This is a genomic window from Paenibacillus tundrae, from assembly GCF_036884255.1.
Classification (GTDB): domain Bacteria; phylum Bacillota; class Bacilli; order Paenibacillales; family Paenibacillaceae; genus Paenibacillus.
On the sequence record NZ_CP145605.1, the window covers coordinates 5,096,727 to 5,154,397 of the forward strand.

At 45.8% G+C, this 57,671-nt stretch carries 43 protein-coding genes and 2 tRNA genes (2 of these 45 cut by a window edge); 7 read left to right on the top strand and 38 right to left on the bottom strand.

The annotated features are described in order from the left end of the window. The 9 genes from hemA to V6W81_RS22960 all read right to left on the bottom strand — a co-directional run. Positions 1-544, bottom strand: partial view of a glutamyl-tRNA reductase gene (hemA, locus tag V6W81_RS22920; protein ID WP_056698023.1) — the 5' end (the start) only. It extends 845 nt beyond the left edge of the window; the window shows 544 of its 1,389 coding nt (coding positions 1-544); it begins with the start codon at positions 542-544; its stop codon lies off the left edge, out of view. Positions 545-951: 407 nt separating this feature from the next. Continuing rightward, positions 952-1,587, bottom strand: coding sequence for a ribosome biogenesis GTP-binding protein YihA/YsxC (gene yihA / locus V6W81_RS22925; RefSeq protein WP_145049895.1), 636 nt, complete (start codon positions 1,585-1,587; stop codon positions 952-954). Between the two features lie 149 nt (positions 1,588-1,736). Then, entirely contained in the window at positions 1,737-4,076 is a 2,340-nt protein-coding gene (gene lon / locus V6W81_RS22930) for an endopeptidase La (protein ID WP_145049893.1), read from the bottom strand. An 86-nt stretch (positions 4,077-4,162) separates the two neighbouring features. After that, positions 4,163-5,920 carry an ATP-dependent protease LonB gene (gene lonB, locus V6W81_RS22935; RefSeq protein WP_338540480.1) on the bottom strand — a complete coding sequence of 586 codons (1,758 nt, stop codon included), beginning with the start codon at positions 5,918-5,920 and terminating at the stop codon, positions 4,163-4,165. A 214-nt stretch (positions 5,921-6,134) separates the two neighbouring features. Beyond that, complete coding sequence (ispG, locus tag V6W81_RS22940) at positions 6,135-7,232, bottom strand: flavodoxin-dependent (E)-4-hydroxy-3-methylbut-2-enyl-diphosphate synthase (RefSeq protein ID WP_056698037.1); 1,098 nt, start codon at positions 7,230-7,232, stop codon at positions 6,135-6,137. Between the two features lie 122 nt (positions 7,233-7,354). Beyond that, positions 7,355-8,608 (bottom strand): ATP-dependent protease ATP-binding subunit ClpX, encoded by a 1,254-nt coding sequence (clpX, locus tag V6W81_RS22945; protein ID WP_145049891.1) that lies wholly within the window; start codon positions 8,606-8,608, stop codon positions 7,355-7,357. A 12-nt stretch (positions 8,609-8,620) separates the two neighbouring features. Further along, complete coding sequence (clpP, locus tag V6W81_RS22950; RefSeq protein ID WP_056698043.1) at positions 8,621-9,211, bottom strand: ATP-dependent Clp endopeptidase proteolytic subunit ClpP; 591 nt, start codon at positions 9,209-9,211, stop codon at positions 8,621-8,623. A 374-nt stretch (positions 9,212-9,585) separates the two neighbouring features. Next, complete coding sequence (gene tig, locus V6W81_RS22955; RefSeq protein ID WP_145049889.1) at positions 9,586-10,926, bottom strand: trigger factor; 1,341 nt, start codon at positions 10,924-10,926, stop codon at positions 9,586-9,588. A gap of 138 nt (positions 10,927-11,064) precedes the next feature. Further along, positions 11,065-11,997 carry a hypothetical protein gene (locus V6W81_RS22960; protein ID WP_145049980.1) on the bottom strand — a complete coding sequence of 311 codons (933 nt, stop codon included), beginning with the start codon at positions 11,995-11,997 and terminating at the stop codon, positions 11,065-11,067. Positions 11,998-12,357: 360 nt separating this feature from the next. Here V6W81_RS22960 and V6W81_RS22965 point away from each other — a divergent pair. Next, positions 12,358-12,431: transfer RNA gene (locus tag V6W81_RS22965), tRNA-Arg, on the top strand. A gap of 561 nt (positions 12,432-12,992) precedes the next feature. Next, positions 12,993-14,222, top strand: a complete 1,230-nt coding sequence (locus tag V6W81_RS22970; RefSeq protein WP_338540481.1) for a CynX/NimT family MFS transporter — start codon at positions 12,993-12,995, stop codon at positions 14,220-14,222. A gap of 211 nt (positions 14,223-14,433) precedes the next feature. Here the strand turns inward: V6W81_RS22970 and V6W81_RS22975 are convergent, their stop codons facing one another. From V6W81_RS22975 to V6W81_RS22985, 3 genes are all read right to left on the bottom strand, one after another. Then, positions 14,434-18,471 (bottom strand): S8 family serine peptidase, encoded by a 4,038-nt coding sequence (locus V6W81_RS22975; RefSeq protein WP_338540482.1) that lies wholly within the window; start codon positions 18,469-18,471, stop codon positions 14,434-14,436. Between the two features lie 396 nt (positions 18,472-18,867). After that, the gene (locus V6W81_RS22980; RefSeq protein ID WP_145049883.1) at positions 18,868-19,641 is read right to left on the bottom strand and encodes a class I SAM-dependent methyltransferase; all 774 of its coding nucleotides are present in this window, start codon (positions 19,639-19,641) and stop codon (positions 18,868-18,870) included. Between the two features lie 327 nt (positions 19,642-19,968). After that, positions 19,969-20,042, bottom strand: a tRNA-Arg gene (locus tag V6W81_RS22985). A gap of 314 nt (positions 20,043-20,356) precedes the next feature. On the opposite strand from V6W81_RS22985, the gene V6W81_RS22990 reads away from it, so the two are divergent. Continuing rightward, complete coding sequence (locus V6W81_RS22990; protein WP_145049880.1) at positions 20,357-20,650, top strand: DUF4870 domain-containing protein; 294 nt, start codon at positions 20,357-20,359, stop codon at positions 20,648-20,650. Between the two features lie 80 nt (positions 20,651-20,730). Here the strand turns inward: V6W81_RS22990 and V6W81_RS22995 are convergent, their stop codons facing one another. Together V6W81_RS22995 and V6W81_RS23000 are read right to left on the bottom strand one after the other, a co-directional pair. Further along, positions 20,731-21,087, bottom strand: a complete 357-nt coding sequence (locus V6W81_RS22995) for a hypothetical protein (protein WP_145049878.1) — start codon at positions 21,085-21,087, stop codon at positions 20,731-20,733. 24 nt (positions 21,088-21,111) lie between these two features. Then, positions 21,112-21,414, bottom strand: coding sequence for a hypothetical protein (locus V6W81_RS23000; protein ID WP_260985472.1), 303 nt, complete (start codon positions 21,412-21,414; stop codon positions 21,112-21,114). A 187-nt stretch (positions 21,415-21,601) separates the two neighbouring features. On the opposite strand from V6W81_RS23000, the gene asnB reads away from it, so the two are divergent. Further along, positions 21,602-23,446, top strand: a complete 1,845-nt coding sequence (gene asnB, locus V6W81_RS23005) for an asparagine synthase (glutamine-hydrolyzing) (protein ID WP_338540483.1) — start codon at positions 21,602-21,604, stop codon at positions 23,444-23,446. 165 nt (positions 23,447-23,611) lie between these two features. On the opposite strand, the gene V6W81_RS23010 is transcribed toward asnB, so the two are convergent. The 9 genes from V6W81_RS23010 to V6W81_RS23050 form a co-directional block, all read right to left on the bottom strand. Next, complete coding sequence (locus V6W81_RS23010) at positions 23,612-25,306, bottom strand: methyl-accepting chemotaxis protein (RefSeq protein ID WP_338540484.1); 1,695 nt, start codon at positions 25,304-25,306, stop codon at positions 23,612-23,614. 330 nt (positions 25,307-25,636) lie between these two features. Beyond that, on the bottom strand, positions 25,637-26,500 hold the full coding sequence (locus V6W81_RS23015) for an STM4011 family radical SAM protein (protein WP_338540485.1): 864 nt from the start codon (positions 26,498-26,500) through the stop codon (positions 25,637-25,639). Beyond that, positions 26,497-27,873 carry an STM4012 family radical SAM protein gene (locus V6W81_RS23020; protein ID WP_338544052.1) on the bottom strand — a complete coding sequence of 459 codons (1,377 nt, stop codon included), beginning with the start codon at positions 27,871-27,873 and terminating at the stop codon, positions 26,497-26,499. The genes V6W81_RS23015 and V6W81_RS23020 overlap by 4 nt, the downstream gene beginning before the upstream one ends. 211 nt (positions 27,874-28,084) lie before the next feature. Continuing rightward, positions 28,085-28,870, bottom strand: a complete 786-nt coding sequence (locus V6W81_RS23025) for an STM4013/SEN3800 family hydrolase (protein WP_338540486.1) — start codon at positions 28,868-28,870, stop codon at positions 28,085-28,087. Beyond that, positions 28,863-30,101, bottom strand: a complete 1,239-nt coding sequence (locus V6W81_RS23030) for an STM4014 family protein (protein ID WP_338540487.1) — start codon at positions 30,099-30,101, stop codon at positions 28,863-28,865. Before V6W81_RS23030 ends, V6W81_RS23025 begins: the two co-directional genes overlap by 8 nt. 2 nt (positions 30,102-30,103) lie before the next feature. Next, positions 30,104-30,946: an STM4015 family protein gene (locus V6W81_RS23035; protein WP_338540488.1), complete on the bottom strand. Its 843-nt coding sequence runs from the start codon at positions 30,944-30,946 to the stop codon at positions 30,104-30,106. Between the two features lie 303 nt (positions 30,947-31,249). Next, positions 31,250-31,873, bottom strand: coding sequence for an XTP/dITP diphosphatase (locus V6W81_RS23040; protein ID WP_145049867.1), 624 nt, complete (start codon positions 31,871-31,873; stop codon positions 31,250-31,252). Positions 31,874-31,875: 2 nt separating this feature from the next. Then, on the bottom strand, positions 31,876-32,634 hold the full coding sequence (gene rph, locus V6W81_RS23045; RefSeq protein WP_056702812.1) for a ribonuclease PH: 759 nt from the start codon (positions 32,632-32,634) through the stop codon (positions 31,876-31,878). A gap of 173 nt (positions 32,635-32,807) precedes the next feature. Next, a complete protein-coding gene (locus V6W81_RS23050) occupies positions 32,808-33,863 on the bottom strand; it encodes a GerMN domain-containing protein (RefSeq protein ID WP_056702807.1) in 1,056 nt (351 codons plus the stop codon). Positions 33,864-34,022: 159 nt separating this feature from the next. On the opposite strand from V6W81_RS23050, the gene V6W81_RS23055 reads away from it, so the two are divergent. Continuing rightward, on the top strand, positions 34,023-34,589 hold the full coding sequence (locus tag V6W81_RS23055; RefSeq protein ID WP_338544053.1) for a phosphatidylglycerophosphatase A family protein: 567 nt from the start codon (positions 34,023-34,025) through the stop codon (positions 34,587-34,589). 451 nt (positions 34,590-35,040) lie between these two features. Here V6W81_RS23055 and V6W81_RS23060 read toward each other — a convergent pair whose 3' ends face one another. The 5 genes from V6W81_RS23060 to V6W81_RS23080 form a co-directional block, all read right to left on the bottom strand. After that, positions 35,041-35,700: a ferric reductase-like transmembrane domain-containing protein gene (locus V6W81_RS23060; RefSeq protein ID WP_338540489.1), complete on the bottom strand. Its 660-nt coding sequence runs from the start codon at positions 35,698-35,700 to the stop codon at positions 35,041-35,043. Between the two features lie 70 nt (positions 35,701-35,770). Continuing rightward, complete coding sequence (locus V6W81_RS23065; RefSeq protein ID WP_338540490.1) at positions 35,771-36,820, bottom strand: FAD:protein FMN transferase; 1,050 nt, start codon at positions 36,818-36,820, stop codon at positions 35,771-35,773. After that, positions 36,817-37,227 carry a hypothetical protein gene (locus V6W81_RS23070; protein WP_338540491.1) on the bottom strand — a complete coding sequence of 137 codons (411 nt, stop codon included), beginning with the start codon at positions 37,225-37,227 and terminating at the stop codon, positions 36,817-36,819. Before V6W81_RS23070 ends, V6W81_RS23065 begins: the two co-directional genes overlap by 4 nt. Positions 37,228-37,464: 237 nt before the next feature. Next, the gene (locus V6W81_RS23075; RefSeq protein WP_338540492.1) at positions 37,465-38,454 is read right to left on the bottom strand and encodes an MBL fold metallo-hydrolase; all 990 of its coding nucleotides are present in this window, start codon (positions 38,452-38,454) and stop codon (positions 37,465-37,467) included. A gap of 21 nt (positions 38,455-38,475) precedes the next feature. Then, on the bottom strand, positions 38,476-39,222 hold the full coding sequence (locus V6W81_RS23080; protein ID WP_145049855.1) for a class I SAM-dependent methyltransferase: 747 nt from the start codon (positions 39,220-39,222) through the stop codon (positions 38,476-38,478). Between the two features lie 235 nt (positions 39,223-39,457). On the opposite strand from V6W81_RS23080, the gene V6W81_RS23085 reads away from it, so the two are divergent. Continuing rightward, complete coding sequence (locus tag V6W81_RS23085; protein ID WP_338544054.1) at positions 39,458-40,333, top strand: DUF72 domain-containing protein; 876 nt, start codon at positions 39,458-39,460, stop codon at positions 40,331-40,333. Between the two features lie 212 nt (positions 40,334-40,545). On the opposite strand, the gene V6W81_RS23090 is transcribed toward V6W81_RS23085, so the two are convergent. The 10 genes from V6W81_RS23090 to V6W81_RS23135 all read right to left on the bottom strand — a co-directional run bounded on the left by V6W81_RS23090 (position 40,546) and on the right by V6W81_RS23135 (position 56,495). Continuing rightward, on the bottom strand, positions 40,546-42,864 hold the full coding sequence (locus V6W81_RS23090; protein ID WP_338540493.1) for a glycoside hydrolase family 88/105 protein: 2,319 nt from the start codon (positions 42,862-42,864) through the stop codon (positions 40,546-40,548). Further along, on the bottom strand, positions 42,774-43,607 hold the full coding sequence (locus V6W81_RS23095) for a polysaccharide deacetylase family protein (protein ID WP_338540494.1): 834 nt from the start codon (positions 43,605-43,607) through the stop codon (positions 42,774-42,776). The genes V6W81_RS23090 and V6W81_RS23095 overlap by 91 nt, the downstream gene beginning before the upstream one ends. A 117-nt stretch (positions 43,608-43,724) precedes the next feature. Beyond that, the gene (locus tag V6W81_RS23100; RefSeq protein ID WP_310141919.1) at positions 43,725-45,011 is read right to left on the bottom strand and encodes a Gfo/Idh/MocA family protein; all 1,287 of its coding nucleotides are present in this window, start codon (positions 45,009-45,011) and stop codon (positions 43,725-43,727) included. A 101-nt stretch (positions 45,012-45,112) separates the two neighbouring features. After that, on the bottom strand, positions 45,113-46,729 hold the full coding sequence (locus V6W81_RS23105; RefSeq protein WP_338540495.1) for a glycoside hydrolase family 43 protein: 1,617 nt from the start codon (positions 46,727-46,729) through the stop codon (positions 45,113-45,115). 104 nt (positions 46,730-46,833) lie between these two features. Next, positions 46,834-50,184, bottom strand: a complete 3,351-nt coding sequence (locus V6W81_RS23110) for a glycosyl hydrolase (RefSeq protein ID WP_338540496.1) — start codon at positions 50,182-50,184, stop codon at positions 46,834-46,836. A gap of 209 nt (positions 50,185-50,393) precedes the next feature. Continuing rightward, positions 50,394-51,905: an extracellular solute-binding protein gene (locus V6W81_RS23115; protein WP_338540497.1), complete on the bottom strand. Its 1,512-nt coding sequence runs from the start codon at positions 51,903-51,905 to the stop codon at positions 50,394-50,396. Between the two features lie 12 nt (positions 51,906-51,917). Further along, the gene (locus V6W81_RS23120; RefSeq protein ID WP_056702765.1) at positions 51,918-52,805 is read right to left on the bottom strand and encodes a carbohydrate ABC transporter permease; all 888 of its coding nucleotides are present in this window, start codon (positions 52,803-52,805) and stop codon (positions 51,918-51,920) included. A 23-nt stretch (positions 52,806-52,828) separates the two neighbouring features. Further along, complete coding sequence (locus tag V6W81_RS23125) at positions 52,829-53,803, bottom strand: ABC transporter permease (protein ID WP_145049842.1); 975 nt, start codon at positions 53,801-53,803, stop codon at positions 52,829-52,831. A gap of 50 nt (positions 53,804-53,853) precedes the next feature. Beyond that, positions 53,854-54,033 carry a hypothetical protein gene (locus V6W81_RS23130; protein ID WP_338540498.1) on the bottom strand — a complete coding sequence of 60 codons (180 nt, stop codon included), beginning with the start codon at positions 54,031-54,033 and terminating at the stop codon, positions 53,854-53,856. Between the two features lie 56 nt (positions 54,034-54,089). Further along, a complete protein-coding gene (locus V6W81_RS23135) occupies positions 54,090-56,495 on the bottom strand; it encodes an AraC family transcriptional regulator (protein ID WP_338540499.1) in 2,406 nt (801 codons plus the stop codon). Between the two features lie 229 nt (positions 56,496-56,724). Here V6W81_RS23135 and V6W81_RS23140 point away from each other — a divergent pair, with 229 nt between their 5' ends. Then, positions 56,725-57,671, top strand: the 5' portion of a protein-coding gene (locus tag V6W81_RS23140; protein ID WP_338540500.1) for a dipeptidase. It continues 409 nt past the right edge of the window; 947 of the gene's 1,356 nt are visible here — the first part of the coding sequence; the start codon lies at positions 56,725-56,727; its stop codon lies beyond the right edge, outside the window.

The following is a 57,671-nucleotide window of genomic DNA, read 5'->3' on the forward strand; positions in this document are numbered from 1 at the left end:
CCGTGAACATCCCAAAAATCCGCTTGCCTAGCTCTACTGCTGCATAACTGACAGACACCGCACTCTCGCCAATCGACGTCTCTGAATGCGCTCGTTTACCTAAGGTAACCGCCTGTTTGAACAGCATATTAAACCAAGTTCCAGTCGCTTTCTCTTGCTGTGCAGTGAGAAAAGCCTGTTTCACCTGTCCGAGAATCTGCGTTTCTCCAATGACCATCGAATCCAATCCGCAAATCACCCGGAACAAATGACGGATCGCTGTATCATCTTCATATATATATAAGTGTTGCGTAAATTCTTCTCGCGGAACATTAAACCATTGTTCCATAAACGTACGAATGAAATAACCACACATGTGCAGACGGTCTACCACAACATACAATTCTGTACGGTTGCATGTGGCCACGATTACACCTTCCAATACACTCTTGGTCAGCTTGAGCTGCTGCAGCGCTTCGGACAAATCCTTTTCTGCAAATGTGAATCGTTCCCTAATCTCTACAGGCGCCGTGCGATAATTCAAACCAACAACAACGATGTGCATTGCAAGTTCACCTGCCTAATAAATTTCCAATCAAAGTGTTTTCTACATATATACATCCATCTATAACGGACATGGTTAATTATATCACACATCATGTCCAGGGCCGGGGGATTTTTATGAAATGTTTATGAAATTCACATGTAAATCATCTTATGCATTGTCATATATTGTAGTGTCTCACCAATCTTCGCCGTTATGCGTTACGATTCTATTTCGTAGATTTCCATATTATAATCCGTTACTAAAACAAATAGCCATGGAATAATTCCATGACTATCTAGACTAAGATTGATACGCGGTTGTGCTTACCATCAACACACCCGGCCAATCTCTATGTTCTATTAGTTAACTGTAAATGCAGTTCGCTTCATCCATGTTGCCGAGAAGGTATGATCGCCCGTCACCCATTAAGCTTCGTTGTTCTCTTCGAGTTCAGGATCCACAGGTGCATACTTGCCTACAGCCGCATGACGAGAGATGATCTCCCATAATTCGTCTTTGCCTATTCCTTCTTCTGATGAAAATGCTACAAAGAGATCCCCCGAACGAAGACCCAGTCCTTCTTTGATGATCTTAATATGTTTTGGTCGACGTGTTTTTGGAATCTTATCCAGCTTGGTTGCCACAACAACAAGAGGAAGTCCATGATGGCGCAGCCACTCGTTCATCATCTTGTCATCCTTGGAAGGCTCATGACGGATATCAACCATCTGCATAACAAGCTTCAATTCCTTACGCTGCAGCAGATACTTCTCCATCATTTTACCCCAGGCAAAACGTTGCTCTTTGGATACCTTAGCATACCCGTAACCTGGGAAATCGACGAAGTAGAGATCCTGATTAATTTTATAGTAGTTGAGTTGCTGCGTCTTACCCGGCGTAGAACTTGTCCGCGCCAAATTTTTACGACTGATCAAACGGTTGATAAGGGATGACTTCCCCACATTGGAACGTCCCGCCAGAGCAATCTCTGGCAAACCGTCATCTGGGTATTGTTCAGGCCGAACGGCACTGATTATAAATTCGGATTGGTTTACTTTCATGATATATCTTTCCTCTCTTGATCTCCTGTAGAACGTACTGAAGGTATTATGCCATGGTTTGTTGTTCTATCATACCAAAAAAACCGTTCATGCGGACGCCGAAGCCTCCGCAAAACGGTTTATTCTTCATACGCTCCCTTAGATATGGATTACAGGTGAATTCCTGCCTGCTCTACAAGTGCGTGCTCTAACACCTGATCCATATGGGCAACCGGGACAAATTCCACATCTTCCTTGATGCTGTCTGGAATGTCTCGTAAGTCCCTCTCATTATCTTTGGGCAATAATATTTTTTTGTAGCCTGCACGGTGAGCTGCGAGTGATTTCTCTTTCAGACCACCAATTGGCAATACACGACCACGGAGTGTAATCTCTCCAGTCATGGCAATGTCTTTCGATACATGTTTGTTCGTGAGTGCAGAGATCAATGCTGTTGCCATTGTGATCCCGGCAGACGGTCCATCCTTCGGAATAGCCCCTTCCGGTACATGGATGTGAATGTCATTTTTCTCATGGAAGTCGGATGCAATCCCCAGTTGAGCCGCTTTGGAGCGAGTATAACTGAAAGCTGCCTGAGCCGATTCCTTCATGACATCTCCCAATTTACCTGTCAGCGTTAGTTTGCCTGATCCAGGCACAACGGTTACTTCAATAACAAGGGTATCTCCGCCTACCTCAGTCCAAGCGAGTCCAGTCACTGTACCGATCTGATCTTCCAGTTCAGCCATTCCATAGCGGAACTTGCCTGGACCAAGATAATCCTTCACTTCATCTGCTGAAATATTAATCTGACCTTCTACTCCAGATACGATATTCTTAGCTGCCTTACGGCATAAGGATGCCATCTGTTGCTCCAGATTCCGTACACCGGACTCACGTGTATATTCACGAATGACACGAAGTAAGCTGTCGTCTCCAACATTCAACTGATCCTCTTGCAGACCGTGATCTTGCTTCTGCTTCGGCAACAGATAGTTTTTGGCAATCTGCAGCTTCTCCAGCTCCGTGTATCCAGGAATATTTAGCATCTCCATCCGATCTAGAAGCGGACGAGGGATACTGTGTACAGTATTAGCCGTTGTAATAAACATGACGTTAGATAAGTCAAACGGCAATTCTACAAAATGATCACTAAACGTATTGTTCTGTTCTGGGTCAAGCACCTCTAGCAACGCTGCGGAAGGATCTCCACGGAAGTCAGAGGCCATTTTGTCAATCTCGTCCAGCAGGAACACAGGATTAAGCGACCCTGCTGTCTTCATCCCTTGAATAATACGTCCTGGCATCGCCCCAACATACGTCCGGCGATGTCCACGAATCTCAGCTTCATCCCGTACACCACCAAGTGAGATTCGAACGAACTCTCGTCCCAGCGATCTGGCAATCGAGCGAGCAAGGGATGTTTTACCTACCCCTGGCGGCCCAACAAGGCATAGAATCGGCCCTTTGAGCTTTTTCACAAGCTTTTGCACAGCCAAGTATTCAAGCACGCGTTCTTTAGGCTTTTCCAAACCATAGTGATCGGCATTCAGGACATCCTCGGCCTTTTGAATATCGAGGTCATCCTCCGTCATTTGGCTCCATGGTAGAGCCAGCAGCCAATCCACATAGTTACGGATCACTCCACCCTCAGCAGAGCTTGCAGGCATTTTCTCTAAGCGATCAATTTCTTTTTCTACCTTTTCCTTCACTTTCTCAGGCAGATCAAGAGCCTCCATCTGATTGCGAAGTTCTTCAACTTCACCCGCACGGCCTTCTTTTTCACCTAGTTCTTTCTGAATCGCCTTCATTTGCTCACGCAGATAATATTCCTTCTGGGTTTTCTCCATCTGCTTTTTCACACGTTGACTGATTTTGCGTTCAAGCTCCAGCACTTCACGTTCATTATTAAGAATATCGAGAAGTTTCTCCAAGCGCTCACGCACGTCCACCGTCTCTAGAATCTCCTGCTTATCCTTAATCTTCAGAGACAAATGACTCGTAATGACATCCGCCAACCGACCAGGCTCTTCAATATCAGACACGGCTGCCAGTGTCTCGGGTGTCACTTTTTTGGACAGATTAATATAATTTTCAAACTGGTTGAGAACAGTCCGCATCAGAGCATCCGTCTCTGGATGGTTATTCTCCTCCTCAGGCAGCTCCTGCGCCAGCACCTCGTAATATTCCTCGTTGTCCATATATTCAATGATTTCAGCCCGTTCCAAGCCTTCTACGAGTACACGAATCGTACCGTTAGGAAGCTTCAGCATCTGTCTGACCTTGGCCACGGTTCCGATTCTGAAAATATCTTCTTGTGTTGGTTCCTCAATATTTACTTCGGCTTGAGAACATAGGAGAATCAAATGTTCCTCTACCATCGCTTTTTCTAAAGCCTTGACCGATTTCTCCCGGCCCACATCGAGATGCAGTACCATACTCGGGTAGACGAGAAGTCCTCTTAAAGGCAGTAAAGGAAAACGACGACCTTTCGCTTTGCTCGGTCCCATCGCTTTCGCACCTCCAATGGCTCTCAGGTTGTAGTCATTCATTATTCTATCAAATGTTCACATAAAAAACCAATGAAGGGAAGCGCTTAGCAGCTTCCCGAATCCGTAACTCGCCCGGGACGAGGCACATCCGCACGCAAAAATGTTGCTGAGGCTGGTGGAAAAATCTCGGTTGCCGGAACTGGAGATTCTTCAACAAGCTGTGCCTGCTCCGCTGATTGTATATCTGGAACCCACGCGAAAACTTCACGAAATACATCTTCAACCGTATCTACTGCAACGACCCGTAAGCCCTCCAAATTTTCAAAAATGGATTGCCAGTTCTCCGCGGGAATGATCACGGTCTTCGCTCCTGCCTGAAAGGCCGCCTCCACTTTAGCCAATACACCGCCAATAGGCTTCACGCGTCCATGAATACTAACTTCACCCGTCATCGCCGTCTCATGATCAACAGGACGTCCCTGAATCGCTGAGGTAATCGCAGTTGCCATCGCGATCCCTGCAGACGGACCATCAATCGGCGTGCCTCCCGGAAAGTTGATATGCAAGTCATAATCCGTTGGACGAAGACCCATCGCTTTCAGGACAGTTATGACGTTCTCAACAGAACCTCTGGCCATACTTTTTCGCCGGAGCGTGCGTGAACCGCCTCCAATCTCTTCCTCATCCACAACGCCTGTAATATTAATTACACCTTGGTCCTTATGCACAGGTACAGCAGATACTTCAATTTCGAGGAGTGTGCCCATATTCGGCCCATACACAGCCAGCCCATTCACAAATCCAACCTGTGGTCGCGATGGCACCTTACGATCTGGACGTGGTTGAATCTGACTACTGCCTGCCACCCACTCCACATCAGAAGCTTGAAGCGTTTCACGCTTTTCAGTTAATGCCAGTCCCGCTGCTAACTGTATGATATTAACCGCCTCACGACCATTCGTTGCATACCGCTTAACTACCTCCACGGCTTCCGGACAAGGGCTAAAGCCAATTTTCTGTACCGCGTCCTTGGCAATTTCTCCAATCTCCTCTGGCAATAACGAGCGGAAATACACTTCCATACAACGCGAACGCAAAGCTGGCGGTAGCTCATGAGGTGAACGGGTTGTCGCTCCAACCAGACGAAAATCGGCCGGTAAGCCATTTTGAAAAATATCGTGGATATAAGCAGGAGTATGCGTGTCTTCTGAGTTATAGTACGCACTCTCCAAAAAGACCTTGCGGTCTTCAAGCACTTTCAACAGTTTATTCATTTGAATAGAATGCAATTCACCAATCTCATCAATAAAAAGCATTCCTCCATGCGCCTTTGTTACAGCTCCAGGCTTAGGTTGAGGAATACCGGCTACTCCCATTGCACCTGCACCCTGATAGATCGGATCATGCACCGAGCCAATCAACGGGTCAGCAATACCTCGTTCATCAAAACGCGCTGTTGTCGCATCCAGCTCCGTGAATTTTGCGTCTGGTTTAAACGGAGAAGTTGGATTTTTCTTAGCTTCTTCCAAAACCACCCTCGCGGCTGCTGTTTTCCCAACTCCGGGAGGGCCGTAAATAATAACATGCTGCGGATTAGCACTACATAATGCCGCTTTTAGTGCGCGCAGCCCATCTTTTTGTCCGACAATATCGTTAATCGTGGTTGGACGAGTCTTCTCCGCAAGTGGCTTAGTTAGCGAGATGGAGCGCAGCTTGCGCAATTTCTCCAGCTCTTTGCGTGACTCACGCTCAACCGCACTACGGTTCGTTTTCTGACCCCTTAGCAGGTTCCAGAAATATAGGCCTATCACCACACCAAAAAATAACTGAATCAACATGAAGACCATTCCAAAATCACCCATGTCTCAACATCCTCCTATTCTGTCTCCTATTCATATGTGATCATGCTAATACTTGGTAGTATGACCTTTTCGCGGAGACGTAAACGGGGAATTCAGAATTTCTGTCATGAAATACACAAAAAGCCCGTCATGGCTGACGGGCTTTCTCCGTAATATATTAAGGTGAGTTCACAGACCGAGAAACGATTCTGGTAACAACCTTTGTATAAAATAATTAGTGCGAGCGACCAGGAATGACACCTGTAGCTTCATAGGATTCCACAATTTTATCGATTTCTTTTTTCAATTCTTCAACCATCGTTTCTTCCGGCACTTTACGAATCATCTTACCATGTCGGAACAATAGACCTTCGCCTCTAGCACCTGCGATGCCGATATCGGCTTCCTTCGCTTCACCTGGGCCGTTAACCGCACAGCCGAGCACGGATACCTTGATTGGCACCTTGAGCTTGGAAATGTACTCTTCGACTTCGTTAGCGATGGAGAACAGATCAATATCCAAACGACCGCATGTTGGGCAGGAAATCAATGTCGCTGCATTCGAAATCAGCCCAAAGGTTTTGAGCAAATCACGTGCTACTTTAATTTCTTCTACCGGGTCTGCACTCAGTGAAATTCTCATTGTCGAACCAATTCCCATGGATAACAGAGCGCCCATACCTGCGGAACTTTTGATCGTACCCGAGAACAATGTACCTGCCTCAGTAATTCCCAGATGCAACGGATATTTAATAATCTGAGCAGCTTTAGAGTATGCTTCAATTGCCATTGGTACATCCGATGCTTTGAGGGAAACAATAATATCATGGAAATCCAGCTCTTCCAAAATACCAATGTGATACAATGCACTTTCTACCATAGCATCAGCCGTAGGATACCCATACTTATCTAGCAAATGGTTCTCTAATGATCCCGCATTTACCCCAATTCGAATAGGGATTCCACGTGCTTTACAAGCTTTTACAACCTCTTCGACTTTCGCACGTTTACCGATATTCCCCGGATTAATCCGTACTTTATCAATACCGTTCTCAATCGCCAGAAGAGCGAGCTTATAGTTAAAATGAATATCTGCTACTAGCGGAATGTTAATGCGTTTCTTGATCTCTTTGATCGCCGCTGCAGCTTCTTCATTATTTACTGTTACACGAACCACCTGACAGCCTGCTTCCTCAAGTCGAAGAATCTCTGCCACGGTTGCCTCAACGTCTGCCGTTTTCGTTGTACACATACTCTGGATTATGACATCATTATTGCCACCAATCGTTAAGTTCCCCACTTTTACGGGACGTGTATCTTGTCTTAAATACATGAGTGATTTCTCTCCCCACAACGTCAAATCTCCACCCTGACAGAGACATCAAATTCGTCTTCTGCCAAAGTGGAGGACTGACAAGTCTATATTTCAGAGCTTACTGGAATACGTCACCTGAATTAGGCGCTTTCTTCCTGCTTATCGTCCTTAGATTGGCCGAGTTCAGGCACAACTCTTTTCTCAACGACTTCTTCCGTGATTACACAGTTGGTAACATCCTCACGTGAAGGCACTTCATACATGATTTCTAGCATGATGCCCTCAATGATTGCACGCAATCCACGCGCGCCTGTGTTACGTTTAATAGCTTCTTTTGCAATGGCGAGCAATGCCCCTGGTTCAAACACCAAGTTAACATTGTCCAGCTCAAGCAATTTTTGATATTGCTTCGTAAGTGCATTTTTTGGTTCGGAAAGAATCCGTACCAACGTATCTTCATCCAGCGGCTCCAACGTGGAGATTACTGGCAGACGACCTACGAACTCTGGAATCAGACCGAATTTCAGCAAATCTTCTGGCAATACCATGCCGAGATATTCGCCTGGTTTCAGATCCTTTTGCTCAGCGACTGTATTGAAACCAATGACTTTTTTACCAATACGGCGTTTGATCATTTGTTCCAATCCATCAAATGCACCACCGCAGATGAACAGAATATTCGTTGTATCAATCTGGATGAATTCTTGATGTGGATGCTTACGCCCACCTTGTGGTGGTACTGAAGCAACCGTTCCTTCCAAAATTTTCAGCAACGCTTGCTGAACACCTTCACCCGAAACATCACGTGTGATAGAAGGATTCTCGGATTTACGAGCAACTTTATCAATCTCATCGATATAAATAATGCCGCGCTCTGCTTTTTCAACATCATAGTCAGCAGCTTGGATCAGCTTGAGAAGGATATTCTCAACGTCTTCACCAACATAACCTGCTTCCGTCAAGGACGTTGCGTCTGCAATCGCAAATGGAACATTGAGAATTTTGGCCATCGTTTGCGCAAGTAATGTTTTACCGGAACCCGTAGGGCCTAACAGCAAAATGTTACTCTTCGACAACTCAACATCTTCAATTTTGCTTTGGGTGTTGATCCGTTTGTAGTGATTATACACCGCAACAGACAACGACTTCTTCGCTTGTTCCTGTCCAATAACATATTGATCCAGAATTCCACGAATTTCTTTCGGTTTCGGAATATCTTTCAGGTCGATTTCTTCATCATGACCCAATTCTTCCTCAACGATCTCGGTGCACAATTCGATACATTCATCACAAATGTAGACGCCTGGTCCAGCGACCAGTTTACGCACCTGTTCCTGAGATTTACCGCAAAAAGAGCATTTCAGTTGCCCTTTCTCATCGTTAAATTTAAACATGAAACCACCCCTTTAGGAATTGATCGGTCTACTGAGCACCTGGTCAATAATGCCGTACGTCTTGGCCTCTTCAGCACTCATGAAAAAGTCACGGTCTGTATCCCGCTCAATTTTCTCAAGGGACTGACCTGTACGATCGACGTATATTTGATTCAGTTTCTGACGTGTTTTAATAATCCATTCTGCGTGTATCTTAATATCCGCAGCCTGTCCTTGAATGCCGCCGAGCGGCTGATGAATCATTACTTCACTGTTCGTCAGCGCATATCTCTTGCCAGGTGCGCCGGCTGTCAGCAATAACGAACCCATACTTGCTGCCATTCCTACGCAGATGGTAGATACATCCGGCTTGATATATTGCATCGTATCGTATATACCCATCCCTGCAGTAACAGAACCACCAGGTGAGTTAATGTACAAGCTGATGTCCTTTTCAGGATCGTCCGCTGCCAAAAACAAAAGCTGAGCTATGACAAGATTGGCTACATCGTCATCAATCGCACTGGTTAGAAAAATAATGCGATCCTTCAGCAAACGGGAATATATATCGTAAGACCGCTCGCCTCGATTGGTTTGTTCTACAACCATTGGCACCAGACTCATGAGACCAACCTCTTTTCTACATGTAATTAGACATAGGCTATTTGTAAAGCAAACCCAAATTCATTCTATCACGTTCCTGTTCCAATGTCATTTCTCACAGGTCGTGTATAGCATAGGTTTGTTTACTTTATAACCTGATCATATTTAACCATGTTTTCTATGTATGTGCAAATCGAAGCAATCCTATGCCGTTTAACCATTTTTTATTTGCATTAAGCACATAGGTAAGTATGCCATAAAAGCATTATGAATATGTTAACTATCCAGTTTATTAATCATTTTTCTATAAAATGGATGTCATAATTTAAAAATAAGGCACGCAATGACTCACGTGCCTTATCGTTTATTCAACTGTTCATGAATAACAGCTTGTCTTATTTTTCGGCAGATTCTGCAGCAGCTTCTTCAGCTGGAGCTTCAACTGGCTCAACCACTGTGCTGTTCTCAACGAGAACATCAATCGTTTTGCGCAGTTTAACTTCATCACGAAGGCTGTCGAGGGAACCATTACCTTCGAGAATACCACGAATCTCTTCAACTGGACGTTTGTAAGATTCAGCCATTTTCTCGAGTTCTTGATTCACTTCTTCGTCAGATACTTCGATGTTTTCCGCTTTACCTACAGCTTCGAGAACCAGGTTGTTGCGAACACGTTTAGAAGCATCTTCTTGCATTTGTGCTCTCAGATCAGCTTGAGTCTGACCGGAGAAGCTCAGGAACATCTCAAGGTTCATACCTTGGTTGCGAAGACGGTTGTCGAAATCGCGCATCATGTTCTGTACTTCGCTATCAACCATTGCAGAAGGGATGTCCACTTCAGCGTTTTCAGCCACTTTTTCTACAACTGCGTTTTCTTGTGCACCTTTGAACTCATCCGCTTTGCGGGATTCCAATTGTGTTTTAAGATCAGCTTTGTATTCTTCAAGTGTATCGAATTCGCTCACATCTTTAGCAAACTCATCATCCAATTCTGGAAGCTGTTTACGTTTGATTTCGTGTACTTTCACTTTGAATACCGCTTGTTTGCCAGCCAGTTCAGCTGCATGGTAGCTCTCTGGGAAAGTTACTTCAACGTCTTTGAAGTCGCCTGTGGACAGACCCACAACTTGCTCTTCAAATCCTGGGATGAATGTGTTGGAACCCAGTTCCAAGGAATAACGCTCTGCTTGTCCACCTTCGAAAGGTACACCATCAACAGAACCGTCGAAGTCGATTACAGCAACATCGCCGTTTTGAGCAGCACCTTCGTCAACTACAGTAAGTTCTGCGTGACGTTGTTGGAGACGCTCAAGCTCTTCTGTTACTTCTTGCTCTGTAACTTCACCTTTAGCTACAGCAACTTCAATACCTTTGTAGTCGCCCAGTGTAACTTCTGGTTTAACTGTTACTTTCGCTTTGAACTTGAATGCTTGTCCTTTAGCGAATTGCTCGATATCTACATCAGGACGATCAACTGGGAAGATATCCGTTTGATCGATAGCTTCTGTGTATGCTTCAGGAAGCAAGATGTCAATCGCTTCTTGATACAAGCTTTCCACACCAAAACGAGCTTCAAAGATTGGACGTGGTACTTTACCTTTACGGAATCCAGGTACATTCGCTTGTTTAACTACTTTATTAAAAGCTTTGTCGAGTGCTTCAGTTACACGATCTGCACCCACTTCAACTTCAAGAACCCCAAGGTTCTTCTCTATCTTTTCCCAAGTTGCTTTCATTGTATACTTTCCCCTCCAAAATTCACATGTTCACGTAGGCGATCACGTACAAAATAACCATTTTAGTATAAACAAGATTACATTCTTTTTCAAGGGGAATCCCTTGATGCCGTTTGAGGAAAACGTTTCCCGCCCTTTTTAGCCGTCCAAACCGGCAGAAACAAACTGTTTCATCGAACGATATGCTTGCTCTAAACGGAACCGCATAGATCCCGTCACGGCATACATAGAACGCGTATCTTCTTCATTATGTGTGCCGCTCAAACTATCCGCAACAGTCATATGTAATGCCGCAGCCCAAATGTCCGTCATGGAATCATTTTCCTCCAGCATGGATGCATAATCACGAGTACCATACACCGCCATGACAAATTGTATCCACAATTCCTGGGCAAAGTAAAATAGCGTCGGTTCATGAACCTCCGTCTGATCCGCTACCCTTTCCAGAATACGGACAATCTGAAGCGGAAACTCTTCTGGTCGCAGAGGTACCGTGTCAATCTCCACTTCGACCTGCTCCTCATTTCTGGTAAATATGACTTCACCATGAGCACCGCGACGCCGCAAAGTCTGCAATACACGGAATTGTAGCAACGGATGAAGTGACTTATCTTTCAACCAGCTTGTTAGTGCGTCGTCAATCTCCGGAAGATCAAGATAGGCGAGTTGTTCCAGTGCTAACATCGTTTGTTCAGAAAGTGGTTCTTCCATAACTGTCCGAAGCAGCTTATCAGCATAACCATCATCCTGCTCCAGCTTGGACTTAGCATGCTGACGTGCCATATCCTCTTCGCTGATTTCCTCTTCTTCCCGCACCTCTCCAATGACTGGAGATTCTTCACCATAATGAGGGAAAGCAGCCTGAAGCCATTCAAGCAAAGCTCGCCATTCATCATAATGCCGTTCTTCCTGTCCCTGACATTGCAACAAAAAACGGAGCAGTGAGATGGCTTCACCATACCGTTCATTTTCCAGCATCACCGTCAATTGAATCTGGTAATAGTCCAACGTTTTGGGAAACAGCACAATATTATTACTGTGCTCGGTTTCCGGGGTCGTGGATTCCTTAATAAGAGCACCTCCTCTATTTTTTGATTTTTCATATGGAAACGATGATAAATAGATGTATCCACATTTTGCATCACTCGATTGTTCTGTTATGGAGTTCACGGAATCAAAATCCAGACGAACTGAATCACCTTGAACTACACCGTGCTCATCGAAAAACGCTTAGCATGTGTTGCAAAAGGCTCGTATATTAAGCAAAAAGCGATCTATTTTCTGAGTTCTCCTGATATTCTAACATAACCTGAATTATAATGAAAAAAACACATTGCACGCCAAATTTCATATACAAAAATAATACGTTAATAAAATGTTTGATATTCATCATTATTTATGATAAAATAATTTTTGCTTGAAAAATTTCATGTCTCAGTAGCTCAGCAGGATAGAGCAACGGCCTTCTAAGCCGTCGGTCGGGGGTTCGAATCCCTCCTGGGACGTACTAAGAAAAACTTCCTTTGGGAAGTTTTTTTTACGTTCTGGGGATGAGAACCCCAACGGTTCGTCGGAGCATATGCTTCGATAGCACTACTTCGCAGTCTCGACTGCAAGGAGAGTATCCCTCCTGGGACGTATTAAGAAAAACTTCCTTTGGGAAGTTTTTTTTACGTTCAGGGGATGAGAACCCCAACGGTTCGTCCGAGCATACGCTTCGGGAGCACTACTTCGCAGTCTCGACTGCAAGGAGAGTACCCCTCCTGGGACGTATTAAGAAAAACTTCCTTTGAAAAGTTTTTTTGCGTTCTGGGGATGAGAACCCCATTGGTTCGTCGGTGCATACGCTTCGGGAGCACTACTTCGCAGTCTCGACTGCAAGGAGAGTATCCCTCCTGGGACGTATTAAGAAAAACTTCCTTTGGGAAGTTTTTTTGCGTTCTGGGGATGGATTTTCTTCCAATTGGATTGTTCTAACTTGACACAAAGTGTTATGCTTGGCGAATGGATATGTAACAATCCATACATATTAATTATCATTCTTGAGAAAAATAGGAGATCTAATTATGTCAGCTTCAACACAACAACACTCGTCAACACCTGACGAAACTAAACATTCCACCGCATCCAAAAGATACGGCTTATTGCTAGTAGGCATTATCGTTATAGCCGCAACGATGCGTTCCCCTATCACAGCAACAGGCCCCGTTGTAGAAATGATCCGGGCAGATACGGGGATCGGACATACGTTGGCAGGCCTTCTAACCTCCCTTCCCTTGCTGGCTTTTGCAGCAGTATCTCCATTCGCACCCCGCCTAGCTAAACGATTAGGAATAGAATCTGCACTGCTGATCGCTGTGCTCATTGTAACGATGGGTGTGCTTTTACGTCTGTTACCCTCGGTTGTTTCTTTATACATTGGAACTGGTATTTTGGGGTGTGGCATCGCGTTAAGCAACGTATTGTTACCGAGTTTAATCAAACGTGACTTTCCACTCCGGGTAGGGATCGTGACCGGGTTGTACTCTGTGTCCATGAATATATTTGGCGCGATCTCTTCTGGTATCAGCGTACCGATCGCCGGAGCAACTTCTATGGGCTGGCGTGCTTCGTTAGGCATATGGGCAGTGTTATCCTTACTAGCACTCCTTCTGTGGCTACCACAAGCTGCCGCGGGACGCCAACGCCAGCTCTACGTTGCTTCTTCGAGCGAAGGCACACCTGTGCGTCTCCGATCTTCTGCCCTAGCTTGGCATATTACCTTGTTTATGGGGCTACAATCTTTAATATTTTATACAACAATTACTTGGCTTCCAGAGATTCTCACCGAGCAAGGTTTCAGTGCTACATCAGCAGGCTGGATGCTTTCGCTTATGCAGATGGTTAGCGTACCAGTAACCTTTATCGTTCCAATCCTTGCCGGCAGAACTCAAGATCAACGTATACTGACAACAGTAACGTGCTCATCGTTAATTGTTGGTTACGCCTTATTGTTAAGCGGAGTCTCTTCCCTAGTGGCTATAGGTGTCACATTGGCAGGAATAGGCGCTGGTGCTTCGTTTGGATTGGTGACCATGTTCTTCGTCCTTCGAACAAAGGATGCAAGACAAGCCGCCAATCTGTCCGGTATGGCTCAATCATTCGGATATATGCTGGCAGCAGTTGGCCCATTACTGCTAGGCATGCTTCATGACTGGACGAAAGGGTGGACTTTCCCATTATTAGTTCAAGTAGTCCTTGCCGTTGGTCTGTTAATCGCAGGCATTCAAGCTAGCAAGAATCGAATGATTGGTTAGTTTCCCATTACACGAATCATAGCTAGACTCAATGACCCACTAAACCACAAGCACGCTTTGTCTTCTCTCTGCAGTAAAATGATGCAGTAGAATGATAAATAAAACGGCCTCCATCCTCGAATAAGGGATGGGGGCCGTTATAGTACATACAAGTTCCTTCATTAATACATTCTCAAGTTATCAACTTCAATACATTCTCAAGTTATCAACTTTACTTCACTTTAACCGTAATTGTATCTGTGCTGGTCACTCCAGCTGCGTTGATCAGCTCTGCTCGATACGTATATGTGCCTGATGCCTTACCAGACAGTACACTTACAGCGCTTTGAGCCTGAGGCGTTGCCGCTTGGAGCTCTTGCGTATCAATCAACTCATCATTTTCATAAAGGCGGTATTCAGTGGCATTGGTTCCCCACCATAAGTTCATCGTTACTTTATAGTTGCCGTCTCCGTCCCAGTTATCTTGGGAAAGAACTGCTTTTCCTGGCGATGCATTTGCAACCCGTACAGTCAGCGTCTGGCTCCGCGTTGTTCCCTTGTCATTGGTTAGCTCAGCTACATACGTATATGTGCCATTAGATTTACCCGTAATTTTCGTCTGAGCGAACTGTGCCGAAGGAGCATTGTACGTCAATTTTTGCGTGTCAATTAAAACTCCATCTTCATATAACTTGTAGCTCGTTGCGTTCTCGCCCCACCACAAGTTCATGCTAACCGTGTACGTACCTTCCAAAAGACCGTTGCCACCACCGTTATTGTGAGACAATACAGGTGTTCCAGGTGCTCCTTTTGCAGGAGTTTCCGGCTCAGTCACCGTCGATTGAATGGTCAGCGTAGTCGTCGCTGTACCAGAAAGCCCTTGTTGGTCTTTAACCGTCAATTCAACGGTGTATTCACCTGCAGCGCTATCCTCCAACGTAAGATTGAAGCTACCATCAGCCTGTATTTCAAATCCATCCTCTACAACAATCGAACCATCTTCCTTTTTCACCACATACGTAGCTTCCAAGGAAGCCGCTGGATCAAAATTAATGTCCCAGCCATTCGCAAGTGCAGGTGCAACTCGGAAATACAAGTCTTCTACGCTACCGTTAATAACAACAGATTCATCTTGCTTAAATTCCAATGCTTCTGGTGCCGTTACAATTGGAGCTGTTTTCTTTACCAAAAATGGAGGTGTATCTTCTTTATAAGTCTTACCATCAGCACCGAGTGCAGTGATATCAACCGTATACAGACCATCCGGAATCTCAGTCACTTCGTCGGTAATATAATCTGAATAATTACCACTCCATGCTAGATTATATCTAGCATTGGCATTGAAGTTGAAATAGTTACCAAAGATAGATCCAATGTATCCATCCTCATAATATCCACCCTCTGGATCCAGACCATCATAGATTTCAATCAGCGCAAACGTCATTGGATTGTAAAATTCCATGGCTACATTAAGTGTGTCTAATGTTCCATCAGCCTTCAGTGGATAATGGAATGGATTTTTCACATCACCGGTTACTGTTTCAATGTATTTAACCCCACTCAACGTAACGTTGAAATGAGCTACATAAGGCACTGTAAAGGTATTCGTTCCATTCGATAGTTCAATGTATCCTTGCGCCTCAGTTACAGCAGTAACCCCTTGAGGAACTGTAATTGTAACTGCCAGCTCTTCCTCACCATTCAGCGTGAATGAAGTCTTGTCTACAGCTACCGATACACCCGGAACCGTACGAGTTGGATTAACATTTACTGTGTAATCACCGCCACTACCGTTCAGTGCTTCAACTTTAATCGTTTTGGTAACTGTCTTTTCATCTGTTCTCAAAAAGTTACCGTAATTAATGCTACCGGTGATATTTTCTTTTTCGACAAGCGAGCCACTCTCTGTATACTGTGTTACATCCAGCACTTTAACCAGTGCAACGGGATCAATCGTATTTACAGCCTGAATACGACCTGCACCTTGATCAAACACATCAAATTGATTGGTATCGAGCACTTTACCATTGTTCATAAGTGCTACTTTGATATCAAATGGTGTCCAATCTGGATGTTTCTCAATCAGCAATGCAATAAGACCTGCTACGTGCGGTGTAGCCATACTTGTACCTGTTTTACGATCATAAGCTTGAGTGTAGTCTGCATCAGGCTCGTCTTTGCCGTAAGCAGGAATTGTGGACAGAATACTTGTACCCGGAGCAACGATATCTGGCTTGATATCCAGAGTTACTTTCGCTGGACCACGGGAACTGGATGAATTCATTTCATCGCCTGGTGTTTGATCACGTTCGAAATCACTAAAGCTTACTTCAACGGGTTGTCCCCCATCTAGGGCTGCCTTAATAACTTCTCCATCTTCCTTCGTCATACTCAGCGTCGGAATAAGCTCAAAATTATCACCCAGACTTACGCCGATTGGACCGGGAATATTGTTATATACAATAACAGCTACGGCTCCTGCCGCTTTAGCATTAGCGATCTTCTCAACAAATGCCAGCTCACCACGTTGGATCAATGCCACTTTTCCTGTAAAATCCTTACCTTCAAACTCAGCCGGTTTACCAAGTCCTGCGAATTCCAGCTTGTATTCATCAGTCAATACTGATTCAGGATCCGCTGACAGACTCCAGCCCATCAGATCTAAACGATAAACGGATTCTGTAACAGCCAGTGGAGCGATTTCCGTGTCAGTCGGAGCAATAACGGACTCCTCTTCTACTGGAGCAGCAGCTTCAGTAGAAGCTTCTTCTGTTGTAGAAGGCGAAACTGGTTGATCCTTATTTTCTGTAACAACGTCTTCTTCGTTCAAAGCCTCAACATCAGCAGTTGCTTCTGCTTCACTTCCATCTGGCTCTGAATTAGTAGAAACCGTTTCGTCAGAAGTTATTGACTCCTCACTTGCTCCACCTTGTTCAGGAGCAGTCACGACCACTTCTTCCTCAGGAGTAGTTGTCTGAGTGTCTTGTTCTTGTACGACAGGTACTTCTGTTCCAGGCGCTGTTCCTAGTTCTGGAGACTGCTCTAACTCAGGTTGTTGTTCTGGTAACGTTTCTTCGCCAATTGCGAAATGAGTATTAGCTGTAATTAGCTGGCTAGGTCCAGTAGAGTTACCAACCGTAATAGCTATAGCTGATGCACCCGGGGAACCGAGTGTATATCGGTTAGGTCCACTGTTACCACTTGCTACTACCGCTGTAACACCAGACAGCATCGCATTGTTAAGAGCTACTGATGTAACATAACTTGGATCATTTGCTGAATTCCCCAAAGAGAGATTAATAACGTCCATGCCATCTTCAACTGAGCGATCTATACCCCCAAGTACCCATGAGGTTTGACCACTGCCGTAAGGTCCGAGAACACGATAAGCATACACATCAGCTTCAGGAGCAACGCCAACAATACCGTAATCTCCTGCTTCACGAGCTGCAATTGTACCCGCTACGTGCGTACCATGAGAGGTATAATAAGCACTTCCATTAGCATTGAACTCAGGTTGACCCGAAACTTTCCATTCTTGATACGTCGCTTCATAAGGATCATTATCATTGTCTACAAAATCCCATCCGCCCTTGTAAGCTTCTTGCAGGTTCGGGTGCTCGTAATCAATACCTGTATCAATCACGCCAACTTTGATGCCATTTCCCTTGTAACCGAGATCCCATACTTCAGGGGCACCGATAAAAGGAGCTGTGTCTTTCATATACGGATTGACTTCATCCGTTTCCGGGCTCAGTGTAACTTCCAGATCCGGATAAATACTGACTACACCAGGTATGCGAAGCAATTGTCCCAATTGGTTTCCCTTTACTTCAATGGCTACACCATTCAGGGCATATGCGTAATTTTCCAATACTTCATGTTTGATTTTTTTCTGAGTGAGGCTATGTACAAATGACTGTTGTTGCTGCTCGACTTGAGTCACAGCCTTTGTTTCCATAGAGGAGGTAAAAGATTTTCCTTCGAGGGTTGATTCACCTTGCGCTACAGCGACGGGTTTATCAGAAAGCTCCACGATGACTCGTGTATTCTCTCCGCCCAGACCTTCCAAGCTTTCATCCAAGAATGGATCCGCTGCAAGCCTAGCCTCTCGGTCTGTAAGAATATCTCTCCACTGTTTCGCTTCGGCCTTGCTTGGCATATTCTCAAGCAGAACAACTGAATCTGCCGGAGCGGCTCCAGCCGCTGGTAGAATAATAGAAAAAATCATAAGAACACTTAATAACATGGATATCAATCGTTTACTCAAGGCTATGCCCCTCCTTTATAATGTGAATACCTCACCAAATGATGGGTTCCTGCGCTAGCAAGCACTGCAATACCTGCGACAATTTCACCTTCCAATCTGCAAGAGGATTGACCCTTGGTAAATTATTCTACCAAAATACCACATTTTCCTTCTAAATAATAACAAAAATGATATAGAAATTACTTATATGGTTCTTATGCACCTAAAAAATATGATAATTGCATTTTTTGTCGATTTTATTCTATGCCTGTGGAACCAACAAACAAAAAGGATCAAAAACCTCTAACAGAAGAGGCATTTGATCCCTAGTCATCGTTAACTACCCTACATATATTGGTTTACTGCAAAAATTCCATTTCTTCATTTTAATTCATATAACAACTTAATTATCTTTTTTTAACTAATAGGTTTCACTGCTTCCACGCGTAAACGTTTATAATCAGCATAAATCGCATCTTCTTTCCAGAGCTGCGGCACAACGCGCTTGCTTGTTTCGAGACATATCTCCTGGATCTGTTCTGTATTCAGCCCTTGAAAATAATCTCCACCAAATTGGGACAACCAACCCTCGATTCCCTGTTCTCCATCTGATAGCTTAGTAGGTCGGTCATAATGATAGGCCTGTCGCACCATAAATCCCTGCTTCTCCAAAAGCGAGCTATATTCTCCGATCGTTGGAAAATACCACGGATTTCTAGCCGATGCATCCATACCTTTGCTACGCTCTATCACTTCTTCCAGTGCATGAACAATGATTGCAACGTTACCTTTCCCGCCAAACTCAGCCACGAAACGACCTCCCGGCTTCAATGCATTCCATATGCTTCTGACCACAAGCTGCGGATCACGCATCCAATGTAGAGCGGCATTAGAGAAGACGGCATCAAATAGCCTGTTTGTCTCAAAATGATGAGCGTCTCCTTCCCTAAATTCAAGATGGGGATATTTATCACGCGCACGCCGAATCATATCTGAGGATGCATCAATACCAACAATCTCAACCTCGTACAAAGATATCTCATGTGTTAGATCTCCTGTTCCACAGCCCAAGTCTAATATATATTCCCCCTTCTTAGGCTGTAGCCACGAAATAAGATTTTTGCCGTACCCCGAAACAAAAGCCAGCTTATTGTCGTATTCATCTGCCTTCCATTGATTCAATGACTGCATCTGTACCACCTACGCTTTCATCGTTGATACATGTATTGTGGCACAAAACATCTTATTAATAAAATATATAAATATTATATAACTGATAGTTTTAAACTATAACCAATTCCTAACGAAGCCTATGCTCCGACGAACCATTGGGGCTCTCATCCCCTGAACGCAAAAAAAACTTCCCGAAGGAAGTCTTTTTTCTTACGTCCCAGGAGGGATACTCTCCTTTTAGTCGAGGCTGCGAAGTAATCCTAACGAAGCCCATGCTCTGACGAACCATCGGGGTTCTCATCCCTTGAACGCAAAAAAACTTCCCGAAGGAAGTCTTTTTTCTTACGTCCCAGGAGGGATTCGAACCCCCGACCGACGGCTTAGAAGGCCGTTGCTCTATCCTGCTGAGCTACTGAGACAAATATGTATTAAAAAATACCGCGTGATCTCTATTATACTCTCATTTCAATATTTTTCAATACTTTTATGAAATAAATAATAATTTTCAACATCAATGCTTCAAACACCTCGTTCAACTCACTCCCCACCTATCTCTACAACAAATAACACATATGCAATTCCTTCAGCGAATACGATGGCAAAAAGCGGGCACGCTGGATATCAGGCCCCTACATCTTATGAAAAAAAGCTTTAGATCGATTTATGACTGAACCTGATGGGTAATCCTTTGCATACATAATTATGAATGAAACGATTAAAGGAGAGATCTGCTATGAGACAGTTACTATCCGCATTATCCTATTTCAGCATTTTCTTTGCCCCTTTTCTGTTCCCGATCATTGTGTGGATTGTTGCACGGGATCGTTATATTGAAGGGCATGCCAAACGAGCCTTATTCTCACACATCTTCCCCTTCATCGCTGCTATTCCTTTGATTTATTTTTTCGTGACTGCCCAGAACGTTGCTTCTGCTTTTGGATTTGTCATTCTGTTCTTTATTATTTACGGCTTGAGCTTTGTGTACAATGTGTTCAAAGGAATCCAAGTACTGCGCGAATATGCCTAAGCCACTTTGCCATATGGCTGGTAGCTATAAAGAAAAACCCGCTAAAAGTCAGCGGGTTTTTTGCTGTATTTTATCCCAGATTAGGCTTGACCAATTAAATACCTTTGTAACGTAGGACCGAGTAAACCAAAAGCAAACAATTCACTTTGAAATTTAGCTCTGTCTTCCGATGCGGTAGCTCCTTCACTGTTCTCAAACGCCGTTTCTGTAGCATCCTCAAAGGCAGTGTGCATATTATTATTGTACCAATCCAGAACAGCGTCAGAGTGGTTGCGAACGACCCGCACGATCTCCAATGTATTCGTTGGAGCAGTTGCAGCTACATATACAAGCAAAGAAGGATCTCCTGCATTTCCAGGTTGAACCTCCACTTCAGCACAAGCCAATCCATCGACTTCGGTTAATCTACGTATTTTAGCATCCTGAATTGCATACATTTCATATCGCGCTCCTTTGTTCATTCATGTACTTTGTTCAATAACAGAACGGGTTTCAGGTGTTCCTAACTGATAAATTACCCGATACACCTGCTGTAGGGCTTCTTCATAAGCACGGTTCACAGATTCCTCAGGGGTGTCTGGCCAAGGGAATACCATTCCCGGAAAGGCCTCCTCCTCTTTTTCCTGCATTAATTGAAGAAGCCCTCTTAGATGCTCAGCCTCCTGAGGTGTCGCCTGAATGACCCACTCATAGCTTGATGAGTGCTGATCAGGCAACACGGAACGCCCAACCACGGACACATAATAGGTGGTACCTTCCATCATAATTCTCTCCTTCACAGCATGCTTGAGGCTGTTATCCCTAGAGCTAGTTTCCGAAGAGGACAGACATTTTATGCCTACTTTCGGCATATATTTGTTACGACCTCTGACAAAAACGAACATATTTGCAGGGCTTAGCTCTGCAAACATCACTCAGATCAACGACTCGACTAAGAAAGGATGAACAACCATGTGCGGTATAACCGGCTTCATACAGTGGAATCGGGACTTGACCCAGGAATCGGAGCTGCTGGTCCGAATGACGGACAGTTTGTCGAACCGAGGACCTGACGCTTCAGGTACATGGATTTCCAATCCTTGTGCTTTTGGACATCGGCGACTCAGCGTAATGGATCCAGAGAACGGAGCTCAGCCGATGCATGCGTTACAAGGAGACACCTCCTATACCGTCGTGTATAACGGAGAACTATACAATGCTCCCGAGTTAAAAAACGAACTACTCCAGCGTGGGCATCACTTCCGTACGCAATGTGACACAGAGGTATTGCTAGCCTCTTACATCGAATGGGGACCGGCATGTGTTGACCGGTTTAATGGCATATTTGCTTTTGCCATCTGGGACGGCGGGCGCGAGCAGGTATTTATGGCAAGAGATCGCCTTGGCGTTAAGCCTCTTTTTTACAGCAATGAAAAAGATGCACTTGTGTTCGGCTCTGAGCCCAAATCCCTTTTGCTGCATCCAGATGTGGAAGCTGCAGTAGGGCCCGAAGGACTAGCAGAAGTATTTATTGTTGGCCCAGCTCGGACACCGGGACACGGCGTATACTCTTCTCTTCACGAACTGAAACCTGCTCATGCACTTATTTTCAACAGGAACGGAATCCGAACCTACCCCTATTGGAAGCTGGAAAGCGTACCCCATGAGCATGATCTAGACGCAACAGCGGCTGAAGTACGTCGTTTGTTACAAGATACCTTGGAGCGCCAACTCGCCTCAGATGTTCCGGTATGCTCACTCTTATCCGGGGGGCTCGATTCCAGTGCTCTGTCAGCACTCGCAGTAGACTATTACAATCGAACGGGTCAAGGCCGAGTGAGCACATATTCAGTGGATTACGTCGATAACGCGAAGCACTTCCAGGCTCATTCCTTCCAACCTGGTGCAGACGGCCCTTGGATACAGCGTATGGTTGACGAACTGAAAACAGATCATCATTGGATTGAGATTGAGAACGGCGAGCTCGTAAAGGCGCTGACTCAAGCCATGCTTGTACGCGATCTACCAGGTATGGCGGATGTGGATTCCTCCCTCTATTTATTCTGCAAAGAAATCAAAAAAGGAGCCACCGTAGCCATCTCCGGAGAAGCTGCCGATGAAGTGTTTGGCGGATATCCGTGGTTCCATCGGGATGAAATGCTAAATTCAGGTACGTTCCCTTGGTCGGTTGCTCCAGATATGAGAGCAGGATTACTATCTCCAGACATACGCGAATGGATTCGACCACTCGACTATCTTGCAGACCGTTATTCCGACGCTGTAGCTGAAGTGCCTTTACTTGCTGGTGAAACAGGTAAAGCTGCTCAGATGAGAGTCATGTCATATCTTAATATCACACGATTTATGCCTACACTGCTTGACCGTAAGGATCGAATGAGTATGGGGGCTGGACTAGAGGTACGAGTACCTTATTGCGATCATCGCCTGATTCAATACGTGTTTAACATTCCCTGGGAAATGAAAATAACCGGTGGTAGAGAAAAAGGAATCCTCCGTAAGGCACTCGAAGGCGTGCTGCCAGACGATGTTTTATACCGTAAAAAGAGTCCTTACCCCAAAACACATAATCCTGAATATTTGGCTGCAGTCAAACAACAAGTGCTTGAGATTCTGGACGATGCTAGTTCTCCGATATTGCCTTTAATCGACAAAACGCAAATTCGCAAACTTGCATCTTCACCTGATGCAGCTTCAAACCTTCCATGGTTCGGGCAATTAATGTCCGGCCCACAATTATTTGCTTATCTAACTCAGATCAACACTTGGCTACGGACGTATAACGTGGCAATTCGTTAGAATTAGACAGAAAGCTTATACACAGAAAAGGGTGTCTGATAAAACAACAGACTTGTTGTTCCCAGACACCCTTTTACTATTAACAGACTTCTAATTACAAACTGATGAAACCAATAAACCTTACATTGGGAGCGGCATCCTTTTTACTGTTAACTCATCCATCCATTAGACTTTGAATCGATTAATAGACTGCTGCAGTTCCTCTGCCATAGAAGATAGGTCATTTGCCGCCGAAGCAATCTCTTGCATCGCTGATAATTGTTCCTCCGTGGTTGCGCTCACCTCTTCCGTTCCCGCAGCAGCATTTTCCGTCACCTCCATAATGGTCTGCATTGACACATTAATCTGCTCCACACCCGCAGCCATTTGCTCAATAGATGCCGATACCTCCTGAGTTTGACCCGCAACATTGCTGACAGCTTCACGGATTTCCTCAAAGGTGCCGCCTGCTTTATGAACAAGATCTATACCTTCTTGAACCTCTGTATTCACATTTTCCATAGACTGCGCTGCATTATCCATCCCTGTACGGATCGCGGCTATGAGTACACTGATTTGTTCAGCTGATTTTGCCGATTGATCAGATAGCTTTCGCACCTCGCTAGCAACCACCTCAAATCCACGACCATGCTCACCCGCTCTTGCGGCTTCAATAGCTGCATTAAGGGACAGTAGGTTCGTTTGCGCTGAGATTTCGGATATACTCTCCACCATGGTTCCAATTTCTTGTGAATGTTTACCCAACTCTTCTATGACTGTAGCAAGCGCCCCTACAGTCTCATGTATCGAATTCATTTGTCCAACAGCAGATTGGACAGCATCGTTACCATGCACTGTTTTGGCTGATGCACGGGTTGCTTCATCCGACATATTCTGTGTATTCACAGTCATCTGCTGAAAACCAGTCGACAATTCATTGATCGTCTGGAATCCGTCTCCTACCATTTTCACCTGTGAATCCATTCCCGTTGCAATTTCCTCCATCGTAACAGCAACCTGCTCCGTCGCTGAGGCGGTCTGCTCTGTACTTGCTGTTAACTCTTCGGATGATGCAGCTACCCGATCTGCATTGTTACCTACTTGATGAATTAGAAGACGTAAATTGTCCATCATCTTGTTGAATGATTGAGCCATATCTCCAATCTCATCCCGGTTGCGAACGATAATGGCTTCGCCTGTGAGATCTCCATCGGCAATTCGGCTTGCCGCAAGAGCTACTTTGGCAACAGGCTTGGAAATAATTCGACCCATCACCAATGCAACAACGGTTCCCAGTACAATGGAGACGATTCCAATAATGACAATCAAACGGAGAACTTGTTGAATAAGTTCATTGGCATTAACAATACCTGTATCGAGTGAAGTCTGCTGATGCTCTTCCATAGCGGAGACAATTTCTTCAAAACCGGCTACAAGCACAGGCCCCTTTTCTAACATTAAGCTTGTAATTTCACTTGTTCTACCTTGCTTTTTGGATTCAATCACATCTTGACCAAATGCATAATATTCCTCAGCACTGCGATCCGAACGGTCTAACAGGTCAATCATCGTTTGAGTTGTGCTATTCGCTCTTAATTCTTCACTTAATTTATGATAATCCTCATAGTATGACGTAAACGCTTTCTCACTCTGATCATTTTCTTGGGTTATAAAATTCCGCAATTCCACCTGCTGGGACTTCACATCAATAACCATGTTTTTGACTGTTAACAGTTTAGAAGTTCGGTCGTTAATCAAATCCGTAAACGTTCGCTCAACCGAGATAAATTGTATATATGAAATTACAACCACAGTAGCCAATAAAATAAGCACTGTCATAAAGCTCAACAACAGTTTCGCGCTAATAGATATTCTCTTCATGTCTTTTCCCCCGCATGCTTAAAATGTCTTGCTAGTATCGATATGTATTAAGCCTGACAAAAAAACTCTATCCCTCCTTTCAGTGCGGAAATGGATAAATCTGAGACAATTCAATTTATGTTAGCATATTTACACACACGAAAATAGGTCTTTAGTATCAGTGCATACTATATATCAGACTTATTTAAGATGTTTTCGACATTATGCTACACAATTTATATCCTTATTTTTTATTTTTGAAACTTTAGACCTAAAAATAAAAAGACTTTACTCAGCTTACCCAGCTGGAATAAAGTCTTTAGTCTTATAAATGAGTTCAAATCATGGTCTCTAACGGTGGATCAACTCTGGATTTCTCTCAAGCAGTCCGGTGCCGAAAATCTCTCTAAACGGTGAATCCTCCATATGAATGTAGCCAATATAACAACCACATTTTTTCATGCTACAAGGACGATCCGCCGCCAAAGCTTCTAGACCATCGCGATACAAATGTCCAATGATTCGGCGATCTTTATAACATCTCTTCACATGTCCTGACCCTTGCACATAAAACACATTCGAACCAGCTGCACAACGCTTGCCCAAGCTGTCATAATCCTGCAGATTCCCTTCGAAAAGCGGATCAATCTGCCGTAAAAATCGAATTTCCTCCGGTGTGTAATACTTGGGGCGATCCTTGAAGGCATTGACCCACATATACACATCGCTCGGAAGACACTCCCTCATGGATTGAATAGCTGGGAATGCGCTACGTAATCCTACTGTACCTACACTGAATCCAATGCCCATTTCTCGCAAAGTCATACACTGTTTCACAAAAGAAGATTCTTTCGTTTCACGCGGATGATATGTTGCCCAGAATGCCGCTTTGTGTGTGTTAAGCTCTCTCGCCCAATCCAGTTTAACGGAAAGATTGGTTTGCACAGCAACCTTATCCACATGAGGCATGTGAGACAACTCTACCATGGCTTCGCGATACCAGCGCCGCACCAATGCTTCTCCATACGGATTAAAGAAAATGGAAAATCGGTCTCCCTTACCTTCCTGTTCCCTCACCCAATTCACAAATTGACGTAGTTGCTGTTCATCCAGCGCCAGAGTTTCCTTAGAATCTACCGTTTTACTAAACGGACAATAGGGGCAGTCGTAGTTACATGATGACAGCTTGCCACGATAATATAAGGTGGCTCTCATGAGAATACAAACCCTTCCATTTGTTCACGGATTTCAGCCGATATTAACCAATCCCCAATGGCATCCGAGTATCCTAGCCCTTCTTCTGTCAATCGTAAGAACTCCACGCCCATTTCGTTCTTAAGCTCCGCCATTCCTTCGGTCAGCAATTCACCAAGCCAAATGTACTCGGACATCACGCTTGTCCCAAATCGCTGATAATAATCCTGCAACGCCAATCCCTCCCGGTGCAGAAGTGCTTTGAGAATGAACCGACGCTTCTGTTCCTCACGACTCAGCACAATTCCATAGTCAGCCACGTCATATCGCTCCGTAGCCACATAATCTGCGATGATGCTCTGCGTCGCTTTATAACTAACCCCATACTTAGAAGCATAGTGCACTTCGCTTGTGTATGAACGCGCCCCACAGCCAAGTCCAACCATGCCTTCCTCCTGGCAGCTATAAGGTAAGAGTACCTTCGTTCCCGCAGAGGATTGCTCCTTCGCAAATCTACGCATGGAGTACTGTACGTAGCCACGACTCTTCAATGTCTCTCGTGCAGCTCTATATAGCTCCATCCGAATGTCCGGCCCATGGCGCTCTATATCATCTGGTTTCACAATCGTATTCTCCCGTGTGTAGAGTGGATAAATGAAAATCTCACCCGGTTCATACGCAAGGACACGTTCCAGCGAATACAGCCATGATTCAACGGTCTGCCCAGGCAGACCATAGATAAGGTCCAGGTTCAATAGTGGAAAATTATATTTTGTGAGCTTCTCGAGAGCTCGCTCCACTTCTTGCGGTTTCTGTGGACGATAGATCGCTGAAGCCTCTGCTTCAATGAAGCTTTGGATACCCATGCTAACACGATCTACACTTCGTTCTTTCATAATCGCAAGCTTGGCGTCCGTTACCGTATCGGGAGATGTTTCGACTGAGATGGAGGCTTGTTGAGGGTCAAGGCCCATCACATTTTCCGCAATATCAAACAGTCGATTTAACTGTACTTCGTTTAATAGCGTAGGTGTTCCTCCACCGATAGCGAAGCGCGAATAAGGTCTACGCGAAGTGATTGGTGCCCATTGTTTGGCTTGGCGCTCCAAGGCATCCACATAACGCTCATGGGTATCATCTCGGCGATCTGGTAATGTAAACAGATTGCAGAAACCACAGCGTGCTGCACAAAACGGAATATGCATATACAAAAAATAAGTATCCGTATTCTCACGTTCCCATAACGGCGCGAGTGGCATAGGTGGATTTAGCTCACGATACGCTGTCTTATGAGGATAAGAGTACAAATACGAGCGATACGGCAATGTAAGAACTTCTCTAAGACTTGTAGCTGTATTAGACGACCCGGACTGTACGGAATGGCCTGTTGTCATTGTGTAATCTTGACTATCCATCGGTTTCCTCCTATCTCCGGTTAATTTAAAGTACGACTTTGATTACAAAGGATGCCAAAAGGCATCGAATATGGAATTCAGCCGAAATGTCCGTTGCTCACGTAGTTTCCCTACGCTCCGCTACTCCATTTCTACCTTCATCCCATCTTCTCGGTACTGAAAGTCGTACTTTATTGAATATTCACTATATCTATAACACAAATTCACGATAAGGCACGTTCCAGACCACATCATGCGCCAAGCGATGTCCTTGATAGCCATCCTCACCATATGCAGTCCCATGATCAGAAAAAGCGAGGCAAAATGTTGGTCTTGCACGTTCTCTCATCGCTTCAAATAATGGCCCAAGTGCTTGATCAACATAGCGTAACGCAGCTCGCTGCGTCTCAATGGACTCTTCTCTGGCTCCCTCTACAAAATACCGATTCGGACCATGGATAGCCGAGACATTCAAGAATAGAAACAGCTTCTCTTCCGGCGGAATTTGCTTGAGCAGTTTCAATGCATGCTGCACCTGATTCTCCGTTGAACGAGGGTTGGTCACACCAAAGTTCATGCGCCAATAGCTCTGCTGGAAATAACCTGGAAGCACTTTAGCAAGCGGGTTTTTCTTAGTAAAAAAAATAACACCGCCAATGCACACTGTGCGGTATCCTTCGGCTGCAAGTCCAGACACCATATCGGGCGTATCAAACAGCCACGTATGGGGGTGAGTTTTCAACCCCGTATTACGGGAGTGAAACAACCGGACATGAGAAGCCTTGTCCGTATTTGCAGGCGTGGGCATAAAACCACCAAAAAAAGCGTGGTGTGCCGCATAGGTGAAGCTGCCTGGTGTATGCCGCTTCTCCCATGAACCTGTGCCGCACAAGTTGGGACAATTCGCTTCTTCCAATTTGGCTACATCATACCTCAACGTATCCAGCGTAATCATTAATAGATCATGAGAGCCCACGATGGTGTTCATATCAGGCATAGTAATCGGGCTCCTTTCGTAAAAGTTCCATTTGCCATTCATATGTACCTCGTCCGCGATGCTGTACCCGATATAAAAGATCCCCGAACGGGTTAACATCTAGAACGTAAGCACGCGGTTCAGTTCCACTAAGCATGACATCAATTCCGGCAGACCAAGAGTTCGGAAATGCAGACAACGCTGCTTGAGCGGCCTTCTGAATTAATAACATCTGGTCATCCTTCAATCCCGCCTCTGTAGGCAGAAGGCGATCATTACGCAAATGAAGGTTCGTAATAGGTGTCTTACTAAGACGAACAATTGCATGACCCACCTGTCCACCTGCGACGAGCTGACGAACATCAAATACACGTGAGCCTATGGACGATTTCGCCATCCAACGTTCAATCTGTGCTCCTTCCGCACATAACCAGTCCAAAAGAATTCTAATCTCTTCCGTACGGGTATATCTGCGCATGCCACCTTCATTATAAAAAATAACCTCTGCCCCATTCCGCACCATTCCCACTGTCGTTATAGCAATCTCAGCACCCGTTCTTGGGTTGAACTGATATGCTACTACACCGGAAGCGCCTGAGCCACAAGCGAGTTTAACAAATACACGATGCATCCCTTCAGACTTCATAGCCGTACGTAACTCACCATAACTCCGAATCGGAACATCAGCTTGGAGCGAAGGCGGTACGGTTACACCGTTAGCAGACAATTGCTGCTGGCATTGCCTTTTATCAAACATGGTTATGATGTCTGTAGGATGATTCAGAAAGCGAGCAGAGGGGAAGAATTGCTGAACTTCCTTGTCTATTCGTTCCAAACACGCTCTCCAGCCGTCAAACCATTGAGCAGGTGCGTAGATCCGGCCCCACTCCTGCTCCAGCAACAACGCCTGTTCCTGCGTAACCATCATACGGTTATCAACCCGATGAAGCGGCGAGTAGACAGTCGCACCCAGAGACAAGAGTTCACGTTCCACATTCCAGTTCTCTCCCGGTGCATCTATTCGTATGAAGAACGAATAATCTCCAGCACCTTCTCGGCCTTCACCTTGTGAGACTGCTTCTGAAACTACTTCGGCGAGTGTTGCTCCTTGCCGCCACGTCTGAAGCAGATCAATATAAGACAATACAATGGCAGGCTTCAACCCTTGCCTCAATCTTGCTTGCTGCAAAGCAAATGTCCGCCGATTATCCGGATTCCCTATAAGTAGAAAAGGTCTCTCTTGATCGCTCACCTTTATTCCGTCAAGGACGGATACCGCCAATCATCCTCATCGCTTTGCTGCTGATCACTCACATCAACAGAGATCCCCGAACGTTTCCATTGAATGAGCATTTCGTCCGTCATGTAGTGATAGCTTAGATCCAGATGCTTTAACTTTTTGATCTTGTCGCTAGCTAGAAGAGCTTTAGCCCCTACATCCGACAAAGTGCCTTGGGAGAGATCCAACACTTCAAGTTGATCCAGAACAGGAGCCTCAGCAATCGCCTGCGCGATCTCATCCTGAATTTCACTATCTTTTAGACCTAGATACACTAGTTTCGGGAATCTTCCCTGTTCAAACAGCGGGCTTACATCCTCCAATGAACCATCGAAGCCATAATCTTCGACACCCAAATATAACTCCAGCTTCCGCAGCTCAGGTAAATTGGCATGAGTAACGGAGGATATTACTTTTTTAGGTAAGCCTCCACAAATAATCACGAGTTCTTCTAGGTTTGCATGCTCCAACGGTTCCAGACTTAAGTCATTACTCCCTTTAATCCAAAACGATGTTAATTGAGGAAATGTTCTTAATAGTGGAGTTAGATCCGTTTGGATAATCCAGGATACCTCACACTCTTCGAAACCCATATCACCGATAAACAATTTCTTCAGCGATGGGAAATGTGGAGCCAGTTCAACAAGCTTAGAAACGAAACCGTCGGGTGAACTCTCGTATGCCTGTCCCCAATCTCCGATGACCAAACTTTCGAGTGTGCGACTTTCCGGTTTGGCAGCAAGTTCTTCAATTAAATTCTCAATTCGAATTCCATTCTCATAGTCATCATAAGAAACTGTAAGCTTCACTTCTTGCATACGCCAAATCCCTCCGTTTGAGTTCAATAATTGATCGTTATCTTGAATGTTACCCCATCCCGTATGAAGCTTGCAACTTCTTCCAACTCTAGTCCCAACTCGATTCTCAAACGTGCAAAGCTTCAATTGGTAATCCTAGGTATAAGAACTCATGTTCTCATTAAAACACAAAAAAAGCACCAACAGCAGGGTGGTCATCGCTTAAAATTACGTACCCTACTGTTCATGCTTCAATTCTTGTGTAACTGATGTAGACTTACCAATAAGTCTGTTCACTGAAAACCAAGCGTTTGGATAACCGCTTTAGTTCGCCAGTCTAGAAACGAGTGCTCTGAGTGCATGGCCGCGGTGACTGATGGCTTGTTTCTGTTCAAGTGTCAATTCAGCCATAGTCATCTCGTACTCAGGCACATAGAAGAGCGGATCATATCCAAAGCCACCAGCACCTGCTGCTTCAGCGGTAATCCAGCCTTCCGCAGTACCTTCTGCCTCAAACTTATCTCCGGTTGCTGGATCATATAGTACCAACGCACAGACAAAACGTGCAGGGCTGAGCAATGGTTGCTCAGTATCTTCCCCAGATTTCAACGTTTCAAGCGCATCCAGCAATTTAGCATTGTTCTGAGCATCCGTTGCCCCTTCACCTGCATATCTTGCTGAATACACCCCTGGGTCTCCGTCTAATAGATCAACGCATAACCCGGAATCGTCAGCCAGTACCGGAAGTCCAAGTGCATCCCCTACGGTTTTGGCTTTTTTCCACGCATTCTCCGCAAATGTTACGCCATCTTCAACGACATCCGGGAGTTCAGGATAATCAAACATGCTTTTGACCTCTTTGCCAAGGGGAGCAAAGGCATGAGCGAACTCCCTTACTTTACCTTGATTACGGGTAGCAACAATGATAATGGAACTATCCAAGCTCATGTTTAAGCTTCCCCTAAGCCGCGTGCACCAATCTTGAGTGCAATCGGTCCAAGCACTTCTTTTTGCCGCTCAATCATTTCCAGGATTCCTTGCTCACCCAGTTCCAGCATCGTATTCAATTCACGACGGTCAAAGGGAGCTTCTTCACCTGTTCCTTGTAATTCTACATACTTCCCGCTGCCTGTCATCACTAGGTTCATATCAACCTTAGCTTTGGAGTCTTCATCATAATTCAGATCCAGCACAGGCTGCTCACCTACAACACCGACACTTACCGCTGCAATGAAGTCTGTAATTGGGAATACTTGCAATTTGTGCTGTTGTGCGATTTTGTTAACAGCGAGTGCCAGAGCAACAAACGATCCGGTAATGGACGTTGTACGCGTGCCTCCATCTGCTTGGATAACATCACAATCCAGCGTAATCGTGCGTTCACCAAGCGCCTGCAGATTAACAACCGAACGCAGTGCCCGGCCAATTAGACGCTGAATTTCCATCGTGCGTCCAGTCAATTTACCACGGTTAGCTTCACGCTGATTCCGAGTATGTGTTGCACGTGGCAACATGGAATACTCGGCTGTTACCCAGCCTTTTCCTTGGCCTTTCATAAAGGGAGGAACACGTTCCTCCACTGTAGCTGTACAAATCACCTTGGTATCTCCGACTTCAATCAGTACAGAACCTTCAGCGTATTTATTCGTGTTAATTGTTAAATTCATCGGCCGCAGCTGTTCGCTGTTTCGTCCGTTAGATCTCATCATTTCTGCCTCCTACGACTTAAGCATCCTGTAATGTCGAGCTGTATCACACTTTCACTAATCTCTTTTATTTTACCAAAGAGTTCTTGCAAAAGCACCTATATCCGTTGAACGTTACTTCAACGTGTGCTGCTTCAAGGTTGTAAGGACTGCAAGTATGCTCTTCCCTAGATTGCTTAAATCGGAATTTCGTTGATATGTTCAGGTTTAGATACAGGTGCACTATAATCCTGGTTATCATCACTCATGACGGTTTTTTGCCCATTCCATTCGATCTGGACCTTAGCATCCTTGCTTACCGTATTTTCTGTCGTAGTGAGAACAACGGATTGTAACAGCTCACTTGGCACAATATCGCCCTCAGTAAACATATCATCCTTAAGTGCGACGGTTACTGTCCCATCCTCCGATGTTTTGACCGATTGTAGCTCCGTGCCACCAGTCATGACCTCTTCCAACTCGCCGCTTTTCGCCGGGCCTTTGATCAGTTCGTTAAGTGCAGCTTGTACTCGGTCTTCCCCTGGGGTCACGAGACGTGTCACCGGAACATAATACTGAACTCCTGCTGGTGATGCGGCTGAGAAATAGACCGTGACCGGACTGCTGTTCGTTGTAAAGCTATCGCCCAAATCAAGATTAATACCTACAGCCCGGTTCAACGGCTCTGGCAGCGGCGTGCTGTTTACCGGCATTTGCGATAGCTTTTTGCCATCTACCCAGATTTGCACGTTCTCCACATCCGGGGTTCCTGTCAATGTCCATGTTACAGCCTCAAGTAATTTCCGCTCATCCTTGGCATCATACTTGGCAAAATTGCCTGAGAACTCAACCACTGCCAGCTTATCCTCTGCATGAATGGTGACATTCTGCACGACAGTTCCCTGCGGAAGCACACCTTGGAACCCTTCAGGAAGCATCCCTGCATAGGGGCCACCTGTGACTAATGTATCAAGTGCCGTTTTGGGACTACCTATATCCGTACCGGATGGAAGCGTCAGTGACACTGGAGCGAGTAATCCCTGCTGATCTTGCAAATAAACAGTAGTGAGCGGGAGTGTAGCCAACACACCATTTCCCTCAGCGGCTTGAATCATGGCAGCTTCTTGGATCGGCGGCGGTGGATCTACTGCTTCGGAAGACTGTGCATTAAACATACTACAGCCAGACAACACCATTGGTATGCTCAGTAGTGCAGCTGCTGATGCTTTGCGGAAATTACGGATCTTACTCATGATCTCGTTCCCCCTCATCATTTTTACAGTTTGTACTACCATGTATACGAGCCTTCGTTCAAAAAATAACTAAAAAAATAATAAAGAAACCTGAAACGGTTAATAACGTATTAGGAGACAAGAATAATGGCATTGCTAACATCAGAGGAGGAATCGCCCATGGAACATCCTGAGCAAGAAAAAATCCCTTATAGCCTCAATAGCCGCAAAGTCGCGGAGGCAACCCGGGAATGGTTACATAAACGGGGCGTGACGATCCTTGAGATCGCGGAACTCGTCATGTTTCTTCAGAAGAAATATTACCCAGACCTTACCATGGAAGAGTGTGTTGAAAATGTGGAGATGGTACTGAAAAAGCGTGAAGTCCAGAACGCTGTACTGACAGGGATTCAACTCGACTTGCTAGCTGAGCAAGGTCAACTCCTTGCGCCTTTGCAAGAGATGATTGAGAATGATGAGAGTCTCTACGGCGTCGATGAGATTCTCGCCTTTTCCATCGTGAACGTTTACGGCAGCATCGGTTTCACCAATTATGGGTATGTGGACAAGCTTAAACCAGGGGTGCTGGAACGTCTAAATGATAAGAGCCATGGTCCTGTGCACACGTTCCTTGATGACATTGTAGGTGCAATTGCATCGGCAGCAAGTAGCCGTATTGCCCATCGCAAACAATCCGAGCGTGAAGAAGCACTTGGCGAGAAGCCCGTAAGCGATGATGCCATTTAAGAGGTTGTCGTAAAATCCGCTTTTGATTACGATGGATGCCTGATGGCATCTCAGCGTCGAACATGGGATTCAGCCGAAATGAGTAGATGCTTGCGAAGGTTGTTTCCTTCGGAAACAATGTAGTTGCTCACGTAGTTCATTCTACGCTCCGCTACTCCATTTCTATCTCTATCCCATCTTCTTGGTACTGAAAACCGACCTTTTTGAACACACCATTTAAGTGATAAGCACATATTTCCCGTTCAAGCTAATCCATCCATACTCTATGACTGATTAGAGACAGGATGGTTAGCTTGTTTGTCATTTTGAAGGAGAAAGACTGATACGTAGTGGGTTCAAAAGATGGATGCAGAAGGTGCACTTTGCTACGCGACAGATGATAGGAGCTATTCCAAACTACTTACAAAAAAACAAAAAAATTGGCTCCGTAGAGCCAACTTTGTCCACAAAACTATTTCAAATGTTCCTGTCTGCCTACCCCTACTTTTGCCAACTGATATAGCTCACTCCAGTTCCGTTCCACGGTAGACTCAGGCTGTACGGATTTGCGGCCGATCGTAATCTCAGGTCCTTTGCGCTCCCGCATCAAACCACGCAACACGGTCATTCCGATCATACTCAAACCAGTGAATACGTACAACAATCGCATCCATACGTTACTGGAATCCGAGCCTGTCACAAATCCATGGATGAGTAAGCCGACGAACACCGGATAGGACAACATATGGAAGATAAACCACCATTTGCGGCCAAGCTTGTTACGAAGATCACTAGACAGTAAAACAATGACCAGTCCATAAAAAGACAACGTACCTAGTCCACTTCCAATCGGATGCACCGAGGCTGTAAATGGAATCAACAATTCACTCCAGCTAAACGGACTGTAATGATCAATATACAAGATTAACGCATGAGCAAGTCCTAATCCAAATGCGAGCCATGTGGTTCTCGTATGCCATTTATACATCACCGCTTTTGGCTTTCCCTTTGCTGCCGGCATGCCTTGAGCAATGCCTAGAAACACACCTGCAAAGAGCAATAGATAGGCGGCTATACCACTAATTCGAATTAAACTCCAGGTTGGTAGATAATCTACAATCCATTGTGCCATAAGCGGCTCCCCCACATCCGATAGAATTGTCGTCTAAACTGCGCGTTCAAGCGACTTTTTGAACAACCTCTTAAATTAGGCTAAAACGGTGATCGGGATCAAAGCCAGGCCAGCGCTCAGCTAACTTTTCTGTATTTCCTCTGAACCACATACTGCCGTCCCGCGTTACCCATAACACGTCATGTCGGTCATAATGCCGATTCAACCAACGAATCGCCTCTTCACTTCCCAGAATGCAAACGGTCTTCGCTATAATCTCGCATTGGGAGGTGTGTTGACCCAGAACAGTACACTGTACGATATCCGTATTCGCGGACTGCATCGTTCGAGGGTCGATTAAATGGTGAGCCATTTGACCGTTACCGCTAGGATGCAACCATTGTCTCCGCGCTAGACTCGATGTCGCAACTGCTCCACCATCTAACTGAATGCTGCCTGTCAGATTGCGCTTCTCCAAGAACGGGTCGGTGATATAGAGCGTCCAGCTGGTATGAGCAGGTGTACCCCAGACCTGAATATCACCACCCGCATTAATCATCCCAGCAGGGATATGGAGTGAACGTTGCAACCAGTCTGCTATACGTTCTACAGCCCACCCTTTGACGATACCGCCAAGATCCAGCTCAGTACCAGGGTCTAAGTGAACCATTCGGCTCCCCTCTCTGTGCATCCACCCAGGACGACAGTAATCGAACCTTTCATCTGATGAGGTAGAAGACAACGGCTGTGCTGTATGGCTATAATCCAGCTGCGTATTAAGCTGGTCTGATTGCAACTGTTCAAAGCTTACATCGTATCCTTGCTGACGAAGTGCTTGGGCAATACCTGGCTGAAAGATGCCTTCCGTCTGACCAATGTATCCGTAGGCAAGGCTTAGCACTTCATCCATCGCAGCCGATACAGGCAACCAGCCTGTAGAGCGATTCAGCCTGTTAAGCTCACTATCCGGTACAAATCGGCTAAAACGTCTCTCCTGTGTTTCAAACCAATTCTGTACTAGATCTGCAGCATGCTCGGCTTCCTCCTGCCCCGTAACTAACTGCACCTCGATTACCGTATTCATCGCGCGGAAGCGAGAAACCAGCGGAAGGATTGCCTGTGGCTGCTCAACCCGGCTCATGATGCACCTGTGCGTGACTGATAACTGCCACTAAAGGTTCTAGAATCATTTTGCTGATTTTGTTGATCCGTTGAATTGCCACTTGGCGCAGTTCTGGAGTAATTGGAGTATGGTGCCAAACCACTTGACCCATCTCCATCTCCACGACTCTGGTTGTTTCCGTAATCTTGGTTGTACTGAAGATTCGGATCAGAGCTATCCGTTCGACTGTGGTTCCATTCATCCATTACATCATCGCGCGTAGCAACCTCACTGTTGATGGTGTTACTTGTATCTATTCCATTAGCAGATGCATAAGCGACGTCAAAAGCATCCGAAGATCTTACATATTGAAAGAGTGCAGCCACCGCTAATGTTGCCGCGGCCGAAGCTTGCCATTTTCTCCATTGGTTACGTTTTGCTCTCATCGATCTTCCCTACCTTCTGTGGTGAAGTTCATGTTCCTATCATAGGTAGGCTGGCTTAAAAGCAGATGAATGAACCGTTAAGAAAGGCTAAAGCTTTACAGTTAGATCAAGGAATTTACCATACAGATCCCGCCAAAAAAATTTCAACACAAAGAAGGCTCTGGTCAGAGAACATCTCTGGTTCCAGAACCTTATGGTTAAACGCACGATAACGAAGTGTAACACATCATCACGCACTTACTTCATGGTGTTAAACAAAAACATACCGTCTCTCTGTTCCTGCTGAACAACGAGCCCTCTCCGAACCAGCTCTTGTAAATGTGCTAACGTTTCACTCATTGCAAATCGTAGCTGATGGGTGCTCAAGCGATCGCTAAACATGAATAAACAAAGGTCATAAGCACTCACAGGTGCCTCTGCTACTCGCTCAGCCATCTTCTGAAGGCGTTCCTCATGATGTGCGAGCAGGTGAACCGTTCGTTCATTGAAATGAAGAAACGGATTACGATGCCCAGGATATGCTCGCTCCACATCCAGAGCCCCAAGATGATGCAACCCCTCCATGTAAGATAGTAAGGGCTGAGGGTCACTTCCAGGCTGAAGACTTACATTAGGTGAAATCTGTGGCAAAACGGCATCCCCGCACAGGATCTCTCTCGACTCTGGAGCGTAAAAGGATAAATGCCCTGGAGCATGTCCTCCCGTTTCCACAGCCATCCACCGCCGACCTCCCATCTCCAACCACTCACCATCTTCTATAGAAGTTATCTCGGGAAGAGGCGTAATCTGCGAATCAAAGCTCTCCATGTGCTCATGAATCTGTCTCGCCTTATCTTCAGGCATCCCATGCTGTGCATAATATTCAGGTAGCACGACATTAATGGTAGCGTCCTGCCCCCACATGTACTCTGCCTCTTTCATGGATCGACTAGACATGCGCACAGGAGCACCCGTCTTTTGCTGCAGCCAGCCCGACAAACCAAGATGATCCGGATGGTGATGCGTTAAGACAATTTGGCTAATGGATTGAAAAGATAATCCTAAACTCGCTAGCGCTTCCTGCCACTCTAGTTCGGTCTCACTGCTACGTGGCCCTGGATCTACAATCGTAACCGTTCCATCCGTTTCATGTAATACATAACTGTTCACCCAACGTAAAGGAAAAGACATGGTTATCTTGACCCGCTGTATGTATTCCGGCATGGTTATCGCTTCTGATCTCTTCATATAATGATTACTCTCCATTCCTTACTCTTCAGGACGATGACCGACAAAGATCATACGTGACGATTCCTGTTCATCATATTTCTCTTCATCATATCCTCCATGAACCTGATCAACGATCAGACCTGCCTCGTGTAACAAATGGCTTAATTGTTCACGGCTATACAACTTGACCCGCTCATGATACACGCGCGCCTTCTGGTCAGGTATGGTCGTGTCCGTAATACGTATTTCCTTTTGCACAAATCCATCCTCTATTTTGCGAAACTCTTCAATGTACTGTCCTTCGTCTTCACGGGTTGATTGGGCTACCAGATGACGAGTCACATAGGCTGTGTTCATAAAGTCAATGATAAAACTGCCTCCTGGCTTCAGCATTCGGCGAATAACCTGTAGCACCTTGAGCTGCTCTCCGTCTTCCTTGAAATAACCGAAGGATGTAAACAGATTGACTACAGCATCATAGCCACCTTTTAATGGTAACTCTCGCATGTCCGCATGATACCACTCAACACGGTTGTCTGTATCCATATCTCGCGCTTCGCGCAATAGTACATCAGATAGATCAATACCTGTCACTTGGAAACCCGCGTCAGCAAGTGCCAATGAGTGTCGCCCCATACCGCAGCACAGATCCAGCACTCTCGAATTAGGCTCAAGCCGTAACCAGTTGATCATTTTATGTACTTCATGAACTGCACCTTGAACATCGCGATGTTTGTACACCAGTAGATAGTCCTCACCAAAACTCTTCTCATACCATTCCGTCATTGCTTCTCGCCCTCCATATGGTCAATAGCCTTTCTATCTGTCATATGCTGGTACACTTCCACTTTCATGATAAGCTTCTAGTCATTGTATCGTCTTTATCGTTTAAACTCAAAGCTTCCATGCCTCATTCACATTGAATGCTCTGAAACCCCACGATATAATGTTAAACATAGTCGAAGCGGTTCGAACCGGGTAATTATTCAGATATTCCTGCATTACACTGGAGGTGATCATCATCATTCGAATTGGACTCACCGGATGGGGAGATCAGGAAGATCTCTATGCACATCGTACAAAAGCCAAAGACAAGCTTGCCTTATATGGGCAATTTTTCACAACCGTTGAGGTGGATAGCACCTTCTACGCCGTTCAACCTAGGGATCGGATGGCGCGCTGGGCGGCAGAAACGCCAGATTCCTTTGCTTTTATAGTCAAGGCCTATCAGGGAATGACAGGGCACCTGCGGGGCAAGCCCTATTTTAATAGTACATCAGAGATGTATAACGCTTTTCGAGAGTCATTGGAGCCGATGATGGAGGCTGGCAAAATGCAGGCAGCACTGTTTCAATTCCCGCCTTGGTTTGACTGCAATCGAGAGAATGTAAATGAACTACGCGAAGTTAGACTGAGGATGGAAGGCATCCCATGTGCCATTGAGTTCCGTCACCGCAGTTGGTATGAAGATGCCATGCGTGAACGTACGTTATCCTTCCTGAAAGAACAGGGTTGGATTCACAGTGTATGCGATGAACCCCAAGCGGGACAAGGCTCGATTCCTATTGTGCCTCAGGCTACAGATTCAGACATGACACTCGTTCGTATGCACGGACGAAACGTATCGGGATGGCACCAGAATGGTGCACCTAATTGGCGCGAGACCCGTTATCTGTATCGATATAACGAGGAAGAGCTACAGGAATGGAAAGAGTATCTAGAGCAATTGCAGGAGCAGAGCAAGGATGTATATATTATTTTCAACAATAACTCTGGGGGAGACGCCGCAGCAAATGCACGTATGATGATGGATCTACTGGATATTCCAATAAAGCCATTTCCCGATAAGACGATTGTCGAAGAGGAGCCAGGGCCAGAACAACTCGAATTATTTTGAAGAGGCATCTTCTCGGTACTGAAAACCGACCTTTTTGAACACGCACTTAAATAAGATTCCTTTTGTTGCTCATCAGGATCATCGTTGTGTTTACACGTAGAAAAGCGGCCAGCCCTTGAGCTAGCCGCTTTTCTCATTTCATAGCATAATAGTCTACATGTACTCCCATTACACGATACCCTCCTTCATATCACAGGGAGCATGTAGAACGTTTAGCGTTGACCTGCCGTAAGTGAAGTAGGCAAACCAACTTGGCTCAGTTGCTGGTTCATCCTGTGAGCCTCAATCCCCGCAAGCAGCACGATACCAATGCCATGTGTATCATTCAGATTCCAGCCCAGATCATCTCGATAATATAAAGCTGTGAAGGAGTAACCTGATCCACGACATACGCCATACACATTCCCCTGATAATCAATAGAGATACGCGTAATCCCTTCCCAGCCTTTGCGCACAGCCTGCAAATATGGTTCAAAGTCTTCTAGCCAACCCTCTCGGATACCACGAGCATAGGCATAGATAAACATCGAAGTACAGGATGTCTCTTCATACGAATCAGGTCGATTCAATACCTGGTGCCAGAGACCATTCTCCCCCTGCAATGCCAGGAAACCTTGACACAAATCACGATAAAACTGAAGCAACTCCGGTCGCTTCTCATGATCATTCGGCAGAATTGTCAGCAACTCGGTTAGAGAGAAGAGCACCCAGCCGTTGCCTCGCCCCCACGGAATACCTGTTGCCCGTCCACGCACAAAGTCATACACATGAGACATGATCTGTTGCTGTGGAATATATAAATATTTGCGGAACAGCAAGAATTGTTTAATAGCATCGTCCCAATACGACGTTTCTCCCGTGAGCTGACCATAACGCATCAGAAACGGTGTACTCATATAGAGATCATCACACCACATCGTTTCATGACGCATCTCTCCGCTGCCCCGAGCCCGATAGAACGCACCATCCTCCAGCCGTTCCTGTTCATCCGTAATATAACGAGCAATCCGGTGTGCTGTATCGAGTCCGCCGCGGATCTCACCACTAGCCATGGTCGCCAGTAACGTAGAACCGAATGATCCACAATCATCAAGACTGTCGATGGCGGACAGCTGATTGTTGATACCGGCTGCACCATAATGGTATCGATCCCATAATCCATAACGGTCAAAAGAGGTGCTCAGTTCAATATGCGCTCGTACATACTGCACGTAATCGTCTCGCTTCAGCTCTTGACCTGTCTGAAGCAAACCAAGCAGGGTTACTCCCAGTGGATAATTCCATTTGCCATAATGCGTATTCTCCAAATAAGGACGAACGCTGGTCTCGGGCAGATCTACATGCCAGTAAACTCCGGTACCGCCGTTATCAAACACCCTATCGGTTACAACGATCTCTCCCGCAGTTGGTGCAGATTCGGGGGTAAAGGTGCCCGTATACAACCAAATATCCGCGCATCCTGCAACAGGATGTGGAGACGTTAGCCTCCACCCCCTAGAGGATGCAGGTTCAGAGATTGAACCACCTATTTCGAAGCCCCAGCTGTCTTCGCCCACCAAGCATTCGCCTTTGGCAACTAAATGAACAGCCCCATACTTACGTGGAAGTTCAACCTTGAATTCACCACTTGTCTTTCCGGAATATACTTCCTGATCGTTTACAAATAAGGTGAGCCCACCTGTGTGTTTACCTTGTAAGATTACTGGGGCAGTCCCCGGCACCATAACATCTAGTTTTGTCCATGCATATGCAACTGCTGGCTCTGCTGTACCAAATATGCGGCCAAAGTTTCCAGCATGTAGCTCTTGTTCCGTCCATTCCCTTCGTGGAAACCATGTCAGTCCTGTCTCCGCTTCGGTCATACCATCATGTGGAAGTGATGTAAGCGGCTCATCCACAGGTTCCGAATACAGCCATCCTTCCTGACCCTGACGGTCAATGCCAGGTGTCAGAAAATGAAGAGGGAAATTTTTGAACGATGCGGTTCCATATATGCCGCCGAAGCCGACTTCAGTTTTCACAAAACATAACAGCACATCATTCCATCCATATTTTACCTGGATCGGAAACTGAGTTTTACGTTCTGGATACAGCTCTTGGAGCAGTTCAGATTTGAAAATCTCTTCTCCATTCACGTAGACGGTCACTGGACTATAACAGTTCAGACCTGTATTTAATGTGGTGTCCTGCTGACTCCATAACTTGCCCCACACATATACATATTGTCCTGCACGTGCATCGCTCCATTTCCGATCCAGGTTCAGATCGTAACGGTAGTCTGCAAGCCTACGGAAACCACCCCGGTGGTAAGCTCTGAATAAAAAGGAATGCTTGGGATGATCCCCCATATAACGCTGAGCCACTGTCGTCAATACGTCGGGTATTGAATCATGAACCTTGCCTGCAATCGCCTCGTTCTCATGAAAATAACGAATGATTGTCAGCTCCTTTCCCCAAGCGGGATCCGCTCTTGTAACCGTAGCGTCTCTCCGCCTTTCACTTCCACCACTTGCTGATCTGCCGTTAGCCATACTGAAATTGAAGACGGATTATGGATTATCGAACGATCTGCTGAGCATTCCAGTCGCTTCACTGCTTTCCAGTAGGCAATAATCTCTATATTGGTCGCATACCAAATATCGTCTCTGCCACCGATCTGCTCTCCGAACCGTTCGATGATCTCCCAATTATCGTTATCATTGAATTCGTAGCTGTGACCCCATACGTAGAAGAGTAGTGGTGTACCTGTCTTTGTATGCTGGATAAATCGTTCAGTAAGTGAGTCCAAATCATGATTATGGTGGCATGTCGGATGCCATTCAAGTGGCCGTTCAGGCAGTGTGAATTGCCCATGGGATTCAACGGTTCGTGCATAATCTAGGCCTAGCCACTCTAATTTGGTGCTAAGTGAACGATCATAGCCACCGTTGGGATAGGCCATTCCTCTTACCGGATAATCAACAAGCCGCTCCAGTGCTTTTCGATCTTCCATAATTTCTTCGGTGAGCAGTTCATCCGGCACATACGGCAACGTGGGGTGAGTGACAGTATGTACAGCCACCTCATGACCTGCATATAGCTCTGCAACCTCACCTTCATCAATTCTTCCCGCTTTACCGAGTACGCCGGAATTGAGATTAAATGTTCCACGCAACCCATACCGATTGAAAATATCCACTAGTCTGCGATCATGCACTACACCATCATCGTAACTAAACGTCAACGCTTTCATTACTCCACCTGGATACCGGTCAAACTGGATACGATGTCCCATCTTTGTTCCTGTCTCCCTCCGAATTAGTATTACAACTGGATCTAGAAGATCTATATAGGGTTCAACTAAAGAAGGTTTACAGTTGAACCTACATAGAGGACATTTCACTTATCCTGCTTAAAATTTCACCAAATCATCGATACGTACAGGCTGCCCTGTGCGGATCGCCTTATTGGCTGCAATACCCGTAAGAATAGAGCGTGCTCCGTCCACATGGTCAGCAGCACGGTTGAATTTGTCTGGTACCGGATCACCAAAGATATCGTTCAGCAACACCGGATCACCACCACCATGACCGCCTTCTCCCTCTTCTACTTCTACCTCGTAAGGTGCATCAAACATTGGGAATACGGTGATACTGCGACCTTTGAGCGCTCCTTCATTGGCACGGTCACCACCCGCATTGACATACGATTGCTCTACAATATTCATCTCGATACGTCCTTTGCTGCCGTTAAAAGCGATGCGATACCCTTCCCAAGGCATGTAAGCATTAAGGGAATATGTCAGAACCGCTTTGTTCTTATAGCGAACAAGTACACCGAGTGTATCTTCAATGCTAATTCCATCGCCAAAAACATTCTGATCGCGCTGATAACCATCCTCATGCTCTGCATCCAGATACATCGCCTTCAGTTGCTCACTCTGATCCAAATGCAGTGCGAACGGATCGTTCTCTGCCTGCGGGTTGCCTGTCGCTCTCGCATAGCTATGCTGCTCTCCGCGGCGCTCAGCATTCTCTTTGCCATAGAACAACAGATCTCCGTATGCAAATACGCTTTCCGGCTGTGAGCCGATCCAGAAATTGACCAAGTCGAAATGGTGTGTTGATTTGTGGACTAGCAAGCCACCGCTGTTACGCTTATCCCGATGCCATCTGCGGAAATAATCTGCGCCATGACGTGTATTCAGCAGCCACTCGAAATGCACGGAATGGATATCGCCAATGACTCCGTCCATAATCAATTCGCGCGCTTTCGTATGATGTGGTGCATAACGATAGTTGAACGTTACACGCACATCTCGTCCTGTACGTTGCACCGCATCCAAAATCTCCTGACATTTCTGCTCATCCACCGTCATCGGCTTCTCTGTGATTACATCACAGCCAAGCTCCATAGCTCTAATAATATATTGATGGTGTGTGCGATCCACTGTGGTCACAATCACCGTATCCGGCTTATGCTCTGCGATCATTTCTTCAAAACGATCCGCGGTATAGGTAGGTAGCTCGTGGTATCCGCAATCCTGCGTCAAAACTTTGTTGGCATAATCCATCCGAGTCTGGTTCGTATCACACAAGGCGAGAAGCTCTGAACGATCCTTATATTCCTTCGCTAACGCGGTATAGAAAAATCCTGCTCTGCCACCTGTTCCTACGAGTACATATGTTTTTTTGCTCATTGTGTATCTCTCCTCATTAAGTTGGATTAGGTATAAATGCGACTATATTTAATCCGTATTCGCGCCTTATGCTGATCAACAGAATAATGCAGCGATAACGGTTATTCCTGAATTTCCTTTACGGCAAAATAGCGGTAATTCCCTTGGCCTGTACTAGGTTCAGACTTGGTATTCATAGCAAACAGTCCCATCTTAGCCCCGACCCATAATGCAGTGGTTGCAACAAATGTTGTCCCTATCGGTGTATAACTCATGCCATCCTCACTCCAGCTAAACTGTACATGGCCAGGTTCGACAAGGGTAAACCGCAAATGAATAGACCAACCAGTATCCGGCGAGCCTTCTTCCTTCCAGTCCAGCCCTTCTTCCTCCCATTCGTCTGCATGCAGATCACTATCCTTTTGCTTCTCCCCACGATTCAGAGATAAACGAATGATCCCTTCCTCAGTCTGTGTGAGACAAAGATAGGCATAAGCATCACCAAACAAAACGAGTCCTGCTTGATCGCCAGCCTGCTTCGGATGAAAGGTCAATTGAGTCGTAGCTTCAAAGGCTGACGCCGGTAACTTTTGCATCAATAGCTGTGGAACACCAAATAGAGATTGCACACCCTCAGGATATGGAAGCGCGTGCAAAACAAGTCCTTTTTCTGGATTCAGATCAGCCCATTCAGGTTGTGCGTTAGCCTGCCATTGCCACTGAAGTCCTAGACGATCCGCTGTAAAATCATCGGAGACTTCGGGCACAACTACGGGGTGCGTGCTTCCTACGTCGGGCTTCTTATGCACGATTACAGGTTCACCGGTTCCATGGCCTTCCTGATCCAAGCCAATGATAGGCCAGCCCTGTTCATCCCATTGCATGGGCTGTAGATGAACAATCCGTCCATACGCATCACGATCTTGAAAATGAATGAACCAAGACTCCCCTGAATCCAGCTCTACATATCCACCTTGATGCGGACCATTAATAGACGAAGAGCCCTGATGCATGACAATTCGATCTTCATACGGGCCAAACACCTGCTTCGACCGTAACACGGTCTGCCATCCCGGTTTCACCCCACCCGCTGGAGCGAAGATATAATAATCTCCATCACGCTTGTAAAACTTGGGACCTTCTATCGTAGGATGATGCTCTGTACCGTCAAATACGATCGTTCCTTTATCCAAAAGCCGGCTTCCATCCGGTGCCATACGGCATACCTGAAGTTTGCTTTTGATCCCACAGCGGCTGTTGGCAAATGCATGCACCAGGTAAGCCTGCCCGTCATCGTCCCATAATGGGCAAGGGTCAATCCACCCCTTAACCTCATGCACCATATGAAGAGGTGACCAGGTTCCCTCAGGATGTGTTGCCGTTGTCATGAAAATGCCTTCGTCTGGTGTACTGAAAAAGATCCAATACTTGTTGTCATGGTAGCGGATGCTTGGTGCCCACACACCTTTACCATGTAGAGGAACGTCATACCCCGGAAGATCCAAGCGTTCAATGGCATAATTCACGAGCTTCCAATTCACCAAATCTTTTGAATGCAAAATCGGTAATCCTGGTGTATGCGAGAAGCTAGAAGCAGTCATGTAAAAGTCATCGCCTACACGAATGACATCCGGATCCGAATAGTCTGCGTGCAGAATCGGATTACGATAGGTTCCGTCCCCCTGATCTGCGACCCAGATCGGTTCAAACCTTTCTAGACTGGATTGAGATGTAGCCATTAGATTACTCCCTTCCTTTTGGCTCCAAAGTAGTGATTACTCCATTTATTTAATTCATCCTGATGCAAGTTTAAAGCGCTATCATGAAAGCAAGTTTGGACAATCTATCCATCAGCCTGTCTCCAACCTGCTTCCCGAAGCTGATGACTAGAGGAATCAAAATACGTGCCTTCAAGCAAACCTACTAATGTATTGGTCACACGTACTTCAATCTCATTATCTCCAGCGCGAAGCCATGAAGATTGGCCTCTCCAGCGATAAGGAGACCAGCAGCGCACACCGAGGCTATATCCATTGACCAGAACTTCGGTAACATCCTGAACTCGCCAATCGCTGAATTCCAGTTCGAAGAACGGAATATCTGGACTCCGTTGATCTAAACAAAGGCTTCGCTTGTAGATCATCTCTCCAGCAAAATGTGGATATAACGCCTGAGGCTCCGGTTGAATCTGCACGGCCGTGTCTGGTTCCCTAACTAAGGAAGCCATACCCTCATGATGAAACTCCACTCCAAATCGTCCTTGTAAGTACAAAGGGTCAACGATTCCGTCTTCATCCTTCGTAATCTGAACGGTAACCTTCAGTTCGTTAAGACCGCTGTGCAACCATGGTGTAATGTCATAACCGATATTGTCAAAATCCGTAATCTGGGCCGACTTGAACGCATCAGGGCGGATAGCATGATCATTAATCATCAACGTCCAGTCACCCGAAATTGCCGCTCGATCCATGAATAATAAACAATCCGCTAGAGCTGTTCTTAGTTCAAACGAAGTTGCGTAGTGACACTCCAATGGATAAGCAATAGTTGGCTTCTTCGGTGTGCCGAATACTTGATTAAACTGGAGCGGAAGTGAGCTATGCACTGAACATTCTGCGGCCTGATCAATGAATGGCTTGACCTCAGAGTGGCCATTCTCAAAAATTACACCGTTGTAATTTTTAGCTGTGAGGTGGAAATGTCCCATACGCAGCACGTTAGGCTGCACCGTTTCAAATCGCCAAGGTCCCTCCGAAGGGATGGTTATTGAATGAACTTCATCAATGCTTGCAACCACAGTACTTACACTGAGAGCGGATTCCTTCTTCTCCGTATTCTCTGTGAACTGTTCTTCTGCTGAACCGTGCTCATCATCCCATGTTAGTCTTATAGCATGTGCCTCATAAGGTGCGAGCTGTAGCGAAATATACCCTTCGTCTGCACGATGATGAATGGGGAGTGGACACCGTTGTCCTTGCTCCAAATCTAGTCGCTCTACCCGCAAGCCTCTACTTGGTGAGCGTTCAGCAACCGCCCATAATGCATCAACTGTGACCTTCAATTCACCTTCTAAGCACTGATCTTCCTGATTAGTTAAAAAGACCATGTATTCGCCTTTAGACAATTGTCTGGTCTGCATAAGCAGTGATGAACTTTCCTTCTCCATCACCCAACGTACGGGTTCAGGCAGAATTTCATCCAGAAGCAAGGACATCGACTCGAGTACAGCCCGATTTATTGAATCACTACCTGCCGTAGGGAGGAAATAAGCCTTTCCTTCTCCGCGCCGCCATAGAGACTTACCTTCGTCCTGTTCGTCTTGCCCATTATCCCAATACTGTATCTCTGGATGTTCGCCAGCTCCGAAAAATCTCGCTGCTTCATCCCCTGCAGGGCTTCCTTGCTGAATGGGTATATATGGAGGCAACCCAACAGAGATAACGATCCCACCCTGTAATACCCAATGCTTCACTTGTTTCCACGCCGCTGCTTCCAAATTCAGCATGGGTGGAAGAATCAATACCTCATAACGAGCTGTGCCTATCTCAATCCTGCCATCCACCAATTGGGCTTCCGCCAGAAGTTCAGGATCAAGATGATCATAATCCCGTCTGCTCTGTAATAAGTGCGTAGTGATCCTCATCCAGTCATTGGTGAGCCTTTCCAGTCTTGCCTTTTCTGCTTCGTCTTCTCCGCTGTATTCAAAACCATGCAACGGATTCCCCATTAAACTCCAGAGTGTAGTCGTTGGATCGAGCACGGCGATACGGATATCGGCTGCCCCTGTGCTCATCAGGTAACCTAATCTTCCGGTATAGTCACCGAGTTCCCGAAAGTGTTCCCAGTACGGGTTTTGCAGAAACTGCGAAGGGGGAGCATCATGCTTCGCCAGCCCACCAATTGTGTAGAAAAAAGCATGAAAGTTGAAAAAGTTTGTGCCCATGGCCGCCATTCGGTCAATCATCCATTTGGCATCCTGCAAGGTCATTGACCAGCCTACACTGTGGAAACATTCAATCAGATTTCGTTCCCGTCCCAGTTGTCTAGCTAGTGAGCTGACCATTTTGGGATTATCGCGCATTCTTTTTCCGTAGCGTTCAAGAATCCAAGACAACGAACGTCCGATCTTCTCATGGGCGGAGTCGCCACCTGGCATGTGGCTGTATAACTGTGTTGTCATACGCACACCAGGAACCTCTGCCGCATATTGAATTCCAGCCTGTTCGCACCAGTCGTGAACTTGCTTATGATAAGAAGTACGGAGCAAGAGGTGCAGGGATTGATAATAGTCATATCGGATTCGCTCAAAATCCGGAACATCCCCATACAACAGCGCAGGTAGAGACTCAATGAGGCTATAACCACAACGTTCACCGAAATAACGAGGCAATTGTGGTGACCATGGAATCTTCCCAAGAGGTGCAATTTCATCCGAAAACACACCTTTGATTACGCTTTCAAATCGTTCTCCAAAAGCTGACTTGTAGCGATCATGCGTGAGTTCGATGAAACGACTCATGGCTTCCTGATGGCAAGGGTCAACAAAATTCCCGTAATATTTAAAATCATCGATCTCTTCTTCTTGAAATACAATAACTTCCCATTCTCCAGCCGGAGCCTTCCACAACAAGCGAAAAGCTGTATGGTATGTAAAAAATCGCTTGCGGTTATACGAAGTGAGACCCGTCTCCTGGTACACCTGATCTGTCTGTACATTACCAATGAATCCTCGTAGATTAATGGATTCATGCCATGAGCGTTCACCTTGTGCATCCTTAGGAACAGCTATGGCATGTAACACACGTCCCCAGGGTAGCTCATGATCGAGCAATGTGTCACCTTGTACATTCAGATGATGATGGATAAGCTGACGCTGCTTCGCTTCCGGGAATTCAAGTGTTACCTCGCCCCCAGCCATACCACTCGGATATGGAAATTCGTCATACAACCAGACCTGCATGCCAAGTTCCTCCGCAGCTTGGGTAGCTACTTTGACCTTATCAAACCATGCTTCAGATAAATAAGGAATCTGTAGTCCCTGACGCGGACATATAAAGAATCCACCCACGCCCTGCTTATGCATTTCTGCGATCTGATGCTTAATCTGGCTTTCTTCCATATCCCCATTCCAAAACCAAAAGGGATGAACCCGGTACTGCGCCTCGGGATTTTCAAAAGCATCCCCGTTCCACATGTCGCCTTCCTCCCAAATACATAAGAGTGGTTGTTCATCTTCCATTATCGTTCATTTTAGTTCAAATGGGTTTGTTTCGCTTTGATTATACAACAAAATCGAATGGTGGGAAGCCATAATTCACAAAAAAATTGTTAAAATGGTTGAATATTGAATAACCCGGCCGCCTGCACAACGACACTAACGGCAACCGGGCTTTACTATAAAGACTATTTGAGCGCAGCGTATAGCTCATTTACTTCTTTGACATAGTCGTCACCGCCGCTCTTTCTCCACAGAGCAACCGCATCCTGGAAGCCTTGCTCATCAATCTGTCCTACAATGAACTTAATACGAGCATCATTGATGATGTTATCAAGCTGTGGCCCCTTCTGCGCGTATACATCCGAGATCAGTGGTTCACCTGGGTTCGCGATGACAATCTCTTCATTGGCCTTCTGAACCTCAGCAACCTTTTGTCGAACAGGAGTTTGTTCTATACGTAACGTTTTGTCCTCAGGGATAAACATCAGAATCTGATTCAATCCCTGTACATCCCGCAGTGCCAGTTTATCTGTTGTAGGTATGATGTAGTCGCCTTTTTTCTCATACTGCTGACCTTCTAACCCGTTGCCGAGTAATGCCTGAAGCTCTGGTTCATTCAATTGATCCAAGAAGGTCAGTACCTTCTTCAGATCTTCCTCCGTTTTCACACCGCTCTTGGAAATAACGATCATCCCAGAGTAACCAGACGTTGGCATATCACGCAGACCTTTTGGCCCCTCCATCGCTTGCAGTACATCCACACGTCCTGTAGCTGTTGGATCTTTCTCCAAGATCTTCTGATCCATACGTTGTGCATTATCTGCCACATCCACCATGACGCCAGCCTGCCCATTTACAAATGGATCTGGAAGTTTCGTTGCATCCATTACTGCAAAGTCCTTGTTCACCAGACCTTCACTGTAAATTTTGCGGAAGAATTGCAATGCCTCCATATACTCCGGTGTATCATGTGCTGGAACTAAAGCTCCACTGCTATCCTCGCCCCATTTGTTCGGTGCGCCAAACCATACCTGCATGTTATCCCATGGACCTGTGAATTTACTTGCCACCAGCCCGTAGGTGTCCTGTTTGCCATTTCCGTCTGGATCATCATTCGTGAACGCTTTCAATACATTGTAGAATTCATCAATCGTTTTCGGTTCTTGAAGCCCCAGATTCTCCAGCCAGTCCTTGCGAATCGTTACCCCGTTGCGTCCCAGAGCGCGAGCCCGGTATATGCCGTACGTTTTGCCATCAATCGAAGCATTGTTCGTAATGATCTCATTCATTTGGCTGAGGTTTGGATAATCCTTCAAGTAAGGGCCAAGCTCCCAGAATGCTCCTGTTCGAGCTGCGTTGATAAAACTCGGCGACTTACCTAGTACCACCATAATATCCGGCAACTTGCCTGAAGCTAAGGTGATATTGAATTTGTCTTCATACGAACTGCTGGGCACCCATTGAAGGTTAACATCGACCTTGGTCAGCTCCTCTAGCTTCTGTACAACCGGACTATTCTCCGGTGGATTCTCTGCTTCAAAATTAGGGAGCATGATCGTCAACTGATCTGTGCCGCCTGCCGCTTCCCCCGTATTCGATTGTTGTTCTCCACTACATGCAGCGAGCACCGTACTTAATAACATAGATGCACAAAGTACAATAGCCATTTTCTTCAATCCTGTTTTTGGTTGTCCCATACATTCTCCCCCTTAGCCTTTAATTGAACCGAGCATGACACCTTTGGCAAAATGCTTTTGCAAGAACGGGTACACCAGCAAGATCGGGATCGTACCCACAACGATGACCGCCATTTTTACAGATTGTTCCGGTGGTTTAACAAAGTTGGGATCCATGTTCGCCATATCTCCAACACTGGCCTGCGACAGCAGTACAATTTGTCGTAACATGACTTGCAGCGGCCATTTGGTACTGTCGGAAATGTAGAGCAATGCGGAGAAAAAGTTGTTCCAATGTCCTACGGCGTAGAATAACGCAAATGTAGCAATAACCGGTTTGGACAATGGCAAAACAATACGCCACAGCACCCCAAGATCAGAACAGCCGTCGATGCGAGCCGCTTCCTCTAGCCCAGGCGGCATCTGTTGAAAAAAGTTTTTGACAACAATAAGGTTAAAAGCGCTGATCGCGCCAGGAAGCATCAAAGACCAGTAGGAATCAAGCAATCCAAGACCACGAATGACGAGATACGTTGGGATCATGCCTCCCCCAAACAACATGGAGAAAATGACCATATTCATTAGCATATTCCGTCCCCAGAAGTCGCTGCGAGACAGCGGGTACGCCATCGTCAATGTGAAGAATAAGTTAACGAACGTACCTACAACGGTAATGAAGATGGATACACCAATACTTCGAAACATCGTGGAGGATGAAAAAATATACTCATATGCGCTAAGAGAGAACACCTTAGGGATAAGGAAAAAACTGCGTTCGGTAATTTCAGCTTCGGTCGCGAATGAATTCCCTATAATATACAAGAAAGGAAGAACGGTTAGTAACCCCAGAACGCCGAGCATGATGTAGTTGAGCACATCGAATACTCTGCCAGCAGGGCTGTTGTACAGACGACTGTTCATGAGCGGTTACCTCCTAAGGTCTATTAGTAAATACCGGGATGACCAAACTTTTTGGCAAGCTTATTACTACCAAGGACCAATATAATCCCCACAACAGACTTAAAGAGTCCAACGGCCGTACTGTAGCTGAACGCACCTTGCGTAATCCCCACGGTGTACACATAGGTATCGAACACATCCGCGACGTCCCGGTTCAGTGAGTTCGTCATCAGATAAATCTGCTCGAATCCTGTGTCCAGAAAGTTTCCGAGTCTTAGAATGAGCAATATAACAATCGTGGTACGAATCGCTGGCAGGGTAATATGCCACATTCGGCGTAAACGTCCTGCCCCATCCACAATGGATGCTTCATACTGCTCTGTATCTACTCCCGCAAGAGCTGCAAGGAAAATGATTGTCCCCCACCCCATCTCCTTCCACATCATCTGAATAATGATCAGCGGTCGGAACGTATCCGGGCTGGATAGGACATCTATGGGTTTACCCGTGATCATCGCAATTAGCTCATACAGCACTCCGCCCTGAGGTGTCAGAAATACATAAGTGATACTGGCGATAATCACCATAGATACAAAGTGTGGTACATATACGAGCGTCTGAATCGTTCTTTTGAAAAAGGCTGTTCGAATCTCATTTAATAGGAGTGCAATAATGATCGGTGCTGGGAAAAAGAAAATGAGATCGTATAAGGCAAGAAGCAACGTATTCCGTAGCAATCGGAAAAAGTCTGGATTCGAGAAAAAGGTCGTAAAGTTCTCAAACCCTACCCATTCACTATCGCGAATCCCTAGGAAAGGCTGATAATCCTGAAAAGCAATAACGATTCCCCACATGGGCAAGTATTTAAAGATCACAAAGTACAGAAAACCGGGAAGCACAAGTACGTATAACCATTTATTTCGCTTGATCTGCCGCTTCCAGTTAGACTCCCGCTTTACGGAGTAACTAGAAATGTCCGCCTGCGTTGTTGTAGCAGCACTTCCATTCTTCCCGTTCATGCCCTCTCCCTCCATTCATGTAAGCGTTATCAAATTATCTGATACTCAGACTATACAGCGTGCTTATTTTCGGCAACCTTCATTTTTTGCTCAGCCCTTTCCAAACCTGCACAACGTCCGGTATAGCGCCAATAGCGCTCTTGATTAGCAACATTTTGAAGAAGAGGATTGCACATTTTTGCCGTCTTCTCTTTCTTTGTATTTGCACCCCAGCCACCTTTATAAAACATATAAAAAAACGGAATCCCTATATGGAATCCCGGCTAAACAAGCTTCTGAAAATCGATTAAGATGTAAACCACTGATCCCGATACTGGCTCGGTGTAGAACCCTCTTGTTTTTTGAAGATTCGATTAAAATAACTATGCTGGTATCCTACTGCGCTTGCAACATCATTGATTTTCATCGATGTCTCACGTAATAACTTTTTGGCGGTCTCCATACGTACCTGGGTCAAATAATCAATAAAATTCATTCCTGAGATCTGTTTAAATGCCTTGCTGAGAGCATAAGGCGTCATCTGTTCCAGATCAGCGCATGCTTCCAACGATATATCGTTGCTGTAGTTGTCATCAATGTACTGCATCGTACGCTCCACCACCTGCTTAAGCGGTTCTTGAGATCTAAGCTCGATCTCTTGCATATACGGTCTAATCACTTTCTCCTTCATCCACTGCATCATCTGTGCTGGTTCACGAATACTCGACAGTCGTTCATACATGTTACAGCCGCCGAACAGCTGGTAGGGGATAACGCCCGTTTGCAGCATGACATGTTGAATACTGCCCAATAACTGAAGCATCATCTGCTGTACCTGAAATTCCGTACTATCGGTTCGGGTCACCTCAGTCAAAAATTGCTCCATTCCCCGTTCTGCCTCATCCCGCTTCCCTAATCTCAGCGCTTGAATAAGGTCGCGTTCCAGTCCAAGCGGATAGGTTGCTCCTTCCGTTTGATTGAAGCATTGCTCATCATCTAGATCAAGGATTTGGCTGCCCGCCTCCACACTTCGATAAACGACCGCTTGCTCCATCTCTACGAATAAACTCGGTAATTCCTGCAACGTTACGGCTGGGCGGCTGACCACTACGGTCACCTGCATTTTCAGCGTTCGGTGAATCACTTCCATCAATTCCTCTCCCCACAACAATGCTTGTGGCTTCAAGGAATGCTCTTCTGGAGCCATAATTAACATCGCCGAGGATAGATCGTGGAAATTCATCACACTAATTTGGCTAAAATAACCCTTCGCCACCTCTTCTATAATATTAACAGCGGCAAACGTGATCAGCCCTGTATCCCGGCTGCCAAACCGTTCTCGTAATGTTACATGTCCTGTAAAATACATCTGTAATAACAAAAACTGCTGACCTTCGACCTCAGATCCAAGGTTAGTCATGCGTTGGCGTAGATCCTGCTCGTTGTATGCGTATAGATGACCTTGTACCAGTTGTAATACAAAGCTGTCCCGCAGATGCGGCAGTTGTTCTTGTAGCTGGCGGTGAGCTGTTAGACGATCTGAAGTCAGTTCATTCCAGTGCTGCTCCAACAGTTGGAATTCGTCTAATTTCACACCGGCAGATGCTTCGTTTCTTCCAGGCGTCAACAGGTGAACCATCCGTGCAACCGGTGAATAGATTCGACGTGAAGCAAACCACGACAGTAGTAGCCCCAATACTAGACTGCCTATGCTCGCAATCACAATAATTTTGGATACCAGCTTGACGGGTGAAGTAACCGAGGTCAATGGAGCTGCGGATACGTATGTCCAATCTGCATCGATTCGGCTTAACGAGCCGGATGATACGGAATAGGTCTGATCCTCATATTTGAATAGAAAAGAATGACTATCCTTGTGCAGGGCGACTGCTTCTTTGAGCTGCTGTTCAAAGGCTGGATCCTTAGCGCCTACGTCTGTATTACCCGTAATCAATGTATTGCCTTCGGCATCCATCAGAAAAGTTAGCCCTTCATCATATGGGGTAAGCGTTTTCAATAAACTTGCGATCTTTTGGTTATCCAGTGTGATGACTAGGGCACCGAACGGGTTGACACTTTCTCCCGGAATTTTATGTACAAGAACGAGAGCATCACTTGCACCTGTATGTAACAAGCTGGTATTAGAGGTCAGAGATTGCTTAATTTCCTGTTGACCAGATACCCAATCTGTCCAATACACATGATTGCCCATGCTCAGGTATCGATCATACGCCTCAATCTGCGCCTCATCCTTCAGTTCGTTATACTCCCGATTGAATAAGATCGGCTGCGGTTCCCTCAAATATAGCTGTGCAGATTGAATTAACGGATGCGAGCCCTGAAGAACGTACAATGTCGTTACAATCTCTTGTGTTTCTTTGAAAAAATATACAAAATCCAGCGTCCGGAGTGCATTGCCGAATCTGGGTTCGAAAGCCCAGTGCGATAAGGTCATCTCCAAATAGGCGAGCTGATCATCTACATTCCGCGCCCGGTTCTCAATCTGGTTCTGGTGCATCTGATTGAATTCTTTCTCCATCTGATTCACGACCAACCCATACATCACAATTCCTGTAATCAGACCGGGAATGCTCGCGATCAACAAAATAAGCATTAGGCTGTTTCGATAGAAACGCCCCTTCTGTCGCCTCGTCCATCTTCCTGACAAACGAAAAAAACGACCCATGTCCCGTACACGACTAGTTGGCTCCATCAGCGGTCACCTGCCTGCTTGTGAGTAATCTGTCTGTCATGGGAACTGCTCCATCTCCTTACTGAATGGTTTGTATGATCTGTGAATGGCATCTTTTTTTTATATTATACTCAATATTTCCCAGTGAATGAAACGAGATTTAGTGTAACGTTTTTTAACCAATGTTTTATTAACCCGTAAAAATGGATTACAATAGGATGAAGCAGAACATGAAGGAGGCTTATTAATAATGAAAGAACAAACGTATTTTCAACAAAACAGAGATAAACACCTGGCCGAACTGAATGAATGGTTATCCATTCCAAGTATCTCAGCCATTTCGGAACATAAAGAGGACATTAACCGTGCAGCACAGTGGGCAGCAGATGCACTTACGCGTGCAGGCATGGAGAATGTTGAGGTTATTCAAACAGCAGGACACCCGATTGTGTATGCTGATCATTTGCATGCACCTGGCAAACCAACCGCATTGATCTATGGTCACTATGATGTACAGCCTGTTGATCCACTTAACCTGTGGGACACACCTCCATTCGAGCCTACCGTACGTGACGGGAAGTTATATGCTCGCGGAGCAACGGATGATAAAGGACAAATTTTCTTACATATTAAAGCGGTAGAAGCTTTGCTGGCAGAGAACAAGGAACTCCCTGTTAACGTGAAGTTCTGCATCGAAGGTGAAGAAGAGATTTCCAGCCCGAACCTGCCGATCTATCTCAATGACAATACGGACAAGCTGCGTGCTGACATGGTACTCATCTCCGACACCTCCTTGCTCGAAAAAGGCAAGCCCGCGATCTCTACAGGGCTGCGTGGTCTCTGCTCGCTTCATGTGGATCTGTTCACTGCTAACACGGATCTGCATTCAGGTTCGTTTGGTGGCGGTGTTCCAAATGCACTGCATGCACTCGTTTCCCTGCTCGCTTCATTGCATGACGAACAAGGACGCGTGAGTGTAGATGGCTTCTACGATGGCGTTCTGCCACTGTCCCCTGAGATGAGAGAAGAATTCGTGAAGCAAGGCTTCAACGAAGAACAGCTTCGTCAGGATCTTGGTCTGGAGCAGTTGTATGGTGAAGAAGGTTACTCGTTCGTGGAACGCGTTGGAGCACGTCCAACCCTGGAACTGAATGGCGTATGGGGTGGATTCCAAGGTGAAGGCTCCAAAACGGTTAT

Coding starts and splice junctions, on each gene's coding strand:
- V6W81_RS22970 (WP_338540481.1), top strand. CDS start 12,993: ATGTCAGCTTCAACACAACAACACTCGTCAACACCTGACGAAACTAAA.
- V6W81_RS23125 (WP_145049842.1), bottom strand. CDS start 53,803: ATGAACGGGAAGAATGGAAGTGCTGCTACAACAACGCAGGCGGACATT.
- ispG (WP_056698037.1), bottom strand. CDS start 7,232: ATGTATTTAAGACAAGATACACGTCCCGTAAAAGTGGGGAACTTAACG.
- V6W81_RS23065 (WP_338540490.1), bottom strand. CDS start 36,820: ATGAGCCGGGTTGAGCAGCCACAGGCAATCCTTCCGCTGGTTTCTCGC.
- V6W81_RS23075 (WP_338540492.1), bottom strand. CDS start 38,454: ATGAAGAGATCAGAAGCGATAACCATGCCGGAATACATACAGCGGGTC.
- yihA (WP_145049895.1), bottom strand. CDS start 1,587: ATGAAAGTAAACCAATCCGAATTTATAATCAGTGCCGTTCGGCCTGAA.
- clpX (WP_145049891.1), bottom strand. CDS start 8,608: ATGTTTAAATTTAACGATGAGAAAGGGCAACTGAAATGCTCTTTTTGC.
- V6W81_RS23050 (WP_056702807.1), bottom strand. CDS start 33,863: ATGAGTAAGATCCGTAATTTCCGCAAAGCATCAGCAGCTGCACTACTG.
- V6W81_RS23055 (WP_338544053.1), top strand. CDS start 34,023: ATGGAACATCCTGAGCAAGAAAAAATCCCTTATAGCCTCAATAGCCGC.
- V6W81_RS22990 (WP_145049880.1), top strand. CDS start 20,357: ATGAGACAGTTACTATCCGCATTATCCTATTTCAGCATTTTCTTTGCC.
- V6W81_RS23105 (WP_338540495.1), bottom strand. CDS start 46,729: ATGGCTACATCTCAATCCAGTCTAGAAAGGTTTGAACCGATCTGGGTC.
- lonB (WP_338540480.1), bottom strand. CDS start 5,920: ATGGGTGATTTTGGAATGGTCTTCATGTTGATTCAGTTATTTTTTGGT.
- V6W81_RS23135 (WP_338540499.1), bottom strand. CDS start 56,495: ATGGAGCCAACTAGTCGTGTACGGGACATGGGTCGTTTTTTTCGTTTG.
- lon (WP_145049893.1), bottom strand. CDS start 4,076: ATGGGACCGAGCAAAGCGAAAGGTCGTCGTTTTCCTTTACTGCCTTTA.
- rph (WP_056702812.1), bottom strand. CDS start 32,634: ATGATGAGATCTAACGGACGAAACAGCGAACAGCTGCGGCCGATGAAT.
- V6W81_RS23130 (WP_338540498.1), bottom strand. CDS start 54,033: ATGTTTTATAAAGGTGGCTGGGGTGCAAATACAAAGAAAGAGAAGACG.
- V6W81_RS23110 (WP_338540496.1), bottom strand. CDS start 50,184: ATGTGGAACGGGGATGCTTTTGAAAATCCCGAGGCGCAGTACCGGGTT.
- V6W81_RS23025 (WP_338540486.1), bottom strand. CDS start 28,870: ATGCCTGATATGAACACCATCGTGGGCTCTCATGATCTATTAATGATT.
- V6W81_RS23080 (WP_145049855.1), bottom strand. CDS start 39,222: ATGACGGAATGGTATGAGAAGAGTTTTGGTGAGGACTATCTACTGGTG.
- V6W81_RS22980 (WP_145049883.1), bottom strand. CDS start 19,641: ATGCAGTCATTGAATCAATGGAAGGCAGATGAATACGACAATAAGCTG.
- V6W81_RS23070 (WP_338540491.1), bottom strand. CDS start 37,227: ATGAGAGCAAAACGTAACCAATGGAGAAAATGGCAAGCTTCGGCCGCG.
- clpP (WP_056698043.1), bottom strand. CDS start 9,211: ATGAGTCTGGTGCCAATGGTTGTAGAACAAACCAATCGAGGCGAGCGG.
- asnB (WP_338540483.1), top strand. CDS start 21,602: ATGTGCGGTATAACCGGCTTCATACAGTGGAATCGGGACTTGACCCAG.
- tig (WP_145049889.1), bottom strand. CDS start 10,926: ATGAAAGCAACTTGGGAAAAGATAGAGAAGAACCTTGGGGTTCTTGAA.
- V6W81_RS23060 (WP_338540489.1), bottom strand. CDS start 35,700: ATGGCACAATGGATTGTAGATTATCTACCAACCTGGAGTTTAATTCGA.
- V6W81_RS23020 (WP_338544052.1), bottom strand. CDS start 27,873: ATGACAACAGGCCATTCCGTACAGTCCGGGTCGTCTAATACAGCTACA.
- V6W81_RS23095 (WP_338540494.1), bottom strand. CDS start 43,607: ATGGGACATCGTATCCAGTTTGACCGGTATCCAGGTGGAGTAATGAAA.
- V6W81_RS23000 (WP_260985472.1), bottom strand. CDS start 21,414: ATGATGGAAGGTACCACCTATTATGTGTCCGTGGTTGGGCGTTCCGTG.
- V6W81_RS23010 (WP_338540484.1), bottom strand. CDS start 25,306: ATGAAGAGAATATCTATTAGCGCGAAACTGTTGTTGAGCTTTATGACA.
- V6W81_RS23120 (WP_056702765.1), bottom strand. CDS start 52,805: ATGAACAGTCGTCTGTACAACAGCCCTGCTGGCAGAGTATTCGATGTG.
- V6W81_RS23040 (WP_145049867.1), bottom strand. CDS start 31,873: ATGAGCTTGGATAGTTCCATTATCATTGTTGCTACCCGTAATCAAGGT.
- V6W81_RS23015 (WP_338540485.1), bottom strand. CDS start 26,500: ATGAGAGCCACCTTATATTATCGTGGCAAGCTGTCATCATGTAACTAC.
- V6W81_RS22995 (WP_145049878.1), bottom strand. CDS start 21,087: ATGTATGCAATTCAGGATGCTAAAATACGTAGATTAACCGAAGTCGAT.
- V6W81_RS23035 (WP_338540488.1), bottom strand. CDS start 30,946: ATGCAAGAAGTGAAGCTTACAGTTTCTTATGATGACTATGAGAATGGA.
- V6W81_RS23115 (WP_338540497.1), bottom strand. CDS start 51,905: ATGGGACAACCAAAAACAGGATTGAAGAAAATGGCTATTGTACTTTGT.
- V6W81_RS23090 (WP_338540493.1), bottom strand. CDS start 42,864: ATGGCTAACGGCAGATCAGCAAGTGGTGGAAGTGAAAGGCGGAGAGAC.
- V6W81_RS23100 (WP_310141919.1), bottom strand. CDS start 45,011: ATGAGCAAAAAAACATATGTACTCGTAGGAACAGGTGGCAGAGCAGGA.